General features: G+C 70.7%; 46 protein-coding genes, 1 tRNA gene and 1 pseudogene (2 of these 48 running past the window's edge). 34 read left to right on the top strand and 14 right to left on the bottom strand.

The genetic code is table 11. From position 1 onward, the window contains the following. A protein-coding gene (locus EAH86_RS15725) for a DUF6603 domain-containing protein (protein WP_140742417.1) crosses the window boundary here: on the bottom strand, nucleotides 1–9,063 show its 5' portion. 918 nt of this gene lie to the left of the window's left edge; only the first 9,063 of its 9,981 coding nucleotides appear in the window; its start codon is at nucleotides 9,061–9,063; its stop codon lies off the left edge, out of view. Between the two features lie 3 nt (nucleotides 9,064–9,066). Then, entirely contained in the window at nucleotides 9,067–9,678 is a 612-nt protein-coding gene (locus EAH86_RS15720) for a hypothetical protein (protein WP_140742415.1), read from the bottom strand. Between the two features lie 365 nt (nucleotides 9,679–10,043). On the opposite strand from EAH86_RS15720, the gene EAH86_RS15715 reads away from it, so the two are divergent. Continuing rightward, nucleotides 10,044–10,403 carry a YciI family protein gene (locus EAH86_RS15715; protein ID WP_140742413.1) on the top strand — a complete coding sequence of 120 codons (360 nt, stop codon included), beginning with the start codon at nucleotides 10,044–10,046 and terminating at the stop codon, nucleotides 10,401–10,403. A 145-nt stretch (nucleotides 10,404–10,548) separates the two neighbouring features. Here the strand turns inward: EAH86_RS15715 and EAH86_RS15710 are convergent. Together EAH86_RS15710 and EAH86_RS15705 are read right to left on the bottom strand one after the other, a co-directional pair. Continuing rightward, a tRNA-Pro gene (locus tag EAH86_RS15710) sits at nucleotides 10,549–10,625 on the bottom strand. Nucleotides 10,626–10,854: 229 nt separating this feature from the next. Then, nucleotides 10,855–11,790, bottom strand: coding sequence for a metallophosphoesterase (locus tag EAH86_RS15705; RefSeq protein ID WP_140742411.1), 936 nt, complete (start codon nucleotides 11,788–11,790; stop codon nucleotides 10,855–10,857). 78 nt (nucleotides 11,791–11,868) lie between these two features. Between EAH86_RS15705 and EAH86_RS15700 the strand changes: the two genes are divergently transcribed. Next, nucleotides 11,869–12,333 (top strand): GatB/YqeY domain-containing protein, encoded by a 465-nt coding sequence (locus tag EAH86_RS15700; RefSeq protein ID WP_140742409.1) that lies wholly within the window; start codon nucleotides 11,869–11,871, stop codon nucleotides 12,331–12,333. Nucleotides 12,334–12,451: 118 nt separating this feature from the next. Here the strand turns inward: EAH86_RS15700 and EAH86_RS15695 are convergent, their stop codons facing one another. Then, a complete protein-coding gene (locus EAH86_RS15695) occupies nucleotides 12,452–14,884 on the bottom strand; it encodes a transglycosylase domain-containing protein (RefSeq protein ID WP_161988673.1) in 2,433 nt (810 codons plus the stop codon). Between the two features lie 270 nt (nucleotides 14,885–15,154). Between EAH86_RS15695 and EAH86_RS15690 the strand changes: the two genes are divergently transcribed. After that, the gene (locus tag EAH86_RS15690) at nucleotides 15,155–15,490 is read left to right on the top strand and encodes a WhiB family transcriptional regulator (protein WP_140742405.1); all 336 of its coding nucleotides are present in this window, start codon (nucleotides 15,155–15,157) and stop codon (nucleotides 15,488–15,490) included. A gap of 147 nt (nucleotides 15,491–15,637) precedes the next feature. Here EAH86_RS15690 and EAH86_RS15685 read toward each other — a convergent pair whose 3' ends face one another. From EAH86_RS15685 to EAH86_RS15675, 3 genes are read right to left on the bottom strand one after another with little or no spacing between them, the layout of a single operon-like run. Further along, on the bottom strand, nucleotides 15,638–16,888 hold the full coding sequence (locus EAH86_RS15685; protein ID WP_140742403.1) for an ArsA family ATPase: 1,251 nt from the start codon (nucleotides 16,886–16,888) through the stop codon (nucleotides 15,638–15,640). Beyond that, complete coding sequence (locus EAH86_RS15680; RefSeq protein WP_140742401.1) at nucleotides 16,888–17,892, bottom strand: ArsA-related P-loop ATPase; 1,005 nt, start codon at nucleotides 17,890–17,892, stop codon at nucleotides 16,888–16,890. The genes EAH86_RS15685 and EAH86_RS15680 overlap by 1 nt, the downstream gene beginning before the upstream one ends. Nucleotides 17,893–17,901: 9 nt before the next feature. Then, nucleotides 17,902–18,672 (bottom strand): alpha/beta hydrolase family protein, encoded by a 771-nt coding sequence (locus EAH86_RS15675; RefSeq protein ID WP_140742399.1) that lies wholly within the window; start codon nucleotides 18,670–18,672, stop codon nucleotides 17,902–17,904. A 63-nt stretch (nucleotides 18,673–18,735) separates the two neighbouring features. Here EAH86_RS15675 and EAH86_RS15670 point away from each other — a divergent pair, with 63 nt between their 5' ends. The 4 genes from EAH86_RS15670 to EAH86_RS15655 are packed head-to-tail and all read left to right on the top strand — an operon-like array spanning nucleotide 18,736 to nucleotide 21,097. After that, nucleotides 18,736–18,891 (top strand): DUF4177 domain-containing protein, encoded by a 156-nt coding sequence (locus EAH86_RS15670; protein WP_140742397.1) that lies wholly within the window; start codon nucleotides 18,736–18,738, stop codon nucleotides 18,889–18,891. Then, nucleotides 18,891–19,367: a RidA family protein gene (locus tag EAH86_RS15665; RefSeq protein WP_140742395.1), complete on the top strand. Its 477-nt coding sequence runs from the start codon at nucleotides 18,891–18,893 to the stop codon at nucleotides 19,365–19,367. The genes EAH86_RS15670 and EAH86_RS15665 overlap by 1 nt, the downstream gene beginning before the upstream one ends. A 21-nt stretch (nucleotides 19,368–19,388) precedes the next feature. Further along, entirely contained in the window at nucleotides 19,389–20,273 is an 885-nt protein-coding gene (locus EAH86_RS15660) for an NUDIX hydrolase (RefSeq protein ID WP_206665849.1), read from the top strand. Further along, entirely contained in the window at nucleotides 20,270–21,097 is an 828-nt protein-coding gene (locus EAH86_RS15655; RefSeq protein WP_140742393.1) for an MBL fold metallo-hydrolase, read from the top strand. Before EAH86_RS15660 ends, EAH86_RS15655 begins: the two co-directional genes overlap by 4 nt. Nucleotides 21,098–21,151: 54 nt before the next feature. Here EAH86_RS15655 and EAH86_RS15650 read toward each other — a convergent pair whose 3' ends face one another. Next, a complete protein-coding gene (locus EAH86_RS15650) occupies nucleotides 21,152–21,829 on the bottom strand; it encodes a Crp/Fnr family transcriptional regulator (RefSeq protein WP_277752345.1) in 678 nt (225 codons plus the stop codon). A gap of 120 nt (nucleotides 21,830–21,949) precedes the next feature. On the opposite strand from EAH86_RS15650, the gene nth reads away from it, so the two are divergent. Genes nth through EAH86_RS15635 form a run of 3 tightly spaced genes read left to right on the top strand, consistent with a single transcriptional unit; the run spans nucleotide 21,950 to nucleotide 24,668 of the window. Continuing rightward, on the top strand, nucleotides 21,950–22,765 hold the full coding sequence (gene nth / locus EAH86_RS15645; protein WP_194150790.1) for an endonuclease III: 816 nt from the start codon (nucleotides 21,950–21,952) through the stop codon (nucleotides 22,763–22,765). Then, complete coding sequence (locus tag EAH86_RS15640) at nucleotides 22,762–23,457, top strand: NUDIX hydrolase (RefSeq protein ID WP_241668400.1); 696 nt, start codon at nucleotides 22,762–22,764, stop codon at nucleotides 23,455–23,457. The genes nth and EAH86_RS15640 overlap by 4 nt, the downstream gene beginning before the upstream one ends. Beyond that, nucleotides 23,457–24,668: a MarP family serine protease gene (locus EAH86_RS15635; protein WP_140742389.1), complete on the top strand. Its 1,212-nt coding sequence runs from the start codon at nucleotides 23,457–23,459 to the stop codon at nucleotides 24,666–24,668. Before EAH86_RS15640 ends, EAH86_RS15635 begins: the two co-directional genes overlap by 1 nt. Nucleotides 24,669–24,802: 134 nt before the next feature. Here EAH86_RS15635 and EAH86_RS15630 read toward each other — a convergent pair whose 3' ends face one another. From EAH86_RS15630 to EAH86_RS15615, 4 genes are all read right to left on the bottom strand, one after another. Continuing rightward, nucleotides 24,803–25,714 carry an alpha/beta fold hydrolase gene (locus tag EAH86_RS15630; protein WP_140742387.1) on the bottom strand — a complete coding sequence of 304 codons (912 nt, stop codon included), beginning with the start codon at nucleotides 25,712–25,714 and terminating at the stop codon, nucleotides 24,803–24,805. An 88-nt stretch (nucleotides 25,715–25,802) separates the two neighbouring features. Beyond that, entirely contained in the window at nucleotides 25,803–26,222 is a 420-nt protein-coding gene (locus EAH86_RS15625; RefSeq protein WP_140742385.1) for a phage holin family protein, read from the bottom strand. A gap of 49 nt (nucleotides 26,223–26,271) precedes the next feature. Next, on the bottom strand, nucleotides 26,272–27,612 hold the full coding sequence (gene nhaA, locus EAH86_RS15620) for a Na+/H+ antiporter NhaA (RefSeq protein ID WP_140742383.1): 1,341 nt from the start codon (nucleotides 27,610–27,612) through the stop codon (nucleotides 26,272–26,274). A 79-nt stretch (nucleotides 27,613–27,691) separates the two neighbouring features. Then, the gene (locus EAH86_RS15615) at nucleotides 27,692–28,219 is read right to left on the bottom strand and encodes an NADPH-dependent FMN reductase (RefSeq protein WP_140742381.1); all 528 of its coding nucleotides are present in this window, start codon (nucleotides 28,217–28,219) and stop codon (nucleotides 27,692–27,694) included. Nucleotides 28,220–28,337: 118 nt separating this feature from the next. Here EAH86_RS15615 and EAH86_RS15610 point away from each other — a divergent pair, with 118 nt between their 5' ends. The 22 genes and pseudogenes from EAH86_RS15610 to EAH86_RS15505 all read left to right on the top strand — a co-directional run bounded on the left by EAH86_RS15610 (nucleotide 28,338) and on the right by EAH86_RS15505 (nucleotide 54,733). Further along, nucleotides 28,338–29,783 (top strand): NAD-dependent malic enzyme, encoded by a 1,446-nt coding sequence (locus EAH86_RS15610; protein ID WP_140742379.1) that lies wholly within the window; start codon nucleotides 28,338–28,340, stop codon nucleotides 29,781–29,783. Then, entirely contained in the window at nucleotides 29,780–31,036 is a 1,257-nt protein-coding gene (locus EAH86_RS15605; protein ID WP_140742377.1) for a DUF6986 family protein, read from the top strand. Before EAH86_RS15610 ends, EAH86_RS15605 begins: the two co-directional genes overlap by 4 nt. Before the next feature lie 36 nt (nucleotides 31,037–31,072). Further along, the gene (locus EAH86_RS15600) at nucleotides 31,073–31,594 is read left to right on the top strand and encodes a helix-turn-helix domain-containing protein (RefSeq protein ID WP_140742375.1); all 522 of its coding nucleotides are present in this window, start codon (nucleotides 31,073–31,075) and stop codon (nucleotides 31,592–31,594) included. A 305-nt stretch (nucleotides 31,595–31,899) separates the two neighbouring features. After that, nucleotides 31,900–32,817: a factor-independent urate hydroxylase gene (gene pucL / locus EAH86_RS15595; protein ID WP_140742373.1), complete on the top strand. Its 918-nt coding sequence runs from the start codon at nucleotides 31,900–31,902 to the stop codon at nucleotides 32,815–32,817. Nucleotides 32,818–33,004: 187 nt separating this feature from the next. After that, nucleotides 33,005–34,933 (top strand): 2-oxo-4-hydroxy-4-carboxy-5-ureidoimidazoline decarboxylase, encoded by a 1,929-nt coding sequence (gene uraD / locus EAH86_RS15590; protein ID WP_140742371.1) that lies wholly within the window; start codon nucleotides 33,005–33,007, stop codon nucleotides 34,931–34,933. After that, entirely contained in the window at nucleotides 34,933–35,427 is a 495-nt protein-coding gene (uraD, locus tag EAH86_RS15585; protein ID WP_140742369.1) for a 2-oxo-4-hydroxy-4-carboxy-5-ureidoimidazoline decarboxylase, read from the top strand. The genes uraD (EAH86_RS15590) and uraD (EAH86_RS15585) overlap by 1 nt, the downstream gene beginning before the upstream one ends. After that, entirely contained in the window at nucleotides 35,427–35,753 is a 327-nt protein-coding gene (gene uraH / locus EAH86_RS15580) for a hydroxyisourate hydrolase (protein WP_140742367.1), read from the top strand. The genes uraD (EAH86_RS15585) and uraH overlap by 1 nt, the downstream gene beginning before the upstream one ends. Before the next feature lie 2 nt (nucleotides 35,754–35,755). Beyond that, a complete protein-coding gene (locus tag EAH86_RS15575) occupies nucleotides 35,756–37,153 on the top strand; it encodes an 8-oxoguanine deaminase (protein WP_206665862.1) in 1,398 nt (465 codons plus the stop codon). A gap of 115 nt (nucleotides 37,154–37,268) precedes the next feature. Next, entirely contained in the window at nucleotides 37,269–38,078 is an 810-nt protein-coding gene (locus tag EAH86_RS15570) for a hydroxypyruvate isomerase family protein (RefSeq protein ID WP_206665861.1), read from the top strand. A gap of 33 nt (nucleotides 38,079–38,111) precedes the next feature. Further along, nucleotides 38,112–39,011, top strand: a pseudogene (locus EAH86_RS15565) (2-hydroxy-3-oxopropionate reductase); the annotation flags it as partial. A gap of 106 nt (nucleotides 39,012–39,117) precedes the next feature. Then, nucleotides 39,118–40,896: a glyoxylate carboligase gene (gene gcl / locus EAH86_RS15560; RefSeq protein ID WP_140742361.1), complete on the top strand. Its 1,779-nt coding sequence runs from the start codon at nucleotides 39,118–39,120 to the stop codon at nucleotides 40,894–40,896. 9 nt (nucleotides 40,897–40,905) lie between these two features. Then, nucleotides 40,906–42,036 (top strand): glycerate kinase, encoded by a 1,131-nt coding sequence (locus tag EAH86_RS15555; RefSeq protein WP_140742359.1) that lies wholly within the window; start codon nucleotides 40,906–40,908, stop codon nucleotides 42,034–42,036. Then, nucleotides 42,033–42,902, top strand: coding sequence for a fumarylacetoacetate hydrolase family protein (locus EAH86_RS15550; RefSeq protein WP_140742357.1), 870 nt, complete (start codon nucleotides 42,033–42,035; stop codon nucleotides 42,900–42,902). The genes EAH86_RS15555 and EAH86_RS15550 overlap by 4 nt, the downstream gene beginning before the upstream one ends. 16 nt (nucleotides 42,903–42,918) lie before the next feature. Then, complete coding sequence (gene allB / locus EAH86_RS15545; protein WP_140742355.1) at nucleotides 42,919–44,301, top strand: allantoinase AllB; 1,383 nt, start codon at nucleotides 42,919–42,921, stop codon at nucleotides 44,299–44,301. Then, nucleotides 44,298–45,131, top strand: a complete 834-nt coding sequence (locus tag EAH86_RS15540) for a bifunctional allantoicase/(S)-ureidoglycine aminohydrolase (RefSeq protein ID WP_140742353.1) — start codon at nucleotides 44,298–44,300, stop codon at nucleotides 45,129–45,131. Before allB ends, EAH86_RS15540 begins: the two co-directional genes overlap by 4 nt. A gap of 43 nt (nucleotides 45,132–45,174) precedes the next feature. After that, entirely contained in the window at nucleotides 45,175–45,864 is a 690-nt protein-coding gene (locus tag EAH86_RS15535) for a GntR family transcriptional regulator (RefSeq protein ID WP_140742351.1), read from the top strand. Between the two features lie 120 nt (nucleotides 45,865–45,984). Continuing rightward, a complete protein-coding gene (locus EAH86_RS15530) occupies nucleotides 45,985–47,535 on the top strand; it encodes an NCS1 family nucleobase:cation symporter-1 (protein ID WP_140742349.1) in 1,551 nt (516 codons plus the stop codon). Next, a complete protein-coding gene (locus EAH86_RS15525; RefSeq protein ID WP_241668399.1) occupies nucleotides 47,532–48,263 on the top strand; it encodes an aspartate/glutamate racemase family protein in 732 nt (243 codons plus the stop codon). The genes EAH86_RS15530 and EAH86_RS15525 overlap by 4 nt, the downstream gene beginning before the upstream one ends. A gap of 324 nt (nucleotides 48,264–48,587) precedes the next feature. After that, nucleotides 48,588–50,141, top strand: a complete 1,554-nt coding sequence (locus tag EAH86_RS15520; RefSeq protein ID WP_140742347.1) for a xanthine dehydrogenase small subunit — start codon at nucleotides 48,588–48,590, stop codon at nucleotides 50,139–50,141. Continuing rightward, nucleotides 50,138–52,537, top strand: a complete 2,400-nt coding sequence (gene xdhB / locus EAH86_RS15515) for a xanthine dehydrogenase molybdopterin binding subunit (RefSeq protein ID WP_140742345.1) — start codon at nucleotides 50,138–50,140, stop codon at nucleotides 52,535–52,537. The genes EAH86_RS15520 and xdhB overlap by 4 nt, the downstream gene beginning before the upstream one ends. Nucleotide 52,538: 1 nt before the next feature. Then, nucleotides 52,539–53,426, top strand: a complete 888-nt coding sequence (xdhC, locus tag EAH86_RS15510; protein WP_140742343.1) for a xanthine dehydrogenase accessory protein XdhC — start codon at nucleotides 52,539–52,541, stop codon at nucleotides 53,424–53,426. After that, nucleotides 53,423–54,733 (top strand): guanine deaminase, encoded by a 1,311-nt coding sequence (locus EAH86_RS15505; protein WP_140742341.1) that lies wholly within the window; start codon nucleotides 53,423–53,425, stop codon nucleotides 54,731–54,733. The genes xdhC and EAH86_RS15505 overlap by 4 nt, the downstream gene beginning before the upstream one ends. Before the next feature lie 29 nt (nucleotides 54,734–54,762). Here the strand turns inward: EAH86_RS15505 and aceB are convergent, their stop codons facing one another. Further along, a complete protein-coding gene (aceB, locus tag EAH86_RS15500) occupies nucleotides 54,763–56,424 on the bottom strand; it encodes a malate synthase A (protein ID WP_170212814.1) in 1,662 nt (553 codons plus the stop codon). A 114-nt stretch (nucleotides 56,425–56,538) separates the two neighbouring features. On the opposite strand from aceB, the gene EAH86_RS15495 reads away from it, so the two are divergent. After that, a complete protein-coding gene (locus EAH86_RS15495) occupies nucleotides 56,539–57,336 on the top strand; it encodes an IclR family transcriptional regulator (RefSeq protein WP_140742337.1) in 798 nt (265 codons plus the stop codon). A gap of 159 nt (nucleotides 57,337–57,495) precedes the next feature. After that, nucleotides 57,496–57,671: the 5' portion of a glycerophosphodiester phosphodiesterase gene (locus EAH86_RS15490; protein ID WP_140742335.1), read on the top strand. It continues 628 nt past the right edge of the window; the window shows 176 of its 804 coding nt (coding positions 1–176); it begins with the start codon at nucleotides 57,496–57,498; its stop codon lies off the right edge, out of view.

Raw genomic sequence — 57,671 nt, 5'->3', positions numbered from 1 at the left:
GCGCAGGTCGAGCCCACCGACGAGGGACTGGAGGCCGGGGGTGCCGAGGGGGCCGGCGGCATACGAACGCATCGAGCCGACGGAGTCGGTGCGGGGCACCGACCCGGACGCGAGCACGGTGCCACGGGCCGCGACCGAGGGGGGTGCCCCGAGGGTCAGCGACACGGGCAGCTGCAGGGCCATCCGCCCGTGGACCGACTCGACCGACGGAGCCGGGCGACGCTTGAGCCGGCCATCCGCGACGGTCGTCCCGGTGGCGCGGATGACGGCCCCGACGCCAGCGGTGAGGTGCCCCGCGACGAACGGGCTCCGTGGGTCGCGCTTCCCGGGTGCGGTCGGTGGGGTGAGCTCGGTCTTGACTCCCTTGTCGGCGTTCGCCGGGGCCAGTCCGTCGGTGAGCGTGCCGAACATGGGCGGTGCGCTGCGGTCCAGCCGGTATGCCGCGCGGGCCACCGCGCTGTGCCCGCCACGCGGCAGACCGCCCCGTTCGGTGAACAGGCGGGCGGCAGCCAGCGCCAGCGCGTCGCCCGCCGACGCGATCGCCTTGACGGGCTCGTCGTCGATCGCCTTGGCGACGTTGAGGAACTGCTTGCGGTCGGTGCCCTTGGCGGTGAGCGGCAGCGGGCGGCGGTCCTCGGGGCGCGCCTTGACCTGGCGGTAGTCGATCTGGGGTCCGACGGCGGCGCCCTCGATGCCCGCGACGAGGACGACGAGCTTGCCGGCCTGGACGACGTCACCCTGGGGGAGCGGCTTGTTCGGCACGTCGGCACCCGGCGGGCCCCACACCCCGACCGGGTAGGCGTCGGTCCCCCACCGCGGGCTGGTGGGGCTGGAGTTGAAGCCGGTGACCAGCTTGGCCAGGCGCGCATCGGGCGTGGCCACCCCGGTCACCGGGTCGAGGGCGAAGAGCTGGACGGCGACCGTCGACGTGAGGTCGTGGGCCTGCATCGGCGACAGTCCGAGGCGCGTGGACTGGCCGGCCCGGAGGATGGGCACCTCGTGCGTGGTGGCACCGAAGGCGAAGGTCGTCGCCGGGGCGCTCGTCGTGATGGTGATCTCGAACTCGGCGAACACTCGGAACGGCAGGGCAGGTGTCCCGTCGGAGGACGGCGCGCCGGCCTGGCCCCCTGCAGCCGTCGGCAGGGTGCCCTTGCCGGTGATGGCCGACAGGGTGCGCGCGGCGTTGCCGGACGCCTCGAGGTACTTGGCGACGAAGGCGGTCCACGGCATGGGCGGCGGCAGCGCCTTGGAGCCGCCGAACTCGACGGGGACGGTGCACGGCCCGATCTCGAACTCGGCCCGGCCGGCGAACTCCGGACCCCACACCTTGATGCTCGCGCCGAGGGTGATGCTGAAGCTGATCGTCCCGAACCAGCCGAGGTCGATGTGGATGCCGGCCGAGATCCGGGCGTAGGCGCTGACCTCGAACCAGAACGGGTCGAAGTAGACGATGCCGTCGGCCCCGAACTCGACCCGCGCCCAGACCCAGCCGAGGTCCAGGGACACGACGACCTTGGTCCCGGCCATCAGCGCCTCGGACGTGAGCGCGAAGTAGGACTCGCCCTTGATGACGAGCACGCTGCTGATCTGCCAGACGATCCCCAGCCGCGGCACCACCGGGTAGCCGTCGCGGTGGAAGCTGGGGTGGTAGCCGCCCATCGTCACGACGAACTGTCCGGCGAGCGGACCCTTCCACCACAGGGCGAACGCGAACCCGCCGGTGAGCCGGACGTCCTCGTAGAGCAGCCACGAGTTGTCGGTGAGCTGGGCCTTCATGAGGAAGACGCCCTCGCTCGTCGAGAAGTGCACGAGCAGCGCCAGCTCGATGGAGACGATCGCGGCCTGCGGACGGGGGAGTGCCATCCGGGCCAGTCCGAGCAGGTCGATGTTCAGCCCGTTGCCGAAGGACACAGCGACGACCGCGACGCCGTCGATGAGGCTGAAGCAGGTGAACGAGATGCCGGCCGCGAACCAGAAGTTGCCCATCTGGTGCGGGAAGTAGATCGAGAGCCGGTGCAGCTCGTCCATCGGGTTGGCGGGCGGCTTGGCACTCGGGTCGAGTGCCTGGATGAAGGGGAACTCGCCGAACCGGGAGATGTCCTGCGGGATGACCAGCCCGCGGTTGATGCCCAGGCCGCCGCCGAGGCCGGTGAGGAAGAAGGCCGGCGGGCCGCCGATCGGCCCGTTGATCGCGCCGAAGATGAAGAAGCTCGCGTGGCCGTGCCCGTCGTCGGAGTAGCCGCCGAAGACCGACAGCCCGTAGGCCGCGAACCGACCCATCAGCATGCCGACGTAGGACGTGGTGTCGCCGTCGACGGTCTTGAGCAGTCCACCGGTGAGGGACAGGCCCGAGAAGTCAGCCGAGACGGCCAGGCCCATCAGGTCGACCGACCAGCTGGAGATCGACAGGACGTCGCCACCGTGCCAGGTGATCGACAGCCGGTCCACGGCCGCGGTGAGGCCGAAGACGGACAGTTGGCCGGAGAACAGCAGCGAGATCTCGGTGACCCGACCGCCCGACTCGACGACGCCCAGCCCGATCCGGTCGACATACAGCGGCCCGAGCTGGCGCTGGATGACCAGCCACCACGGGCCCGGCGGCTCGCCGGCACGCAGCCCGACCTTGATCTGCTGCCCGGGTCCGGGTTGTCGCTGGACCGACAGGGCGGGGCTGAAGTTGGGCCGGTTGTTCTGGCTCGCTGACCCGACGTCGTTCATGATGTTGTTCGCGACGCCGTTGTCGCCGCCACCACCGGGGGCGACCGCGAGCCCGACCAGCTCGATCTGGGCGCCGCCGCCGACGCCGTCGGGATTGACGGCCGCATAGATGGACAGGCCGATGCCGTCCAGGGCGATCGACCCCAGCTCGAGCAGCGGGCCGGCCGGCTTGGTGATCCGGACGCCCAAGCCGGCGACCGTGAAGGCTGGGGAGATCACGAGGTCGTCGACCCCCGTGCCCTTGAGGACGAAGATCGACAGGCCGGGCAGGACGTCGTCGTCGATCCACGACGCGTCGGCCCGCAGGACCACGTTCACCCCGGACGTCGGGAAGGCGAAGTCGCCCACCGGGGTCACGTTGAGCCCGATCTGCTTCTGCCCGCCCCCGAGGTCCTCGCTCGCGAGCGAGATCTTGACGGCCCCGGCGATGGTCACGCCGAGCGGACGCACCGGGTTGACGCCGTGACCGGGGTCGGTGGCGCAGTTCCACAGCAGCACCTCGAGGCGGTGCAGCAACCGCTCCGGGTGCTCGAAGTCGCCGAACAGGGTGGTGTCGATCTGCCGACCACCCCCGGTGAAGACGACGCCCTGGAGCATGCCGGTCGCGCGGTCGGTGACGACGGTGCCCAGATGCTCGGTGAGGACGCTGGCGGCCAGGTCGAGCGCGATGCCCAGGATCCGCGGCGCCACGCCCTCTGGTGTCAGGTCGGTGCCCGTCTCGACGCCGGCGACGCGGGTCACCGCGGCCACCGCGACACCCGTCGGACCGAAGCGCACCTCGACCGACTGCGCTCCGGCGGCGTCGAGTCCGACCCCGACGCCGACGAGGGGGATGAAGCCGTTCCCGGTGAAGCCGGCTCGGATCACCGTGATCGGCCGGAGCAGCACTGGCCCCGCGGGGATGGCGAACGGCCCCGCGCGCACGGCGACCCGCACCCCCTGCGCCGAGACGGTGAGGCCCTCGAGTGCGATGTGACCGATCAGGTGGGCGTCGCGGTCGCGGAGCGTGACGTCGCCGCCGATCGTCAGCGACGGCGTCGTGGCGTCGAGGTCGACGTGGATCTGGGTGACCGTGCCGAAGGTGATCCGCCGGACCCCACTGACGACCGGGCCGACCTGGACGATGGCGTGGGTCGGGTCGAGTGCCTCGGCCAGGGCGGACAACCCTGCGGTGACGACGCCGGCCAGGTGGCCTTCGAGGTATGCCGCTGGGCTGGGACTGATGAAGGCGGCGATCCGTCCGTCGGTGAACTGGTCGGCCACGAGGAGGTCCAGTCCGGAGCCCAGCTCGTGCACCGCCCTCGCGACGGCGCGAAGGGGGGTGGCCGTGGCGTCGTTGCGGTGGCCGACGACCTCGTTGAGGGCGACCCGGACGGCGGACTCGGCGGCCGCCCCGATGATGTCGGCCAGACCCGCGCCAGCGGGGTAGAGCCGGATCGGCGTGCCCGGCGAAGAGCGCACGAGGTCGAGGGTGACGGTGGGGGCGACCTGCAGCCGCAGGCCCGGGCCGTCGATGAGGACCTCGGCGTCGAGCAGGGGGGCGACCACGCCGGCTGCGGTGATCGACAGGCCTCCGGTCACCGCGACCGTGACCGCCTTGCCACCGACGTCGGGGGTCAGCGCGAGCTCGGCCGACAGGTCGAGCCGGCCTGCCGTCACGGCATACGAGATGGTCAGGCCGTTGCCGAGCGGCCAGCCGGTCACGCCGAGGGGGCGACCCGGGACGACGACGGGAGCCAGCGCGTCGAGCACGGCGACGGCCGCGGCAAGGGGGTCCGACCGGGTCCGCAACCAGGCGCCGGGGTCGGTGAACAGTCCGAACGGCAGCACGACGTCGCGGGCGCCCGAGGGCGTGGCCGGACCGAGGAGCCCGATGGCCGACAGCCCCGCGTCGATCGTGGCGAGACCGACATCGCTCGCCTCCGTGCGGCACCAGCGCGCGAGCTGCTGGGCGAGGATGGCCGGGACGGCCACCGTCGCCTGCCGGATCAGCGCCTCGGTGTCGACGGTCGGGTAGAGCGCGGTGGTCGTCGACGAGGTCGCGCCAGGAGCCCGCGACTCCAGGGCCAGGTGGGCACCCGAGGTCCCGGCGGACCCGACCAGGCGCAGGCCGCCCGCCCCGTCGACGAAGGCGCCGAGGGCTGCCGTCGCCGTCACGCCCGCGGCACTGGCGGCCAGCGTCACCTCCAGCGGCGGCATGCCCTCGACGGCCAGCGTCACGTCTCCGGTGATGGTGCCGGTGGCGAGGTCCACGTCGACGTGCAGGCCGCTCGCCCCGATCCGGACCGCGGTCGGCGCCAGGTCGCTGGGGCGGACCGTCACGCCGGTCAGGGCTCGGAGGTCGTCGGCGAGCTGGGCGGCGCGCGTGACGACGAGGGGACGGATCGTGCTGACCGGGTCGTGGAGCAGGTGGTCGATGGCGTCGGGGTCGACCCCGTCGTCGCGCAGGATCCCGAGGTGGGTGAGCAGGCCGGCGAGCGCCGGGGAGGTGGTGCGGATGCGGCTGCCGATCTCGGACAGCAGGATCTTGACCTCGGGCAGCGCGGTGGTGGCGGTGGACCCGTCGCCGTCGGCGCGCACCACCCACGACTCCCGGTATGCCGTGAACGCCCGAGCCTCGTGGAGCACGATCTCGGTGGTCCCGTCACCGCTCCCGCTGAGCGGGATGGTCACTCGCGCCTCGACCCAGCGGACGGCGAGGTCCTGCTGTTCGGCCCCCGGTCCGCCCACGAGCCAGCCGTCAGTGACGCCGAGGTGGACGTCGAGCGTGACCTCGCGCAGCTGCTGGAGGTGCGGGGTCGCCCGGCGGGCCGAGGCGAGGTCGACGCGCGCGCCGACCCCGACGAGCAGGCCACCAAGGTCTAGGTCGAGGACGGGCAGGTCGACGCCGACGTGGACCTCGGTCGGGGGCCCGGTGGTACGGGCGACGTCGGCAGCCGCTGCAGCCGAACGGGCGGCGATGCCGGCCACCGCGACCGACGCGATGGCTGAACGCACCTCGGCTTCAGGCACTGCGCCGAACACCGCGTGCACCTCGGCGGTGGACGGCAGGACCTCGGCGGCGGCGCTCGGCAGGTCGGCCGGGTCGCGCAGCGTCATGGCGCGCCGCACCAGGCCCTGCCCGCGGCGCAGTGGGTCGCAGCCGAGGGCGAGCAGCGTGTCGGTCCAGACCGGCAACGGGTCCGGCACGAGCCGGTCGAGGAAGCGCACCGCGTCGCCGCCCAGACCGGTCGTCAGCGAGGTCAGCGCGACCGCCGACCACGGCGTCCCGACCGTGACAACTGCCGTGACCCGCGGCTGAGCCACCGCTGCGCGCACCGCGGCTGCGCCGGCCGCGCCGTAGGCCACGAGCACCACGTCGGCGGTGCGCCCCGCCAGCACTGTGGTCAGCCGGCCGGCGAGGGCGGCGACGGTGTCGTGGTCGGGACGGTCGGTGGCGACCGACGGGGGAGTGGGCAGCTGGACGAACCACTGTCCGGTCGTCGCGTCGGGCATCGCCGTGGGTGCGGTCGACGTCGCGTCGACCGCGCGGTTGCTCGGCACACCGGTGAGCCAGTCCGCGCCGCAGCCGACGTGGACCACAGTGTCCTTGGCGACCCCGACCCCGTCCAGGACGTAGCTGCCGGTTCGCCCGTTGGCGACCAGCTCGGCATACGACAGGCCGGTGAGGACGTTCGTGGTCACGCCGGTGGGCGCCACCGCACCGACGACGCCGTCGGTGTCCTTCCAGCGGGTGACGAGGGAGTCGATGCCCTCGCCCAGTCTGGTCCGGCCCACCAGGAGGTCGGCCAGGTCGGGCGCACTCGTGCGGGCCGCGCGCAGCGTGGCGGCGACCGCTCGCCCGTCGGGCACCGTGTAGCCCCGCAGCAGCTCGGCATAGCCGGGTCCACCGGGACCGGCGGTCGAGACGGGCGGGCAGCCGGGGACGGTCCAGACCGCCAGACCGGGCGCGCGGGCATCGCCGCCGATCGGGCACCGGTAGGGATCGGCCGGCCGGCCACCCCCGAACGGCGTCGTGAGCGCGCCGCCGCTGAGCAGCTGCGCGACGGGGCCCAGCGCCGTGCGTATGTGGGCGCAGTCCAGGGCGAGGTCGAGCAGCCAGTTCTCGACGGCCGTGCCGGGGTCGGCGATGAGGGCGCCGAGACGCAGGTGCGCGCCCGTCCCGCGCCACCCGACGAGGTCCAGGAGGGTGCCGACGACGTCGGACCGCGCCCCGCCGAGCAAGGCGGTGACCAGGCCCTCGATCTGGTCCCAGTCGGGCGTGAACGTCACGACCCCGGTGGGCGACACCTCGGGCAGGGGTATGCCGTGCACGCGCGGCAGGAGGGTGCGCGGGTCGGTGTAGGTGACGCTGAGCCCGTCGCCGAGGACGCGGGCGGCCAGTCCCGCGCTCGGGGCCCAGGTGGCCGCGACGCCGATGCCGGTGAAGGCGATCGTGGCGAGCTCGAGGTCGAGGGTCTTCGGGTCGGTGCCGACGGGCCGGAGCACCACTTGGGCGTTGGCTCCGCTGGCGAGCGACAGGTGACCGCCCGTGAGCTCAGCCCGCAGGAGTACCACGTCGGCGCCCACGGCGACCTCGAGGTCGGTGAGGACGGGCAGTGCCGCATCGGCGCCGAGGGCGAGGACGAGGGTGTCGGTGCCGTGCGTGCTGTCGGTCTCGCGCCAGGCACGCAGGCCGACGCCGGTGGCGATGTCGAGCCGCCACGGGTTGCCCACGGCGCCAGTGTGGGTCGGGACCTGCGCCGTGCCGGTGAGCAGCTCGGCCAGGTGGCCGAGGACGTCGGCCATGGCGTTCGGGGTCTGCAGGACGTCGAGCCAGTAGTTCCGGACCGCGGCCATCGGGTCGGCGATGAGGGCCGACGCGGTGATGGCGGTGACGTTGGCCGGGGCCGCGATGCCCAGGAGCCGCTCGACGGCACCTTGGGCTCCGCCGAGGCCCGCGAGCGCGGCGGCGAGGGCCGTGGACACGACCGAGTCGACCGCGGCGACGGCGGCCTGCGGCGACGAGAGGTCGAGCAGGTCGTGGTGGATGCCGCCGGGGAGGTCGACCCCGTGGAGGGTCAGCGTGAAGGCCGGTTGTCGTGCCGCGTCCAGGCCGATGCCGACGCGCAGCCCGGCCACCGCGGTGGCACCGGTCAGCAGCGGTGTGCCGCCGGTGGCCTGGTTGCCGAAGACCGCCTCGGCCCGCAGCCCCGGGACGGCGGTCACGGCCCCGGTGCCGGTGTCCGCCCGCAGGAGGTCGACGGTCGCCGCCAGGTCCGCCGTCCCCGGTGCCGGCGACCAGCGGACGTCCAGCCACGGCACGAGGGTCGCGTGTCCACCGGTGCCGGGCGTCACGCGCAGGCCGAGTCGCAGCGTTGCCGGGCCGATGGCGAAGCCCACCGAGTTGGTCGCGGCATCGGGCAGCCCGCCGACGAGGCGGGCGAGCTCGGCCAGCCAGGCGTCCAGCGTGTCGTCGTCCTCCAGGATCGACTCGACCCACTGAACGAGGGCGGCCAGGCCGCGGGTCGGGAGCTCGGCGATCGGCAGGGGTGGGACGCCGACAGCGGGCCCGCGCAGGCCGAGCATCCCGGCCAGGCCCATGACGTGCCGGAAGACCGGGTCGGCCGGGTTGAGGGCGTCGATCTGCTGCCGCACCATGCCGATGACGAACTCGAGGACGTCGGCGCCGAGCGTGGTCAGGGAGTCCAGGTCGAGGGTGCGGCTCTGGGGCGTCGTCGCGCCGGGGAGCTGGAGGTCGACGAGCGAGAGGGAGAAGCCGACGGTGTCGTCGGCCGTGGTCGGGATGGCGAGCTTGATGTTCGCGCCGCCGAGGTAGGCCTCGCCGGGGACCGGCGGAGCGGCCGCGAAGTCGGCCTCGACGCCGATGGTGATGCGGCCGCCGGGTCGGCCGAGGAGCAGCCAGCGTGGAAGCGTTGCGTCAGTAGGGCGACTGTCGGTCTGGCCGGTGCGGGGGACGTGGAAGATCGGGACGTGGATCGTCGTCTTGACCGTCGGCGCTCCGGTGCCGGCCTGGTGCTCCACGGCGACGCCCACCCGCACCGCGCCCTGGACTGGCTCGACGACGGCATACACGGTGATCGCCGGCGAGGACTCGGCGAACAGGGGGATCCACTTCTGCTCACCCTCGCGGTGCAGCTCCGGCGGGCCGAGGGCCTCGTCGACGAACGCGATCAGCGCGTCCCGCTGACCGGTGTCGGCGAGGATCGTCGTCAGCCCGTGGGTGTTGCCTGAGGTGCCCATCGGGTCGCCGAACCAGGCGCTGTTGGCCGCTGACCCGTCGGTGATGCCCAGGGCCTGGGCGAGCGACCCGAAGGCGCCCATCCCGTCCTGGGTCAGTGTCATCGCTCAGCGCCTCAGCCCGGACAGGTCGTTGCGAGCCATCGGCTGCACGACGAAGGTCTGCGACCCCGCGGCGATCGACCCCGGGATGAGCGGCAGGCCGGTGGCATCCCGCCCGAGCTCGGCACACATCCGGCTCGCGAGCTCCAGGATCGCCTCCCAGGTGAAGGCCGTCAGCGCCGCGGTCCAGCGTCCGGTGACGACCTCGGGCCCGTCGAGCCGGCTCAGGCTCGACATCACGAGACCCGTTGGTGCTTCAGGTGTTCCGACCCCGAAGGGGACGGTGATCATGGCCGGTTCGGGCAGCTGGTCGCAGCCGACCTTGACGGCTACCCGGATCACACCCGGGATGCAGGTGAGCGAGACCGTCGAGATGTCGACCCAGAGCTCGCTGCCCTCCTGCTCCCACACCACGATCGGTGAGGAGTCGGCGGGCACGTCGGCGACGAAGCGGATGACGCTGCGCAGCAGGCGCGTCGCCTCGGCCGCCTTGAGGGTCACGCCCTTCTTGGGCACGTCACCGGGCTTGAGCCGCTCGGCACCGCGGATCGCCTTGAGAGTGGACGCGTCCTTGAGGACCGCGCTCAACCCCGTCGCCTTACCGACTCCAGCAGCCATTCGGTGACCTCTGCCATTGGCCCCGCGGAGCGGTGACCCACTCCCTCGACCAGTAGAGCAGCGTCCCCGCGCGTGTCGCCAGCAGTTGAACGGATGATCTTGAAATCATCTCGACGCGCGCGATCAAGACTTATGGATTATCATGCGCCCCTTGGGTTTTCGCTCCATCGAGACCTCCTCGACGCGAGCCAAGGATCGCGTCCGAACACCGTGAAACCGCAGGTAGATGGGGGCGCGATAGGGCTGCGCCCACCAGCGCCTCGGATGCGTCGATTTCCCGTGACGACCGTGTCGGATTCGTCTGCCACCGTTCGTGGGGTAGGTGAAGGCGGCCACCCGGGTCCGCCCCAGCAGAAGGAGCAGTCGTGGCCGAGTACCTCTTGTACTTCAACCAGCAGTGGGTCGGCGACCACACCGAGGAGTGGTTCCGCGAGCGCGGACCCCTCGCCATGGCGGTCGTGAACGAGATGAAGGCGGCCGGCGTGTACGTCTTCGCCGGGGGGCTGGAGGAGGAGGACGGCCCGGTCTACAGCGCCGACCCCACCGGTGGGACGGTGCTGATCACCGACGGTCCCTACGTCGAGACCAAGGAGTTCCTGGGTGGGTTCGCCGTCGTGGAGGTGGCCGACGACGAGGCCGCCAAGATGTGGGCGGGCAAGATCTCGGCGGCGTGCGGCTGGCCCCACGAGGTGCGCCTCTTCAAGCCGCAGCCGCGGACCGACTGACTCCGGGACGACCCTCCCGAAGCGGCGCCCGCACCTGTCGAGGCGCACGCCTCACCTGTCGACGCGAACCGGATGCACAGTCCCTCAGCCACGACAAAGGCCCTCGTCGCGAATCCGACGGAGGGCCTTTGCCGTGCTGTTCTGCTGGTCGGGGTGACAGGATTTGAACCTGCGGCCTCTTCGTCCCGAACGAAGCGCGCTACCAAGCTGCGCCACACCCCGTGGCAATCGCCACCCACGCCAGTTCGACGGGAGCAGCGACAGTGAAGGATAGCCCACCCGACCCGGCCGCTCCCAATCGGTATGCCGCGCCGCCAGCGCGCGGTCGGGCGCTGCCATCGGTGGCCCGCGAGCCACAAACAGTTGTGGATCCGTGCGGCTGGCGGCTGTTCGTGGCTCAGTGACCACGAACGGTAGGAGGGGCGGTCAAGGAACGGTCACCAGCGCCTGGTCAGGCGTCGCGCGGCACCAGGGTGAGCAGGGTGGCCTCCGGCCGGCAGGCGAACCGCACGGGGGCGTACGGCGACGTGCCGAGCCCGGCCGACACGTGCAGCCAGGCGGCATCCGGGGGAGCCGCTGACGAGGGCGTCGAACCTGCTCCGGGCCACCACCGGGAGACGCCCTTGGCGCGGTCGGTCGGCAGGTCGCAGTTGGTCACCAGCGCGCCGTAGAACGGCAGCGCCAGCTGCCCGCCGTGGGTGTGGCCGGCAATCAGCAGCCGCGCTCCGTCGGCCGCCATCGGGTCCAGCACCCGCTGGTAGGGCGCGTGGGTGACGCCGATGGTCACCGCCACAGCATCCGACGCGGAACCGGCCACCTCGGCATACCTGTCGTTGCGGATGTGGGCGTCATCGGTGCCCACCAGCTCGACCGCGGCACCCCCCACCGTGATCGTGGTGCGCACGTTGTCGAGGTCGACCCAGCCGCCGTCGCGCATGCCGGCGCGCAGGTCCTCGGTAGGCAGGTGCACCAGGCCTGGCGGCGCCTCGGCGTGGCGGCGGGTCAGGTAGCGGGCCGGGTTCTTGGGCACCGGCGCGTAGTAGTCGTTCGACCCCATGACGAAGACGCCGGGGAAGGCGAACAGCGGCTCCATCGCGTGCAGGGCTCCCGGCACCGCGTCGAGGGCAGCCAGGTTGTCGCCGGAGTTGACGACCAGGTCGGGCGACAACGCAGCGAGTCCCCGCACCCACTCGATGCGGCGTCGTTGCCGTGGCACGAGGTGCAGGTCCGAGATCTGCAGGATGCGCAAAGGGGCCGTCCCGGGAGCCAGCACCGGGACGGTGAACCGCCGCAGCGCGAACCAGTTCCGCTCGACCACACTGGCGTACCCGATGCCGCCAACGCCCAGCGCGACGACACCAGCAGCAGTCCCCAGGATCCTGTTCATCACCGCCATCCTTGCAAACCGGTCCCTGCCGGGAAATGTCGGTAGGTCGGACCACCCCCTGCCTGCGAGACTGGCCCCATGACCGACCAGAGCCTCAAGGCCACCGTCCAGAGCGACCTCACCGACGCGATCCGGCAGCGCGACCAGGTGCGTTCGGGCACCCTGCGCCTGGCGCTGACCGCCATCACCAACGAAGAGGTCTCCGGCACCGAGGCCCGTGAGCTCAGCGACGACGAGATCCTCAAGGTGCTGGCCAAGGAGGCCAAGAAGCGCAAGGAGGCCGCGGCCGCCTACACCGACGCGGCCCGTCCCGAGCTCGCCGCCAAGGAGGAGGCCGAGCTCCTCGTCCTCGAGGCCTACCTGCCCGCCCAGCTCTCCGACGGCGAGCTCGCCACGATCGTGGCGGCCGCCATCGAACAGACCGGAGCCACTGGCATGCCGCAGCTGGGCCAGGTCATGAAGGCCGCCCAGGCCGTCGTGGCCGGTCGCGCCGACGGGGGCCGCGTCGCTGCCGTCGTCAAGGCGGCCCTGAGCGCGGGCTGAGACCAGAGAGTTCAGGTATGCCGCGCGGCCGGCGCGCCCGCGCGGCGCCCGGAACCGCACGGCATACCAACGTCGAAGGGGCTCCTCAGCGCCGGTGAGGAGCCCCTTCGACGTGACGTCAGTGCTTGCCCGGCGGGGGCGGTGGACCCTTGGTCTTGGTCGGCTTGGGGTTAGGCGTCTTGGTCGGGGTCGGCGTGGACGCGACCCCGGACGAGGTGTAGAGACCGATCGTCGAGCCGCGGACGGCTGAGCCGCTGGGGTCGGTGTAGACCACGAAACCCTGGGGCAGCCCACTGTTGGTCTTGCCGGCCACCTGCGCGAGGAAGCCAGCGTCCTTGAGCCTGGCCGTGGCCGCCTCGACGGACAGGCCGCTGACGTAGGGCACCGAGATCTTGTCGCCGTTCAGGACCTTGGTGCTGGGGTCGTCGAACTGGCGGATCGGGAGACCCTCCGAGGCCGTCTCGGTGAGGTCCTTCCAGATCGGTGCAGCGATGTCACCACCGAAGACGCCGGAGTAGCCCCTGCCGGCGAGGGTGATGTGGTTCATGCCCTGCTGGGAGTACGGCGTGCCCACCCACACGGCGGTGGCACGCTGGACGGTGTAGCCGACGAACCAGGACTCGACGTGGTCGTCGGTGGTGCCCGTCTTGCCGGCCGCCGGTCGTGCGCCCAGGGTGGCGGCCTTGCCGGTGCCGTCCTTGATGACGCCCTTCAGCAGCTCGGTGGCGCCCTTGGCCACATCGGGGTCGATGACCTGCTTGCACGGGGTCGCACCGATCTTGAGCGGCTTCTTGTCGGCCGTGGTGATCGACAGGATCGGGTTGGGCGCGCAGTACTTGCCGTTGTTGGCCAGGGTGGCGTAGGACGACGCGAGCGTCAGGGGCGTGACCACGCCGGTACCCAGCACCGAGCTCGGGTTGCACCCGATCTTCGACCCGTCACCCTGGGTCAGGTGCATCTTGGTCATGGTGTCGCGCACCTTGGTCGTCCCCAGCTTCATGGCGAGGGAGGCGAACGCGGTGTTGATGGACTGTGCGGTGGCCTTGCGGAACGGGATCGGCTTGCCGCCAACCGCGAAGTCGTTCTTCACGCTCCAGTCCCTGATGTCACCGCAGGAGCCCTGCTCCTTGGGCGTGTAGATCGCGGGACGGGTGGTGCTGGCGAACTTGGACGGCACGGTCCCGTTCACCGGGGTGCCGGTCTCGAGGGCCCGCACGATCGCGTACATCTTGGCCGTCGAGCCGAACTGGAAGCCGGTGGTTCCCTGGTACTTGGTGTCGACGTTCCAGTTCACCTGGGTGAAGCCGTACTGGTTCTGCTGCTTCTTGGTGGTGGGGTACCGCGAGTTCTGGACCATCGCCAGGACCTTGCCGGTCCCGGGCTCGATGATGCTGGCGGCGGCACCGACCATGCGAGACCGTCCGATCGGGCTCTTGTCGTGCTCGGTGTCCTTGCGCATCGCCTTGTTGGCGAAGGGGACCCGCTTGGTCAGGTCCTTGAGCGACTGCTCCTGGATCCGTGGGTCGAGGGTGGTCTGGATGGTCAGCCCACCGCCGGTGATGTTCTTGATCCGCTCCGGCTCGGTCTTCCCGAGGGCGTCCAGCGCGTGGTTGCTGGTGTCCTGGAGGTACTCCATGACGTAGTTGCAGAAGAACGGCTCGGACGAGGCGTCGCAGTTGCTCAGCGGGTTCTTCAGCTTGAGCATCTTCCCGACCGGGATCGCCTTGGAGGTCTTGAGATCCTTGTCGCTGATGATGCCGAGGGCGTGCATCCGGTCCAGGACGATGTCGCGGCGGGCCTGGGCCTTATCGGGGTAGTGCACCGGGTCGGTCCTCCCGGGGTTCTGCACCAGGCCGGCGAGCAGGGCAGCCTGCGGGAGGCTGAGCTTCTTCGCAGGGACGCTGAAGTAGTGCTGCGAGGCTGCCTCGACGCCATAGGCCAGGTCGCCGTAGTAGGCCAGGTTGAGGTAGCCCTGCAGGATCTGGTCCTTGGTCATCTCCTTCTCGAGCGTGACCGCGTACTTGATCTCCTGCACCTTGCGGGCCGCGCTCTTGCGTACCGCCGCCTGTGCTGCTTCCTCGTCGTTGTTGCGCAGGGCGTTCTCCTGCAGCGTCAGCTTGACGTACTGCTGGGTCAGCGTGGACGCACCCTGGACGTCTCCGCCCTGGGCGTTGGACGCCACCGCGCGCAGGATGCCGCGGGGGTCGACGCCGCCGTGCTCGTAGAACCGGCTGTCCTCGATCGCGATCTGGGCCTTCTGCATGATCGGCGCGACGTCCTTGAGGTTGACGACGATCCGGTTCTCCTGCTGGGGGGTCGCGAGGATCCCGCCGCGCGCGTCCTTGATGGTGGACTGCTGCGACAGCTGGGTGGCCGTGAACTCGCCCGGGAGGTCGTCGAACATCTTGACTCCGCCGGTGGCGGCCTGTCCCGTGGCGAAGGCTGCGGGGATCAGCAGACCGGCCGCCAGGAAGCCCGCGATCACCGCGATGGCGACGAAGGCTCCCAGCAGGCTGACGACTTTTCCGAGGTCGGAGGCACGTTCTTGCATGGCCACAGGGTAACTGCCGAACCTTGGGTAACCGGTTTCCGAGCAGGTGCGGGTCGAATTGGGGCTGCTCGTCACCGTTGACATGATTTGGCCACGACCCCATCGGGCGAGACGACATGGCTCGGAATGACTAGTCCCTTTGGCCATCGCAGAACTACACGAATGGGCCATGTCGTAGAGGTGCCTCCAGTTCCTATCGTTTTCAAACGTCGATACGGACATAAGACGCAGTTCGAAGCGTCTGAATCAGCAGTATCTGGAGGCACTGAGATGACCATCGCACCAGCGCGACCGAGCGGGCAGTCTGCCGGCACGGGATGGATGGACGACTGGGCGCCCATGGGCTCCTGCTCGAAGTCCGACCCGGATGCACTGTTCGTCCAGGGCGCGGCGCAGCAGACCGCCAAGGTCGTCTGCCAGCGGTGCCCCGTCATCGCAGAGTGCCTCGCCGACGCCCTCGACAACCGCACCGAGTTCGGTGTCTGGGGTGGGATGACCGAGCGTGAGCGCCGGGCCCTGCTCAAGCGTCGGCCCAACATCGCCTCCTGGGCCGCCCTGTTCGCCTCGGCCCGCAACCAGACGCCCTCCGAGGCCGAGAGCGCCTGAGCGGCACCGCCCACCCGGGCAGCGCCGCACCAAAAGCCCCGCACCTTCGCAGCCAAGTCCCTGGACCACCCCCCGGGTCCAGGGACTTCGTTGCGTCCGAGGGGCTCGGGTGCCGGCGAGCCGGCCGCGAGCCGGCCGGTATGCCGGTCAGCCCGCGCGGGTGAGAGCGGCTGCCACCTCGCGCAGCCCGTCGAGGTCGTGGATGTCCTGGGCCGAGGCCGGCACCTCGACGACGGGTATGCCGGGGTGCCCGGCCGTGAACCGCGCCGTCAACCGCTCCTGCCGGTCGGCCGTCTCGGCCAGCGAGGCGTGCAGGCGCAGCAGTCCTTCGGTGGTGGCCGCAGTCGTCGAGCTGTCGTCGGCGTCGGCGAGCTGCTCGGCAGCTGCTAGCGCCCGCGAGGCGGTCAACGAAGGCGCGGCCACGCGCTGGATCCGGTTCACGACCAGGCCGGCGAGCGGCATACCTTCCTCGTCGAGGCGACCGGCGAAGAAGGACGCCTCGCGCAGTGCGTCGCGCTCCGGGGCGGCCACCACGACGAACGCGGTCTCGGGGGCCTTGAGCAGGGCGTAGGTCTGGTCGGCGCGCTCCCGGAACCCGCCGAACATCGTGTCGAGGGCCGCCACGAACGTCTGCACGTCCTGGAGGAGCTGGCCGCCGAGCACCTTGGACAGGGTGTTGGTGACGACGTTGACCCCGACACTGAACACCTTGAAGCCGGCCCGGCCACCCGCCTTGGCCGGTGCCGAGAGCAGCCGGATGAAGCGACCGTCGAGGAACGAGCCGAGCCGCTTGGGGGCGTCGAGGAAGTCCAGCGCCGACCGAGACGGGGGCGTGTCGACGATGATCAGGTCCCAGCGGCCGTCCCGGCCGGCCTCGGTGCGCAGCTGGCCCAGCTTCTCCATCGCCATGTACTCCTGGGTGCCCGCGAACGAGCTGGAGACGGCTTGGTAGAACGGGTTGGCGAGGATCTGGGCGGCCTTGTCGGGGGTGGCGTGCTGCTCGACCACCTCGTCGAAGGTGCGCTTCATGTCGAGCATCATCGCGTCGAGCGAGCCACCGGAGCCGTCAGCAGCCCCAGCCCCAGTCCCAGCCACAGTCCCGACGCCCGCCACCGGACGGGGTGTGTTGTCGAGCTCGGTCAGGCCGAGGGACTGGGCCAGCCGGCGCGCCGGGTCGATGGTGAGGACGACGGCCTTGCGACCGTGCTCCGCGGCCCACAGCCCCAGCGCGGCGGCCGTCGTGGTCTTGCCCACGCCGCCAGCGCCACAGCAGACGACGATCCTGGTTCGCGGGTCGGTCAGCAGACCAGCCAGGTCGAGGGGTGCAACGGAGGCTCCGCTCGTCGGGGCTCCGGCGTTCAGGGTGGCCTTCGACGCGGGCCTGGTGCGGGGCGGCATCAGACCATCCCCTGCTCGGCCAGGGCCTGCGCCAGCACGGTGATGCCGCCGGCCTCGGTGCCCTCGGCCAGCAACGGCAGCCGGATCGTGAGCCGGCCCTGCTCCGCCAGGATCGCGTCCTGCTCCCGCTCGAGGGCGATCCGGTCGGCGTGGTGGCCGGCGTCGGCGAGCAGCCCGGCGACCATGCCGTTGCTGACGCGGACCCCGACGGTGGCGAGGTCTGCCGCCACGGCCCGGGTGAGCCTGGTGGTCTGCCGACTGCGCACCGCCTTGAACGCCTGGTCGGTCAGCAGCGGGTCGCGAAGCTGGTTGACGACGATGGCGCCCAGGGGAAGGTCGGTGCGACGCAGCTCGGCGAGCGCGTCGACGGTCTCCTGCACCGGCATCTCCTCGAGCAGCGTGACGACGTGGACCGCGGTCGTGTGGCTGCGGAGCATCCGGGTGATCGAGTCGGCCTGCGAGCGGATCGGGCCCACCTTGGCGACGTCCGCGACCTCCGCGTTGACGTTGAGGAACCGGACGACGCGTCCGGTCGGCGGCGCGTCGAGCACGACGGCGTCATAGGCCGGGGCCGCCGGACCCTTGCCCGTGCGCCGGCCCGCCGCCTCGTAGACCTTGCCGATCAGCAGCACGTCGCGGACCCCGGGCGCGATCGTCGTGGCGAAGTCGACCGCGCCGAACCGGTCGAGCACCGACATCGCCTTGCCCACCTTGTAGAACTTCTGGAGGTACTCGCGCAGCGACTCCTTGGCGTCGACCGAGATGGCCCACAGCTGGCCGCCGCCCCGGTCGGTCAGGATTCGCGTCTCGGTGTGACCCAGCGGCGGCACGTCGAACGTCTGCGAGATCCCCTGCCGCCCCTCGACCTCAGCGAGCAGCACCCGCTTGCCCTGCCGGGTGAGGGCGAGCGCCAGTGCTGCAGCGACCGTGGTCTTGCCGGTGCCGCCCTTGCCGGTGACCACGTGCAGCCGCACGGCGGACAGGTCGGGGGCGGTCTCGGGCATGCCGCCAGCCTAGGAGGCGAGCAGGTCGACCGCGGCGAGGACCTCGGCGAAGGCCGCGTTCTCCGGGTCGATCAGCCCGTAGTGCCCGCCACTCCTCACCGGCGTGAGGCGCACGTTCGGGCCGTGGTGCGCCGCGGCATACCGCTGGCTCTGATCGAACGGCACCACGTCGTCGTCGTGGGCGTGCACCAACAGCACGGGTATGCCGGGTGCGAGCCGCGCGGGGTCGGCCGCGGCGTAGGCGTCCGGCACGTCCGTGGGGGAGCCGCCGAGGAAGTCCGCGATGGCGGTGCCCCCCACTTCGGTGTCCGCGCCGTGGCCGAGGTCGAGGACCCCGGCGAGGCTCACGACCCCACGCAGGCCGTGGGCCCAGGGCTGAGCCGCAGCCCAGGCGACCAGCTGGCCACCCGCGGAGTGACCGACCAGGACCGGGGGCTTGGCTGCCAGGTCGGGGTCGCGTCGCACCGCCGTGATGGCAGCCGCGACGTCGTCAGCAGTTCCGGGCCACCCACCACCGGGCATGCCGGGACGGCGGTATTCGACTGCGGCGGTGGGGTATCCGGCGTCGGCGAAGGCCTGGGCCTGGCGGCTGGCATGGGTGCGGTCGTACTCGGGACGCCAGAAACCACCGTGCACCACCACCACTGTGAGACCACGCGTGACCCGGTCGGGAAGGCGCACGTCGTACACCTGGGCGGGGTCCTCGCCGTAGGCCGTCGTGCGCCTGGGCGGGGCGGCCACCTCGTCGAGCACCTGGCTGGGGTCGCGGTCGTTGGCCATGCCCCCATCCTCGTCCACTCCTGGCCGTCGGCGCCCGGACATCCCGGGGATAGGCTGCGGGACATGCAGAAATGGGAGTACGCGACCGTGCCGCTGATCGTGCACGCGACCAAGCAGATCCTCGACCAGTGGGGTGAGGACGGCTGGGAGCTCGTCCAGGTCCTCACCGGTCCTGACGGCAACGGACTGGTCGCCTACCTGAAGCGGGAGAAAGCCTGATGAGTGCAGTTGAAGATCGTCTCGCCGAGCTCGGCCTGACCGTGCCCGAGGTCGCCAAGCCGGTGGCCGCGTACGTCCCGGCCGTCCAGGACGGGCGCCGGATCTACACGTCCGGGCAGCTGCCGATGGTGTCCGGTGCGCTCGTGCAGACCGGCAAGGTCGGCGACGGCCACGGCCTGGTCCCGCCCGAGGACGCCAAGAAGCTCGCGGAGATCTGCGCCCTCAACGCCATCGCCGCAGTCAAGAGCATCGTGGGCGACCTCGACAAGGTGACCCAGGTGGTCAAGCTGGTCGGGTTCGTCGCGTCCGACCCGGCCTTCACCGGCCAGCCGGGCGTCATCAACGGCGCCAGCGAGCTGATGGGCAAGGCCTTCGGCGACGCGGGCATCCACGCCCGGTCGGCCGTCGGGGTCGCCGTGCTCCCGCTGGACGCCCCCGTCGAGGTCGAGATCGTCGTCGCCCTCGCCGACGAGTGAGCCGTTGACCCGATCGACGACATGGTGATCCGCGAGTTCCCGATCGCCGAGTCGCCGTCGTTGCGGGCTCGGGCCGCCGTCTGGATGGGCGCGCCCGAGCCCGCCGAACCGGTGACGCCCAAGCGGGCGGCCACCGTGATGTTCGTCCGCGACGCCGCTGAGGGTGTGTCCGGCGCTGACGATGCGCCCGGCGCTCGCGGCGCTGGTGGTGTCGAGGTCTTCATGCTGCGCCGGGTCGCGACCATGGAGTTCGCACCGCGGATGATGGTCTTCCCCGGCGGCGGGGTCGACCCACGCGACGCCGATGCCGGTCTGCCGTGGGCTGGTCCGACGGCCGCCGAGTGGGCGGCCCGGCTCGACGTGGACGAGGTGACCGCGCGCGTGCTCGTGGCGGCGGCCGTCCGTGAGGTGTTCGAGGAGTGCGGGGTCCTGTTGGCCGGGCCCACGCCCGACGAGGTGATCGCCGACGTCACGGGTGAGCACTGGCACGAACAACGCCGACGGCTGCTCGACCGCGAGGCCTCGCTGTCCGAGGTGCTGCGCGAGCACGACCTGCTGCTGCGCTCGGACCTGCTGGGCTACCGCGCCCACTGGATCACCCCCGAGTTCGAGGTGCGGCGCTACGACACCAGGTTCTTCAGCGCGGCCGTGCCGCAGGGTCAACGCGCCGACGACGACACCACCGAGGCCGATGTCGCCGACTGGGTCCGACCGGCCGACCTGCTCCAGGCCTGGCGGGACGGGAGCGCGCTCATGCTCCCCCCGACCGTGGTGGCCGTCGAGGACGTCGCCGCGGCCACCTCGGCCGCTGCCTTCATCGCCGAGCGGCCCGTCGTCGTGTCCGTGCAGCCCGAGCTGGTCGACACCGGCACCGGCCTGGTGATGCGGGCGGAGCTCATGCGATGACCCCGGCCCAGCCGCCCGCCCCGTCGGCGGCGTTCGGGGACTGGCACGGCGGGCAGGTCACCGACCGGGCGCTGTGCATCCTGTGCCCCAACCCGAGCCCGATGACCCTCGATGGCACCAACACCTGGGTGCTGCTCGAACCCGGATCGACCGCCGCGGTCGTCATCGACCCCGGCCCACTCGACGAGGGCCACCTGCAGGCGGTCGTCGCTGCAGTCGCCGCCCGGGGCGCCCACGTCGCGCAGACGATCCTCACCCACGGTCACGCCGACCACGCCGAGGGAGCCGACCGGTTCGCCGAGCTGACCGGCGCCGCGACGCGTGCGGTCGGGCGCGGCCACGCCGACCTCGCCGACGGTGACGTCGTGACGGCGGGTGGGCTCGAGCTGCGCGTCGTCGCAACCCCGGGCCACACCTCCGACTCGCTGTCCTTCGCCCTGCCCGCCGACCATGCCCTGCTCACCGGCGACACCGTTCTCGGCCGCGGCACCACGGTGGTCGCGCACCCGGACGGTGAGCTGGCGGCATACCTGGCGTCGTTGGAGCGGATCGCCCACCTGACCGGCGACGGCGAGGTCACCGCGATCCTGCCCGGGCACGGCCCGGTCGTGCCGGATGCCGCAGCGATGGTCGCGTTCTACCGGACGCACCGCGCCGAACGCCTCGAGCAGGTGCGGCGGGCGCTGGTCGACGGAGCGGGCACCGCGCCGGACGTGGTCCAGGCCGTGGTCGAGCGCGTGTATGCCGACGTGCCCCGCGAGGTCTGGCCGGCGGCGGCGATGAGCGTGGCAGCCCAGCTGGACTACCTCCAGCAGGGCGGCTGAGTCGCCGACAACGCGCCCGAGATCACCGGCGAGTCGTCGGGGAAGGCGGGATCGTCAGCGGGCGCGGCGCTTGAGGCGCTCGACGTCGAGCAGCAGCACGGCGCGGGCCTCGAGGCGCAGCCAGCCGCGGGTGGCGAAGTCTGCGAGCGCCTTGTTGACCGTCTCGCGGGAGGCGCCGACCAGCTGGGCGAGCTCCTCCTGGGTGAGGTCGTGGGCGACGAGGATGCCCTCCTCGACAGGGCGGCCGAAGCGGGCCGAGAGGTCGAGCAACGCCTTGGCGACGCGGCCGGGGACGTCGGTGAAGACGAGATCGGCGAGGTTCTCGTTCGTGCGGCGCAGCCGCTTGGCGAGGGCCGCGAGCAGCACCTTCGCGACACTGGGGCGACCTTCCAGCAGGCCGTTGAGGTCGTCGTTGCCGATGCCCAGCAGCTGGGTCTCGGCCACCGCGGTCGCCGTCATCGTGCGCGGACCGGGGTCGAAGAGGCTGAGCTCGCCGAACATCTCGCCGGGACCCAGGATCGCCACGAGGTTCTCTCGGCCGTCGGCGCTGCGGCGGCCGAGCTTGATCTTGCCCTCGCGGATGACATAGAGCCGGTCGCCCTGGTCGCCCTCGGTGAACAGCACGTCACCACGCTCGAGACGGGTCTGCGTCATCGAGGCCATCAGGGTCGCTGACGCGTCCTCGTCGAGGGCTGCGAAAAGCGGGGCCTTCTTCACCACGTCGTGATCCACGGGGCACAGTGTGCCACGCCGGATGTCCGGGTCGCCCCGTAGTCTGTGGTGGTGTCTGGAGCCCCCGCGCGCACCGCTGGTGACGAGTCGTCCGTTGCCCTCACGAGGCGCGCCCGGCGGATGTACCGGATGCTCCACGAGCACTACCCCTACGCCCACTGCGAGCTCGACTTCGAGAACCCCTTGCAGCTCCTGGTGGCGACCGTCCTGTCGGCCCAGACCACCGACGTGATGGTCAACAAGGTCACGCCCCAGCTCTTCGCGCGCTACCCCGACGCCGCCGCGCTCGCCGGCGCCGACCGCGACGAGATGGAGACGCTGCTCAAGCCGACCGGGTTCTTCCGCGCCAAGACCAACTCGGTGATGAAACTCGGTGCCGAGCTCGTCGAGCGGTTCGACGGCGAGGTCCCGCCGCGGATGAAGGACCTCGTGACGCTGCCGGGGGTGGGCCGCAAGACGGCCAACGTCGCGCTCGGCAACGCGTTCGGCATCCCCGGCATCACCGTCGACACCCACTTCGGGCGGCTGGTCCGCCGGTTCGGCTGGACGACCGAGGACGACCCGGTCAAGGTCGAGCACGCCGTCGGTGCGCTGATCCCGCGCAAGGAGTGGACGATGCTGTCGCACGTCCTGATCTTCCACGGTCGGCGCACCTGCCACGCCAAGAAGCCCGCCTGCGGCGCCTGCCCGATCGCACGCCTCTGCCCGTCCTACGGCATCGGCGAGACCGACCCGGTCAAGGCCGACAAGCTGCTCAAGTTCGAGCTCGCGCCCGGTGCGACCAACCCGTATGCCGCCTCGACGCCTGTCCTTCCCGGCTCGCCGACCGCTGGTGCGTCGGCTCCGGCGGGTCAGGGCGCGGTGCCACCTGCCACCGCCGGCGCGCCGTCCCAGCCACGCGGCATACCCACGTCGACCGGGGCAACCGCGTCGTGACCGTGGCCCGACCGGCTTGGCTGGACCGTGCCCGCGACGCGATCGCGGCTGCCGACCGGGGCTACTTCGAGACGTTCGCACCACCGCCAGGGGGCGGGGGGCGGCGCTCCAGCGTGATGATCCTGTTCGGGTCCTCGGACGGTGGCGGCGAGGACGTCGTGCTCACGGAGCGGGCGCACACGCTGCGCAGCCAGCCCGGCGACATCTCCTTCCCCGGAGGCAAGCGCGAGAAGGCGGACGCCTCCGACGCGGATGCGGCCCTGCGGGAGACCCAGGAAGAAGTGGGGATCGACCCGGTCACCATCGACGTGGTGGGGACGCTGCCCGAGATCTACCTGAGCCCGCGCAAGTTCGTCGTCACCCCGGTGCTGGGCTGGTGGCGCGAGCCCGGCCCCTTGGACGCCATCGACCCGACCGAGGTGCACCGCGCGGTGCGCGCACCGCTGCCCGACCTGCTCGACCCGGCGGCCAGGTTCACCGTCTCGCACCCCAGTGGCTACCGGGGTCCCGGGTTTGAGTTCGATGGCTTGTTCGTGTGGGGGTTCACCGCTGGACTGCTGTCGGCAGTGCTCGATTTCGGTGGTTTGACCCTTCCATGGGACCGTAGCGTTGAGCGTCCACTGCCAGTCCGCTACCAACCGGGTGGTTCGCAGGACGCCCTGACCAAGACCGCGACGGAAGGCCGAGCCTGATGTTCCTCGGACTGACCGTCCTGGACTACCTGCTGATCCTGCTGTTCATCAGCTATGCCTTCACCGGGTTCCGGCAGGGGCTGGTGGTCAGCGTGCTGTCCCTCGCCGGCTTCCTCACCGGGGGTGCGCTCGCCATGTGGTTGCTGCCGATGGCCATCGGACAGTGGAGCGAGCTGCAGTCCTCACCGCTGCTGCGGTCGGTCGTGCTCATCGCCGGTGTGTTCATCCTGGCCTCGAGCGGGCAGGCGGTGGCCGTTGCGGTCGGCGGGTCGCTGCGGTCCAAGCTCAAGATCAAGCCGGCCCAGTGGTTCGACGCCACCTTCGGCGCGGTGGTCGTCGTGCTGTCGGCCGCGGTGCTCGTCTGGTTCATCGCCGGTGCCCTGCGCGGCGGGGCCCCCGCTCCCATCGCCAAGGCGATCGGTGAGTCCCGGGTGCTGCGCACCATCGACGACGTCGTGCCCCCCAGCACGTCGAAGCTGTTCGCGTCGTTCCGCGAGGTGCTCGACCGCGAGGGCTTCCCGCGGGTGTTCGACGGTCTCGAGACCGAGCGGATCGCGCCGGTCGCCCCGCCGGACCCGTCTGTCGCCCAGACCGCCGGCGTGCGTGCTGCAGCGGCCTCGATCATCAAGATCACCGGTGTCGCGGCGTCCTGCAACCGCGGGCAAGAGGGCAGCGGCTGGGTCGTGGCCCGGGAGCGGGTCGTCACCAACGCCCACGTCGTCGCCGGCATGGAGACCGCCACGTTGCGCATCCACGGCACCGGTCGCTCCTACACCGGCCGCGTCGTCATCTTCGACGCCAAGCGCGACCTGGCCGTCCTCTCCGTCCCCGGACTCCCGGCCGATCCACTGCGGCAGGGACCTGACCTGGCTCGCGGCGACGGTGCTGTCGTGGCCGGCTTCCCGCTCGACGGGCCCTACCGGCTCGACGCCGGCCGGGTCCGTGAGGTCGTCGATGCGCGAGGCTCGGACATCTACGGCCAGCCGGGGACCAGCCGTGAGGTCTACTCGCTCTACGCCCAGATCCGACCGGGCAACTCCGGTGGTCCGCTGCTGTCGAGCGACGGCCGGGTCGTCGGGGTCGTGTTCGCCAAGTCCCTCGACGACGACAGCACCGGGTACGCCCTGACCATGAACGAGGCGCGCCCCGTCCTCGATGCCGCGTCCTCAGCGTCCTCGCCGGTCAAGACCGGCGCCTGCGTGGCCGGCTGACCCGACCCCGCTCGCCTGTCCCCGCCGGAAGCTCCGCCCACCACCTCGCGGCGACTTGTTGCTTTCTGGTGGTCACGGATCGCCTGATGGGCGCCTCGGTGACGATCCCTTAGCAACAAGTCGGAGGAGCGTGGTCAGGGGAGGGTGTCGAGCCAGCCGAGCAGGTGGGTGTTCACGACGTCGGGTGCCTCTTCGGGCAGGAAGTGACCGGCGCGTGGCACGAGGTGTCGCTCGAACGGACCGGTGACGTAGTCCGCCGAGTCGCTGGACGTGTCGGGCAGCACCGCCCGGTCATGACCGCCGTGCAGCTGGAGCACTGGGAGCGTGATGGTGGTCCGCATCCGCGCGGCGAACCGCCACCCGTCGGGGCGGATCTGGCTGCGCACCACCCAGCGGTAGTACTCCGCCGCGGAGTGCGCCACGAACGGCAGCGCCATCGCGTCCGAGTAGATCCGGGCCTCCTCGGGCGACGGCCAGATCCCCTCCGGCGACGCCCACTCGCGTAGCAGCCGCTGGACGTAGCCGCCGTGCATCGTCATCTGCCGCTCCGGCACGAACGGCCGTTGCAGCCCGCCGAGGTAGGCGTTGGCCTTCAGCTGCCGGGGGTTGGCGAACGAGGCCTTGCGGAAGACCAGCGGGTGCGGCATCGACAGGGACCCGATGGCGCGGGTCACGGTGGGCTGGAGGGTTGGCATGCTCCACGCGATCCAGCCGCCCCAGCCGTGGCCGACGACGACCGCGCGCGAGGCCCCGAGCGAGCGCAGCACCGAGGCGACGTCGGTGGCCGAGGTGCGGGTGTCGTAGCCGCGCGGCGGTTTGTCGGAGGCGCCGTAGCCGCGCAGGTCCATCGCACAGGCGCGGTAGCCGGCGTCGGCGAGCGCCTGCATCTGGTGCCGCCAGGCCCACCAGAACTGCGGGAACCCGTGCAGCAGCAGGACAACCGGCCCCTCACCCTGCTCGGCCACGTGGAAGCGAGCACCGTTCGCAGCCACGAACCGGTGCTCCCACGGGCCCTCGATGAGGGCCATCGAAGCGTCGAGACTCATGGCTTGGTATGCCGTTCGGCTGGGTGTCGGGGGAGCGCCGGGTATCTGGGGGAGCGCTGGGTGGCGGGTCGGCCGGGACCGGTGAGGGTCAGGAGTCGGACTTGAGCGCGCTCAGGGTCTCCTGGGCGTTCTTGATGGTGCGCTCTGGTTTGCCCTTCATGCCCTTCATGCTGTTGCGACCGAGGAGCGCCAGGATCGCGGCGACGAGGAACAGCAGACCGGTCGTGATGAGGTAGCCGGCCCACTCGGGCAGCCAGATGTCGAGCACCGCGACGATCGTGTGGAACAGGAAGATCAGGCCGAGGAGGGCGACGAAGGCTGCGGCGGCGAACATCCCCGCACCGGCACCGGCCTTCTTGGCGTCGGCGGCGATCTCGGCCTTGGCCAGCGCGATCTCGCTGCGGACGATCGTCGAGACGTCATGGGTGGCGTCCGCGACGAGCTGGCCGATGGTTCGCTCGGGGCTCGGCTGGCTGCTCGTCTGGTCGTTCGCGTGCTGGGTGGCCATGCGCGTTCACCTTTGCTTCCTGAATGTCCGGTGTGCCGGCCCCCCAACCCTAATGGCGTCCCTCTGGCCCCACATCCGAGACCTCGAAGCAGTCCGGGATCCCGTTGCCGTCATCGTCGCGGGTCTCGAGCTCGGCGAGCCGACGGTAGACGCGGTTTCGGGTCCGCAGCACGACCGTCGCCAGGGCGGCCGCGGCGAGGGAGCCGAGCAGCACCGCGAGCTTGACGTGCTCATCGCGCGGACTGCCTGCTCCGAACGCCAGCTCGCCGACGAGCAGCGAGACGGTGAACCCGATCCCGGCAAGCAGGGACAGTCCCACGACGTCCCACCAGGCGAGGTCGTCATCCAGCTCGGCCCTGGTGAACCGGGCGAAGACCCAGGTGCCACCGAACACGCCCACCAGCTTCCCGAGGACGAGACCGAGCATCACCGCGAGGGCGGCTGCGTCGGTGATGCTGTCGCCGAAGCCACCTCCCACGACGCGCACCCCGGCCGCGAAGAACGCGAACACCGGGACGGCGAGCCCAGCCGACAGGGGGCGCAGCCGGTGCTCGAAGCGTTGCGCCACATCGACATCCGCATCGAGGGTGCTCACGCGAGGCACCCGTGCGCGCGGCTTGACCGGCACCACCAGCCCGAGCAGCACGCCGGCGACGGTGGCGTGGATCCCCGAGGCATGGACCAGTCCCCAGGTCAGGGCGGCCAGTGGCAGGAGGAGCCACCACCGGGCGATGCGTCGCTGCACCAGCCAGGCGAAGACGGCGAGGGGGAGCAGCGCCAGCCCGAGCAGGGCGAGGTCGAGGCTTTTGGTGTAGAAGATCGCGATGATCGTGATCGCCACGAGGTCGTCGACGACAGCCAGGGTCAGCAGGAAGCTGCGCAGCGCCGAGGGCAGGTGGGTCCCGATGACGGCGAGCACCGCGAGGGCGAACGCGATGTCGGTCGCCGTCGGGATCGCCCAGCCCCGCAGCGCATCACCGTCCGCGCCGAGAAGGGTGACGGTCACGGCATACCCGAGGGCGGGGAGGGCGACCCCGCACAGTGCCGCGGCGACCGGGAGGGCCGCCTTGGCGGGCGTCCGGAGCTCCCCGACGAGGAACTCGCGCTTCAGCTCCAGGCCGGCCACGAAGAAGAAGAGTGCGAGGAGTCCGTCTGCCGCCCACTGCCCGAGCGTGAGGTCGAGGTGCAGCGCGTGCGGCCCCACCTGCCAGTCCCGAAGCGAGGAGTAGGCGTCGAACCAGGGGGAGTTCGCCCACACCAGCGCCGCCACGGCCGCCGCGAGCAGCAGGGCGCCACCGACCGTCTCGGTGCGCAGGGCGCCGGCGACGTACTGCGCCTCCTGCCAGGTGGTGCGGGCGAAGAGGCGGGGCCGTAGCGGGTTCAGGCTCATGGGGCCCTTCGGGGTCGACGTCGTCTCAAGACGTCCACAGACGCCGCCGACCAGACTTCCCGGCTCACCGGGACGAAGTCTATCGAGCCTTGGCCAGCAGCTCGGCGAACATCGTGGCGAGGGCGGCGTCGTCGGTCGCGCTCGCGCTGACCTCGCCCTCCTGGGTCAGGGTCTTCCCGAACTCCAGCCCGGGTCCGTCCACGACCGTCATCTTGACCCGCTCGAGGGTCTGGCGCAGCGCCGACTTGGCATAGCTCGCACCGTGCCAGCCATAGCCGACGCAGCCGACCGGCAGGCCCTCCCACTCGGCGTAGAGGTAGTCGATGGCGTTCTTGAGCGAGGCGTTGTAGCCGCGGTTGTACTCGGGCATGACCAGGACCAGCGCGTCGGTGGCCTGGATGGCGGCCGACCAGCGGCGGGTGTGCTCGTGGGCGTAGTTGCCGTCGGCGGGCTGGCCGGGCTCGTCGAGGAACGGCAGCGCGATCTCGCGCAGGTCGTGGACGGTGACCGTGAAGCCGGCCGGCACGGCGTCCAGCACCCACTGTGCGACCTGGTGGCCGATCCGCTGGGGTCGGGTGCTGGCGATGATCAGGGACAGGCGAGGCATGCGGCGCAGTCTTTCAGGGATTGGGCGTTCTCTTGTCAGGTTGCCCGCCGCTCGGTAGTCTTCCGCAAATCAGAAGTAAACTTCCATGATGCGAAATAGTAGCGAAGGGAAGCCGGACATGTCGGCACCGAGCCCCGGGTACTCCATCACCGTCCGCGCCGAGGCGCCCGCCGCCATCGACACGACCGGCGTCCTTGCGGCCGCGGTCGCCTCAGCCGGCGGCGCCCTCACCGCGCTCGACGTGGTCGAGTCCCGCAGCGACCACATCGTCGTCGACGTCACCTGCAACGCCTCGGACTCCGATCATGCCGATCGGATCACCGCCGAGATCGCCGCCGTTCCCGGCGTGACGGTCCGCAAGGTCAGCGACCGCACCTTCCTCCTGCACCTCGGCGGCAAGCTCGAGGTGGTGCCCAAGGTCCCGCTCAAGCACCGCGACGACCTGTCCCGCGCCTACACCCCCGGCGTCGCGCGGGTCTGTCTCGCGATCGCCGAGAACCCCGACGACGCACGCCGGCTGACCATCAAGCGCAACACCGTCGCCGTCGTCACCGACGGCTCGGCAGTACTCGGCCTCGGCAACATCGGGCCGGCGGCGGCGCTGCCGGTGATGGAGGGCAAGGCCGCGCTGTTCAAGCAGTTCGCCGGCGTCGACGCCTGGCCGGTCTGCCTCGACACCCAGGACGTCGAGCAGATCATCATGATCGTCAAGGCGCTCGCCCCGGTCTACGGCGGCGTCAACCTCGAGGACATCTCGGCCCCGCGCTGCTTCGAGATCGAGCGGCGGCTGCGCGACGAGCTCGACATCCCCGTCTTCCACGACGACCAGCACGGCACCGCGATCGTCGTGCTCGCCGCCCTCACCAACGCGTTGCGGGTCGTGGACAAGAGGCTCGAGGACGTGCGCATCGTCGTCTCGGGAGTGGGCGCAGCAGGACACGCGATCGTCCGGTTGCTGGCCGCCGAAGGCGCAACCGACATCATCGGCTGCGACCGGCACGGCGCCCTCGACCCGTCGGTCACCCCGAGCGACGAGTTCCGCGGCTGGATCGCCAAGAACACCAACCCCTCTGGCGCGCAGGGGACGCTGAAGGAGGTGCTCAAGGGTGCGGACATCTTTGTCGGCGTCTCGGCGCCGAACCTGCTCGACGGCGACGACATCGCCTCTATGGCCGACCGCGCTGTGGTCTTCGCACTCGCCAACCCCGACCCCGAGGTGGACCCGGTGGCCGCGAGCCGGCACGCGGCGGTCGTCGCGACGGGGCGCTCTGACTACGCCAACCAGATCAACAACGTGCTGGCCTTCCCCGGCTTCTTCCGAGGGCTGCTCGATGCAGGCGCCAGCGACATCACCGACGAGATGATGATCGCCGCAGCGACCGCCATCGCCGACTGCGTCCACGCTGACGAGCTCAACGCTAGCTACATCGTGCCCAGCGTCTTCGACCCTGATGTCGCCCCGGCGGTTGCCGCCGCGGTGCGCAAGGCGGCCGGTACCACCCGGCATACCCCCACCACCACCCAGCAGACCCACACCACCACGACGGAGGCCCCCGCCCGATGACTGTGGACCTGAACGCCCTGAGCGCCAGCCTCGACGAGCGGCTCCGCGACGCCGATGCGGCGCTGGCGCGGCAGTTCCCCGGCGAGCGCGCGATCCGGCAACCGGTGCACACCGTCTACGTACCGGCGGACCGCTACGACTCCGACCTCGTCCCCCGATGGCGGGCCGAGGCGCTCGCCGTCCTCGCCAACCACGGTCGCGGCGTCACCGACCTCGCCGATGCCTTCGGGCTGCGACCCGACCTCGCGGTGGACCTCGACGGCCGGCTGCGCGACAAGCTGGAGCGCGAGCCGATCGAGGACCTGCGGATCGACTTCGAGGACGGCTACGGCACTCGCGGCGACGACGAGGAGGATGCCGCGGTGGACGCGGCCGCCGAGTCCCTGCTGCGGGCGATCGACAGCGGTCGCGGCACGGCCTTCTCGGGCATCCGGTTCAAGAGCTTCGAGGCGCCGACCCGGCAGCGCGGGCTACGTACGTTCGCGCGGTTCGTCGCCGCGGTGACCCGGGACGGTCGACTGCCGGACGGGTTCGTGGTGACCTTCCCCAAGGTGACGTCGGTCGAGCAGGTCGAGGCGATGGTGCTCGCGTGCGAGCAGGTCGAGGCCGGTGTGGGTCTGGACGCCGGCGCGATCCGGTTCGAGATCCAGGTCGAGACGCCCCAAGCCATCTGTGGCCCCGACGGCACGGCCCTGGTCGCCCGGATGGTGCACGCGTCCGCCGGTCGGTGCACGTCCCTGCACTATGGCACCTACGACTACTCGGCATCGTGCGGTATCGCCGCGGCCTACCAGTCGATGGAGCACCCGGCCGCCGACCACGCGAAGGCGGTGATGCAGGTCGCCGCCGCGGGCACCGGGGTGCACCTCTCGGACGGCTCGACCAACGTCCTGCCCGTGGGCACCCCTGACCAGATCCGGGCCGCCTGGCGGCTGCACGGTCGGCTGGTCCGCCGCTCACTCGAACGCGGCTACTACCAGGGCTGGGACCTGCACGCCGCGCAGCTGCCCAGCCGGTTCCTGGCCACCTACGCCTTCTACCGCGAGGGCCTCGGCGCGGCTGGCCAGCGGCTGAAGAACTATGTGGGACAAGTGGATTCGGGCGTCATGGACGAACCCGCCACGGCCCGCGCCCTGTCTGACTTCGTGGTCCGCGCGCTCGACTGCGGTGCCACGGACGAGCAGGAGGTACAGCACCTGACCGGCCTGGACCGGCCTGCGATCGACCGCCTGGCCAAGCGCTCACCGGGCTGAGGGACGTTCGCCAGCCTGCGCAGGTAGGTTGACGACATGCAGGTGCGGGTGGAGTTCACGACCGAGCCGTTCCACGGTGAAGACGACCAGCTGCCGGCGCACGTCACCGCCGCCGCCGACGTCCTCCGGTATGCCGGGCTGTCACCGGACCTGGGTCCGCTCGGTACCTCCGTGGTGGGCGACGCCGAGGTGGTCGTCGACGCGGTGGCCCGCGCGCTCAAGGAGGCCCTGGCCCACGGAGCGACCCGGGTGACCCTCACGCTGGGCGACGTCGGTGCGGCCGCCCTTCCTGCCTCGGCGGACATCGTGGCGACCGCGACTGACCTCACCGACGGGTTGTCGCGGCTCATTGCCGACGTGGAGCGCGAGCTCGGTGGCGCTCTCGCTGGTCTGCCGCGGGCGGAGAAGCAGCATGCCGTGCGGCTGCTCGAGGAGCGCGGGGCGTTCGAGATGCGGCGCAGCGCCGAGACGGTGGCGGAGGCACTGGGCCTGACCCGCTTCACCGTCTACAACTACCTCAACAGGATCCGCGACCAGGCGGCCGAGCCTGCCGGCTGACTCGGCATACCCGGCGCAGGCGGCACACGCCCTTCGCCGAGATCCCACCTCTGGGCCTTCCAAAGGCCCCCAAACGCCGAGAGGTGGGATCTCGGCGTCGCAGTCTCGTCAGAATTATTCAACAGACTGTTGACGCCATAGGTGAGCTCGCTCTATCGTTCCATCATTCGTAAATAGTATTCCGCATTGCGGAAGACGCGCCTATCCTGCGCCCCGCGGCACACCGGCCGATCGCCACCGTCGCACCCACACCACCCGACCTCTCCCCGGGTGAGGTCCCCTCCAGGAGCCCGCAAGGAGCACCCATGAGCTTCGTCCTCGGACCCAACCAGTACGGCAAGGCGGAGAACCGCGTCGTCCGCGTCTACCGCGACACCGCCCGCCACGAGATCCGCGACCTCAACGTCTCGACCGCCCTTCGCGGCGACTTCCGCGACGCGCACGTGACCGGTGACCAGGCCAAGATCCTGCCCACCGACACCCAGAAGAACACCTCCTTCGCCTTCGCCAAGGAGCACGGCGTCACGTCGCCCGAGGACTATGCCCTGACCCTGGGCGCCCGCTTCCTCGACGTCACGCCGGCGGCGAGCGCCAGCCGGATCGAGGTCGAGGAGTACGCGTGGGACCGCATCGAGGTAGGCGGCACCGGTCACGACCACGCCTTCGTCAAGCGCGGTGGCGAGGTCCGCACGACCGTCGTCACGCAGGACCGCAGCGGGGAGTCGCCGCAGGCCTGGGTCGTGTCCGGTGTGAAGGGCCTCGTGGTGCTCAAGTCCACCGGTTCGGAGTTCAAGGGCTACCTCAAGGACGAGTACACCACTCTCAAGGAGACCGACGACCGGATCCTGGCCACGTCGCTCGTGGCGCGCTGGCGGTATGAGGCGAGCGCCGCCACGGACGGCACCGACTGGAACAAGTCGTTCGACGACATCCGCCAGGTGATGCTTGAGACCTTCGCGACGACCTACAGCCGGGCCCTGCAGGAGAGCCTCTACGCGATGGGTTCAGCGGTCCTCGAGGCACACCCCGAGGTCGCTGAGATCAAGTTCTCGGCGCCCAACAAGCACCACTTCCTGGTCGACCTCTCCCCGTTCGGGCTCGACAACCCCGGCGAGGTCTTCGTCGCGGCAGACCGCCCGTACGGACTCATCGAGGCCAGCGTGCAGCGCGAGAACGGCTCAGACCCGGGCGATGCCTGGCTGACCGTGCCCGGCTTCTGCTGACCTGACCGGACCTGACTCGGTCTGACCCGACTCAGCCTGACCCGACCCCGGCCAGCTCTGACCTGGACCGCCAGCTCCACGGCCCCGCCCACCAGCTGGCGGCACTCGCCCGGCAACTCCGCGGCATACCTCTCACTTCCTCCGTCTTCCCTCCGGACAGACATGTCTCTGGACAGAAAGGCCTGTCATGAGCACAGCCACCGCCACACCCCAGTCCAAGCGCGCTTCGCGACACCCCGTCGACGAGGTGCTGCCCCTCCCGAAGCTCGCGATCTACGGCTTCCAGCACGTCCTGGCGTTCTACGCCGGCGCCGTCATCGTGCCGATCCTCCTGGCCAGCGCCATCGGGCTCTCCACGCCAGAGCTCATCCACCTCATCAACGCCGACCTCTTCACCTGCGGCATCGCCTCGATCATCCAGAGCATCGGCTTCTGGAAGGTGGGCGTGAAACTGCCTCTCCTGCAAGGGGTGACCTTCACCGCCGTCTCGCCGATGATCGCCATCGGCATGGCCGCGGGGGGCGGCACCGACGGCCTGCTCGTGATCTACGGGGCCGTCATCGTCGCGGGCCTGTTCACCTTCTTCATGGCGCCGTACTTCAGCCGGCTGATCCGGTTCTTCCCGCCGGTCGTCACCGGCTCGGTGATCACGATCATCGGCCTGGCCCTGCTGCCCGTCGCGGCCGCAGACGCCGCCGGTGGTGCCGGCCCGACGCTCGACCCGGCCAGTGGGCGCAACCTCGCCTACGCCCTCGGCACGCTCGCGCTGATCGTCGCGATCCAGCGGATCTTCAAGGGCTTCATGGCCACCGTCGCCGTCCTGATCGGCCTCGTCGTCGGCACGCTCGTCGCCTGGGCGCTCGGTGACGCGCACTTCGACCTCGTGGGTGGCTCGGGCTGGGTCGGGGTCACGACGCCGTTCCACTTCGGCTGGCCCAAGTTCTCGGTGGCCGCGATCATCTCGATGATCGTCGTCATGCTCATCACCGCCGTGGAGACCACCGGTGACGTGTTCGCCACCGGTGAGATCGTCGAGAAGCGGATCGGCAAGGAGGACATCGCGCGGGCCCTGCGCGCCGACGGCCTGGCCACCACCATCGGTGGCGTCTTCAACTCCTTCCCCTACACCTGCTTCGCCGAGAACGTCGGCTTGGTGCGGCTGACGCGGGTCAAGAGCCGCTACGTCGTCGCCACCGCGGGCCTGATCATGGTGATCATCGGCCTGATCCCCAAGGCCGGCGCCATCGTCGCGGGCATCCCGCACCCCGTCCTCGGCGGCGCTGCCCTGGCGATGTTCGCCACCGTCGCCGTCGTGGGCTTCCAGACCCTGTCCCGCGTCGACTTCCACGACCACCGCAACGTCGTCATCGTCGCGACGTCGGTCGGGCTGGCGATGTACGTCACCGCCCAGCCCGACGTGGCCAAGGCCGTTCCGCACTGGGCCCAGATCATCCTCGGCTCGGGCATCACGCTCGGCTCGATCACCGCCATCGTGCTCAACTTCGTCTTCCACCACGTCGGCTCCAGCCGCGGCCCGGCCGTCGCCGGTGCTCCGGGCGCCCTCGTCCGGCTGAGCGAGGTCAACGAGATGACTCGGGACGAGTTCGCCGACACCTTCGGCTCACTGTTCAAGGGGCCGCGCTGGGTGGTCGAGCGGGCCTTCGACTCGCGGCCGTTCACCGACACCATCGACCTGCGTCGGGCCTTCCAGGAGGCGCTGTTCTCCGCCACCGAGGACGAACAGCGGCTGCTCATCGACTCCTACCCGGACCTCGGCGCGGACAGCGTGGCCGAAGGGGAGGAGGGCCCGGACTCGCTCCGCGACCAGTCGGTCCTCGGCCTGACCCGGCTGGACGAGAAGGCGCATGCCGAGCTCGCCGAGCTCACCGCGCAGTACCGCGACCGGTTCGGCTTCCCTCTCGTCACCTGCGTGCGCGACCGGGACTCCTTCGACCAGGTGGTGCGCACCGGCTGGGAGCGGGTCAACAACTCGCCGGCCCAGGAACACGCCTCGGCCCTCGTGGAGATCGCCAAGATCGCGGGCTACCGGTTTGATGACCTCGTGGCCGACGCCAACCCGATCCACTCCGCCCGCACCCGCTTCGTGGAGAGCTGATGACCCTGGAGGACTTCAACGCCCTGCCGGAGCCGTCCCTCGACGAGCAGCTGGCTGCGTGCCTGCCGGTGCCCCGGTGGGTGGCCGCAGTCCGCGACGGTCGCCCGTATGCCGGGTGGCCGGGTCTCGAGGCCACCGCCAGTGCCGCCGCCGCTCACCTCACCGAGGACGAGCTGGCGACGGCGCTGGCGGGGCACCCGCGGATCGGGGAGCGGGCCAGCGGCCCGAACCACAACGCGTCGGCCAGCGCCAGAGAGCAGGCCGGGGTGGACCCGGCCGACGCCGAGGCGGCACGGGCCCTCGCCGAGGGCAACGCGGCATACGAGGAGCGGTTTGACCGGGTGTTCCTCATCCGGGCGGCCGGACGCTCCGCCCCCGAGATCCTGGCCGAGCTCACCAGGCGCCTCGACAACGACGACGACGCCGAGCGCGCCGAGACCGTGACCCAGTTGCGCGAGATCGCGCTGCTCCGACTCAGACAGGTGGTCTCCTGATGGGAACCCTCAGCACGCACGTCCTCGACACCAGCCTCGGCAGTCCCGCTGCGGGGATCACGGTGGTGCTGGAAACCGTTGCAGGGCAAGCGATCGGTGACGGGATCACCGACGGCGACGGACGGGTCGGGAGCATCGGACCCGAGCGCCTCGAGTCCGGCGACTACCGGCTGCGGTTCGCGTCCGGCGCCTACTTCGCTGGCCGTGGGGTGGACGGGTTCTACCCCGAGGTGGTCGTGGTGTTCACGATCGCGGACGCCGACCAGCACTACCACGTGCCGGTACTGCTCAACCCGTTCGGCTACTCGACCTACCGGGGGTCGTGACCATGGTCGCCGCCCAGCGGATGGTCCTGGACGGCTGCACGGTGGCGACGATGGACCCGTCGCGGACCGAGCACGCGGTGGGCCACGTCGTCATCGAGGGAGCTCGGATCGTCGCCGTCGGGCCGGGTCGGTACGTCGACGACGGGAGTGACGCGGTCGTCGTCGATGCCGCCGGTTGCCTCGCCACCCCGGGGCTGGTCAACACCCACCACCACCTCTACCAGTGGGCGACTCGCGGGCTCGCGGTCGACGCCACGCTGTTCGGCTGGCTCACCGAGCTCTACCCCGTCTGGGGCGGTATCGACGAGGACGTCGTGGGAGCGGCAGCCGCCGCAGGGCTTGGCTGGCTGGCGCGCACCGGGTGCACGACGTCGATGGACCACCACTACGTCTTCCCCACCCACGGCGGCGACGTGCTCGGTGCAGAGATCGAGGCGGCGCGGCGGATCGGGTTGCGCTTCCTCGTGACCCGGGGCTCTATGGACCTCGGCCAGAGTCAGGGTGGCCTGCCCCCGGACCATGTCGTCGAGGACATCGACGCGATCCTGGCCGCCACCGCAGCCGCGGTCGACGAGCACCACGATGCGTCGCCCGAGTCGATGCTGCGGATCGGCGTCGCTCCCTGCTCTCCCTTTTCGGTCACCGCAGACCTCCTGCGCGAGTCGGCCGCACTGGCGAGGGACCGCGGTGTGCGCCTGCACACCCACCTGGCCGAGACGGTCGACGAGGAGCACTACTGCGCGCAGCGGTTCGGCCAGACCCCGTTGGCCTACATGGAGTCGCTGGGCTGGCTCGGCGAGGACGTCTGGTTCGCGCACGGCATCCACTTCGACGACGTGGCGATCAAGGCGCTGGCTGCCACCGGGACGGGCGTAGCCCACTGTCCGTCGTCGAACGCCCGGCTGGGCGCAGGGATCGCGCGCACGCGTGACCTGCGGGACGCCGGGGTGCCGGTCGGCCTCGGGGTCGACGGTGCGGCCTCGAACGAGGCCTCCTCGCTGGTCGAGGAGGCGCGCCACGCGCTGCTCTTCGCTCGCGCCCGGGGAGGCCCCGAGGCCCTCAGCGTGAGGGACGCCCTCGAGCTCGCGACGATCGGCGGAGCCCGCGTGCTCGGCTGGGATGACCAGCTCGGCTCCCTTGAGCCCGGCAAGCTGGCGGACCTCGCCCTGTGGCGGCTCGACGGACTGGGCCACGCGGGCATCGTCGACCCGGTGGCGGCGCTCGTCCTCGGGTCGCAGCCACCGCTGGAGCTGCTCCTCGTCGGAGGGCGCCCGGTTGTCGAGCGCGACCGCCTCGTGACGGCCGACGAGAGATCGCTTGCGGCACAAGCGGTCTCGGCGGGTGAGCGGTTGCTGTCGCGCCATCACGGCGCGTCCGGATATATCTCAGCCACCCGGTGAGACGGCCGCACGGCGGGGTTGACGCCCCGCCGACCGGAGCCCTACATTCTTACTTGTCGGAAAAAAGATTCCACAATACGGAAGTCGAAGGGAGATTACCGTGACTGACCACGGACTGCGCTACGAGGTGAACTGCTCGATCCTGTTCACCGAGCTGCCGCTCCTGGAGCGACCCGCCGCAGCCAAGGCCGCCGGGTTCGACGCCGTGGAGTTCTGGTGGCCCTGGCCGGACCAGCCGGTGCCCGGTGACCGTGAGGTCGACGCCTTCGTGTCGGCCGTCGAGGACGCCGGGGTCAAGCTGGTGGGGCTCAACTTCTTCGCCGGCGACCTCGCGGGCGCGGACTGCGGCGTCCTGTCGATCCCCGACCGGGTCCAGCAGTTCCGCGACAACGTCGACGTCACGCTCGGCATCGGGGAGCGGCTAGGCGTGGGTTCCTTCAACGCCCTCTTCGGCAACCGCGTCGACGGTGCCTCCGCCCAGGAGCAGGACGAGCTCGGCCGTGAGTCGATTGCGGTGGCAGCCAAGGCTGCCGAGCGCATCGGCGCCACCGTCCTCGTCGAGTCGGTGAGCGGTCCCAAGCCCTATCCGCTGCGCACCGCCGGAGACTCCCTCGCCGTGGTCGACGACGTCCGTGCCACCGGTGCAAGGAACGTCGGCTTCCTGCTCGATCTCTACCATCTCGCGGCCAACGGCGACGACCTCGACGCCGCGATCGCTACCGCCGTCGGCCGCACCGCGCACGTGCAGATCGCGGACGCACCTGGCCGTGGCGAGCCCGGTTCGGGCGACCTCGACCTCCAGCGCCACCTCGGCGCACTCGCCGCCGGCGGGTATGCCGGGTGGGTGGGTCTGGAGTACAAGCCCACCACCGCGACCACCCCGGAAAGCTTCGGCTGGCTACCGCGCGAGCGCCGCTCCGCCTGAGCGCCTCAGACGCATCACGACACGCGAACGACCTTCAAGGAGAACGCAATGAGCACCATCGCCTTCATCGGACTCGGCATCATGGGCAGCCCCATGGCCGTCCACCTGCAGAACGCCGGCCACGACGTCGTGGGCTACAACCTCCACCCGGACAAGACCAAGCCGCTCGTCGACGCGGGCGGCTCGGCCGCCGCGTCGATCGCCGAGGCAGTCCGTGACGCCGAGGTCGTCGCGGTCATGGTCCCCGACAGCCCTGACGTGCAGGACGTGCTGCTCGGCGAGGACGGCGTCTTCGCCAACGCCAAGGAGGGGACGCTGGTCATCGACTTCTCCAGCATCCGTCCTGACGTGACCGTCCAGCTCGCGAAGGCAGCCGGGGACAAGGGATTCCGCCTCCTGGACGCCCCGGTGTCCGGCGGTGAGGCCGGTGCCAAGAACGCAGCCCTGTCGATCATGGTCGGGGGTGCCGACGCGGACTTCGCGGAGGCCAAGCCGATCCTCGACGCCGTCGGCAAGACGGTCGTCCACGTGGGCGGCAACGGAGCGGGCCAGACCGTCAAGGCGGCCAACCAGCTCATCGTGGCGGCCAACATCCAGGCCCTCGCCGAGGCGGTCGTCTTCCTCGAGGCCTACGGCGTCGACCTCGGCCCGGCCCTCGACGTCCTCGGTGGCGGACTGGCCGGCTCGAAGGTGCTGGACCAGAAGCGCACCAACATGACCACCAAGTCCTTCGAGCCCGGGTTCCGGATCGACCTGCACCACAAGGACATGGGCATCGTCACGAGTGCGGCTCGCGAGGCGGGCGTGGTCGTACCGCTCGGCGGCCTCGTCGCCCAGCTGATGGCCTCGGCCCGCGCCAACGGCGACGGCGGCCTCGACCACTCGGGTCTGCTCCGCGGCGTGGAGCGACTCTCCGGCCGGCTCTCCGGCTGAGCCGACCCCAGACCCAGTTCGCCCGGCACACCCAGCCGCCCGGCACACCCAGCCGCCCGGCATCCCGAAGACTCAAGACTCAAGACTCAAGACCAGGAGCACCACCATGGCACGCATGACAGCGGCCCAAGCGGCCGTCGAGATCCTGAAGAAGGAGGGGGTGACCAACGTCTTCGGGCTACCCGGGGCCGCGATCAACCCGTTCTACAAGGCGATGAAGACCAACGGCGGGCTGCACCACACGCTCGCCCGCCACGTCGAGGGCGCCTCGCACATGGCTGAGGGTTACACCCGCGCCAAGGCCGGCAACATCGGCGTCTGCGTCGGGACCAGCGGCCCCGCGGGCACCGACATGATCACCGGGCTCTACTCGGCCAGCGCCGACTCGATCCCGATCCTGTGCATCACTGGCCAGGCGCCGGTGGCCAAGCTGCACAAGGAGGACTTCCAGGCCGTCGACATCGCCTCGATCGCCAAGCCGCTCACCAAGATGGCCGTCACGGTCCTCGAGGCGGCCCAGGTGCCGGGCACGTTCCAGCAGGCCTTCCACCTGATGCGTTCGGGTCGCCCCGGGCCGGTCCTCATCGACCTGCCGATCGACGTCCAGATGACCGAGATCGAGTTCGACGTCGAGACCTACGCTCCGCTCTCGGTCTACAAGCCGACCGCCACGCGCCCGCAGGTCGAGAAGGCCCTCGACATGCTGGCCGCCAGCGAGCGACCCCTCATCGTCGCGGGTGGCGGCATCATCAACGCCGACGCCGCGGACCTGCTCGTCGAGTTCGCCGAGCTGACCGGGGTCCCGGTCGTCCCGACGCTGATGGGCTGGGGCACGATCCCTGACGACCACGAGCTGAACGCCGGCATGGTCGGCCTCCAGACCAGCCACCGCTACGGCAACGCCACGATGCTCGAGTCCGACTTCGTCCTGGGCATCGGAAACCGGTGGGCCAACCGCCACACCGGCGACGTCGAGACCTACACCAAGGACCGCACCTTCGTGCACGTGGACATCGAGCCCACCCAGATCGGCCGCGTCTTCGCGCCCGACTTCGGCATCGTCTCGGACGCCAAGGCCGCCCTCGAGCTGTTCGTCGAGGTGGCCCGCGCCCGTCAGGCCGAGGCCGCGCTCAAGGACCGTGCCACCTGGGCGCAGTCCTGTCGCGACCGCAAGGCCTCGATGTGGCGCAAGACCAACTTCGACGTCATGCCGGTCAAGCCGCAGCGGGTCTACCAGGAGATGAACAAGGCGTTCGGCAAGGACGTCCGCTACGTCTCGACGATCGGCCTGTCCCAGATCCAGGCGGCCCAGCTGCTGCACGTCTACAAGGACCGGCACTGGATCAACGCCGGCCAGGCGGGCCCGCTCGGCTGGACCGTCCCGGCTGCCCTGGGTGTCGCGACCGCGTCACCCGGCGAGACCGTGGTCGCGCTGTCCGGCGACTACGACTTCCAGTTCATGGTCGAGGAGCTCGCCGTCGGCGCGCAGTTCAACATCCCCTACATCCACGTCCTGGTGAACAACGCCTACCTCGGCCTGATCCGGCAGAGCCAGCGTGGCTTCGACATGGACTACTGCGTCCAGCTGTCCTTCGACAACATCAACAGCCCCGAGGTCGGCGGCTACGGTGTCGACCACGTCAAGGTCGCCGAAGGGCTGGGCTGCAAGGCGATCCGCGTCTTCGACCCCGAGGAGATCCTTCCTGCCCTGGAGAAGGCCAAGGCCATGGCAGCGGAGTACCGCGTCCCGGTCGTCGTCGAGGTCATCCTGGAGCGGGTCACCAACGTCTCCATGGGGCTGTCGATCGCCGGCGTCACCGAGTTCGAGGAGCTGGCCGAGGACGGCCAGGATGCCCCGACCGCGCTGTTCGCCAACCTGGACTAGGTGCCGTCGATGACCCGCGTCCTGCTCGCCCCCGACAAGTTCAAGGGCACGCTCACCGCCGCGCAGGTCGCGGGTCATCTCGCGGCCGGTATGCGGTCGGTGCTCCCCGACATCGAGACCGTCGTCGTGCCCGTCGCCGACGGGGGCGACGGCACCCTCGCCGCTGCCGAGGCAGCCGGGTTCGCCCGGGTGCCGCTGACCGCGACAGGCCCCACCGGTATGCCGTGGGCTTCGGGCTGGGGGCGGCGTGGCAGCGAAGCCGTGGTCGAGCTGGCCGAAGTCTCCGGACTCGCCCAGCTGCCCGACGGCCGGTTGCAGCCACTCACGGCCACCAGTCGCGGCACGGGTGAGCTCATTGCCGCAGCCCTCGACGCGGGTGTCCGACGCCTCGTCGTGGGGATCGGCGGCAGCGCGTGCACCGACGGCGGCGTCGGCCTGCTCCAGGCGCTGGGTGCCCGGGTCACGACCCAGGATGGGCAGGAGGTCGGCCCGGGAGGATCGGGACTGCGACAGGTGCACGGTCTCGACCTCACTGGCCTGCACCCAGGCCTGGCCACCGCCGAGCTCGTCGTCGCCTGCGACGTCGACAACCCGCTGACGGGGGCCCGTGGGGCCGCCGCGGTCTACGGCCCGCAGAAGGGCGCCGGGCCCAGCGACGTCGAGGTGCTGGACACCGCCCTGACCCGCTGGGCGGACCTCGTCGCCCTGTCCACCGGAGTGGACCTGCGCAACACCCCCGGTGCCGGTGCCGCCGGTGGAGTGGGCTTCGCCCTCATCGCCGTCCTCGGCGCGTCGACCCGCCCCGGCGCCGAGCTCGTCTTCGAGCTGACCGGGCTCGCCGACGCCGTGTCCACCGCTGACCTCGTCGTGACCGGCGAGGGTTCCCTGGACGCCCAGACACTGAACGGCAAGGCGCCCGCCGCAGTCGCGGCCCTCGCTCGCGACAAGGGTGTACCCGCTGTCGCCGTCGCCGGTCAGGTGCTCCTCTCGCAGGGTGAGCTAACCGCGGCCGGACTCGACGCGGCATACGCCCTGGTCGACGAGGCGACGACCCGGCAGGAGGCCCTGGACGCACCTGGCCCACTCCTCGAGCGCATCGGTGCGCGCATCGCGCGCGAGCACCTCGGTGGTGCCCGATGAGGATCGCCCGCGTCGGCGCCCCTGGGTCAGAGCGACCGGTCGTCGTCAGTGCCGACGGCACCCTCCTTGACCTGTGCGGGCTGACGCCAGACATCGACGGTGCCTTCCTCGGAAGGCTGGCCACGGTCGAGACCGCTGCCCTGCAACGCCTTCCGGGAGCCGAGGAACTCCGCTTCGGGGCCCCGTTCACGCGGCCCGGCAAGGTGGTCGGCATCGGGCTCAACTACCGCGACCACGCCGCCGAGGCGCGGGTGCCGCTGCCCACCGAGCCGGTCGTGTTCCTCAAGGCGCCGACCTCCGTCAGCGGGCCCACTGACGACATCAGGACGCTGCCGCAGTCGGTCACGACCGACTACGAGGTCGAGCTGGGGGTGGTCCTCGGCGCGACGCTGCGCGACGAGCGCGACCCGGGCCGGGCGATGGCTGCCGTCGCTGGCTACGTCCTCGCCCACGACGTCTCCGACCGCGCCCTGCAGCTCGAGCGCGGTGGGACCTGGACCAAGGGCAAGTCGGCCGACACCTTCTGCCCTGTCGGACCGTGGCTGGTCACCCCCGACGAGCTCGGCGACCCCGCCGACGTCCGGCTGCGGCTGGCCGTCAACGGCGCCACCCGGCAGGACGGGTCGACCGGCGACATGCTGTTCACCATCGCCGAGCTGCTCTGCTACGTCAGCGGTCTCATGACCCTCGAGCCCGGTGACCTCATCGTCACCGGCACCCCTGCGGGCGTGGCGATGGGCCAGCCCGAACCACGCCCCTACCTTCGTCACGGCGACGTCGTCGAGCTCGACGGGGGAGTGCTGGGCCGCCACCGCAACCTGGTCGTCGACCCGGCGCGTTCCGCTGCACCGGCAGCGGCGAGCTGAGCCAGGGATTACCGTCATGACAGGTTCGACAGAGAAGTTCCGGGAAGAGGGCGGCGTGGCTGCAGAGCTGATCGTGCGCGCGAGACGCGCCGTGGTCGGTGGTGCCGAGGTCGGCGTCACGGTCTCGGTGGCCCAGGGACGCATCCTGGCCGTCGACGCGTTCGACGCCGAGGTGGACACGACCCGAGTCCGCGTGGTCGAGCTGGCCGACGACGAGGTGCTGCTGCCCGGACTGGTCGACGCCCACGTCCACGTCAACGAGCCGGGCCGAACCGAGTGGGAGGGCTTCGCGAGCGCCACCAAGGCTGCTGCAGCGGGCGGGGTCACGACCATCATCGACATGCCGCTCAACTCCATCCCGCCGACGGTCTCCGTTGCGGCACTGGAGGAGAAGCAGGCCGTCGCCCGCGACCAGGCCTACGTCGACGTGGGCTTCTGGGGCGGCGCGGTGCCCGGCAACCTGCCTGACCTGCGACCGCTGCACAAGGCAGGAGTGTTCGGGTTCAAGTGCTTCCTGCTGCACTCCGGTGTCGACGAGTTCCCCCACCTGTCGGCCGCCGAGCTGCGCGAGGCACTCGCCGAGACCGCCACCTTCGACGCGCTGGTGATCGTCCACGCGGAGGACGGCGACACCATTGACTCGTCGCCCCAGCCGCACGGTCAGGGTTATGCCGGGTTCCTGGGTTCACGTCCCAAGGAGGCGGAAGAGCGGGCCATCGCCCTCGTCGTCGAGGCGACCCGCGAGACCGGCGGCCGGGCACACATCCTGCACCTGTCCGACGCCGATGCCCTCCCGCTCATCGCCGACGCGCAGGCCGAGGGACTGCGGATCTCGGTCGAGACCTGCCCGCACTACCTCACCCTCGACGCCGAGGACATCCCCGACGGCGCGACCCAGTTCAAGTGCTGCCCGCCGATCCGCGAGCACGCCAACCGTGACCGACTCTGGGCCGGCCTCGACTCCGGCGTCATCGCCACGATCGTCTCGGACCACTCACCCTGCACGGCGGACCTCAAGCGGTTCGACTCCGGTGACTTCGGCGAGGCCTGGGGCGGGATCGCCGGCCTCCAGCTGGGCCTCCCCGCCATCTGGACCGAGGCCCGTGAGCGCGGCCACTCCCTCGTGGACGTGGTGCGCTGGATGGGGGAGGGCCCGGCCGACCAGGTCGGCCTGACGGACCGGGGCCGCATCGCCGTCGGCTCCCCGGCCGACCTTGTGGTCTTCGCCCCCGACGAGTCGTTCACCGTGGACGTCGCGTCGCTGCAGCACAAGAACCCCGTGTCGGCGTATGCCGGCCGCACGCTCACCGGGGCGGTGCGCCAGACCTGGCTGCACGGCATACCGGTCGACATCGAAGCAGCCCCGCGCGGGCGGCTCCTGAGGAGAGGACAGTCATGACGACGCCCCGCTATTACGCCCCCGCCGGAGGGTTGCCGCCGCAGACCCAGCTCACCACCGACCGGGCGGTGTTCACCGAGGCGTATGCCGTGCTGCCGCGGGGGACGATGACCGACATCGTCACGAGCCTCCTGCCGTTCTGGGACAAGACGCGGCTGTGGGTGATCGCCCGGCCGCTGTCCGGGTTCGCCGAGACGTTCTCGCAGTACATCGTCGAGGTGTCGCCCGGTGGTGGCTCCGACCAGCCCGAGCTCGACCCCGGCGCCGAGGGCGTTCTCTTCGTCGTGGCCGGCGGCCTCACCCTCACCCTCGGTGAGGCGACGCACGAGCTGGCCGAGGGTGGCTACGCCTTCATCCCGCCGGGCCAGGAGTGGACGCTGCACAACCGCGGTGACGCCCTCGCGACGTTCCACTGGATCCGCAAGGCCTACCAGGTGGTCGATGGCATCGACGTGCCGGAAGCCTTTGTCACCAACGAGTCCGACGTGGTCGGGGGCGAGATGCCGGGCACCGAAGGGGTGTGGACCACGCAGCGGTTCGCCGACCCCACCGACGTGCGCCACGACATGCACGTCAACATCGTGAACTTCGAGCCGGGCGGGGCGATCCCGTTCCCGGAGACCCATGTCATGGAGCACGGGCTCTACGTCCTCGAGGGCAAGGCCGTCTACCTGCTGAACAACGACTGGGTCGAGGTGCAGGAGGGCGACTTCATGTGGCTCCGGGCGTTCTGCCCGCAGGCCTGCTACGCCGGTGGCCCGGGTCGGTTCCGTTACCTGCTCTACAAGGACGTCAACCGGCACGCAGTCCTCAGCCGCCAGTTCGCGTAGGCGGGCATGATGGTCCGGTGACACCCGGTCGAAGGAGTCGCGGATGACCCAGCCCAGGCGGCAGTCGGGCATCGTCAGCCTGCTCACCCGCGAGGACGCCTACGTGTCCGGGCCGCAGGTGCTGTCGGAGCTGCGTCGGGTCATCGCCTCGGGCCGGGTGCCCCCGGGTAGCCCGATCCCGCTCGACGACGTCGCCGCGTTCTTCGGCGTCAGTCTGATCCCTGTCCGCGAGGCCCTCAAGACGCTGCTGGGCGAAGGGCTTCTGGAGCACCAGCCGCGGCTCGGCTACACGGTCACCGCGCTGTCCCAGGCCGAGCTCGACGAGCTCTACGTCGTGCGCGGCGCCCTGGAGGCAGCTGCCCTGGAGGCGGCGGTGCGCCAGTCGACCCAGGCCGACCACGACCGTGCCAGGGCCATCCACGACGCCCTCGGGCGGGCCGTGGCTGCCGACGACGCAGACGGGTTCCAGCGCGCCAGCCGCGAGTTCCACGAGGCGCTGCTCTCGCCGTGCCGGATGCCCCGGCTGCTGCACATGTTGGACATCGCGTGGAACCTCACCGAGCCGGTGCAGACGATGATGCGCACCACCGAGGAGGATCGCGCCGGGATGCGCGAGGACCACCAGCTGATGCTCGACGCCTTCGTCGCCCGCGACGCGGAAGCGCTCAAGTCCGCGGCGGACGCACACCACGAGCGGCTGACCGCCTGCATCGCCCGGATCAGCGTCGGCTGAGGAGCTGAAGGCCGTGCTGGATATACCCGGATATACGGTTCAAAGCCTTATGCCGCAACGGTTCCGCTCCTAGCGTTCTCCCAAGACATCCGCAATGGCGCGGTGGACAAAGGAGTCCGGATGAGCACCACAGAAAAGCCCTTCGAGACGGAGGCGGCCGCGGCCGCTGCCGGCTTCACGACCCACCACGGGGAGCACGACCACGGCGCCGGCGCGGGCCTGATCAAGAAGTCGTACGACCCCCGTCTGACCAACGAGGACCTCGCCCCGCTCAAGGAGCAGACCTGGTCCTGGTACAACATCTTCGCGTTCTGGATGTCGGACGTGCACAGCGTAGGCGGCTACATCACCGCCGGCAGCCTGTTCGCCCTCGGCCTGACCAGCTGGCAGGTGTTCATCTGCCTGATCGTCGGCATCTCGATCGTGCTCTTCTTCTGCAACCTCGTGGCCAAGCCGAGCCAGCGCACCGGTGTCCCCTACCCGGTCATCTGCCGCTCGGTCTTCGGCGTGCTCGGGGCCAACATCCCGGCCATCATCCGCGGCCTGATCGCGGTGGCCTGGTACGGGATCCAGACCTACCTCGCGTCAGCCTCGCTGGACATCCTGCTCGTGCGGATGTGGCCGGGACTCGAGCCCTACGCCGACCTGAACCAGCACGGCTTCCTCGGCCTCTCGACGCTGGGCTACTTCACCTTCGCCATCCTCTGGGTCGCCCAGGCTGCCGTCTTCTGGACCGGCATGAACACGATCCGCAAGTTCATCGACTTCGCCGGCCCGGCCGTCTACGTCGTGATGATTGCGCTGTGCGTCTACCTGCTGACGAAGGCGCACTGGAGCATCAACCTCAACCTGTCCGACCACGAGCTCTCCGGCACCAAGGTCTTCACGACGATGCTTGCTGCGACGGCTCTGGTCGTGTCGTACTTCTCCGGGCCGATGCTCAACTTCGGTGACTTCTCTCGCTACGGCCAGACCTTCAAGGCCGTCCGCAAGGGCAACTTCTGGGGCCTGCCGGTCAACTTCGTCTTCTTCTCGCTGATGACCGTCCTCACCGCCGCGGCCACCCTGCCGGTCTACGGCAAGCTCATCACCGACCCGGTCGAGACCGTCGGCCACATCGACAACACCTTCGCCCTCGTCCTCGCGGCTCTCACCTTCACGACCGCGACGATCGGCATCAACATCGTGGCGAACTTCGTCTCGCCGGCGTTCGACTTCTCGAACGTCAACCCGCAGAAGATCAGCTGGCGGATGGGCGGGATGATCGCCGCGGTCGGATCGGTCCTGCTGACCCCGTGGAACCTCTACAAGAGTCCCGAGACGATCCACTACACGCTGGACACCCTGGGTGCCTTCATCGGGCCGCTGTTCGGAGTCCTCATCGCGCACTACTACGTGGTGCACAAGCAGCGGGTCTGCATCGACGACCTGTTCACCCTCGACAAGGCGGGTGCCTACCACTACAAGCGCGGCTACAACCCGCCCGCCATCTGGGCCACCGCCATCGCGGCTGCCTGCGCCTTGGCCGCGGTCTTCGTTCCCGGCGTGAACCGGTTCGACGACTACTCCTGGTTCATTGGGTGCGGCATCGGGTTCGCGGCCTACGCCCTGCTGGCCCCGCGGATGGGAGTCAGCGACAGCCCGCTCGACGCGAAGACGTGCATCAAGTGACCGTGCACCTGACCGTCATCAACCCGAACACGACGGCGTCGATGACCGCCCTGATCGAGGCGGAGGCCCGCCGGGTCGCCGGACCCGACACGGTCATCACCGCGCGCACTCCGTCGATGGGACCGGCGTCGATCGAGAGCCACTACGACGAGGCCCTCGCCGTTCCCGGCTTGCTCCAGGTGATCCGCGAGGACCAGCAGGCGGACGCGTTCGTCCTGGCCTGCTTCGGGGACCCTGGCCTGGACGCCGCTCGGGAGGCGGCGTCCAGGCCGGTGATCGGGATCGCCGAGGCCGCGATGAAGACGGCTTCGCTCCTCGGGCGCAGCTTCTCGGTCGTCACCACGATGAGCCGCACCGTGGGCCGGGCCTGGGACCTCACCCGCACCTATGGCTTGGAACGCCAGTGCGTCGGCGTTCACGCCTGCGACATCCCCGTCCTCGAGCTCGAGGCCGACCAGGACCGCACGTATGCCGTGATCCTCGCCTTCGCGAAGAACGCCCTCGCCGCCGATGGCTCGGATGCCATCGTCCTCGGGTGCGCGGGGATGGCAGGCCTGCCCGAGCTGCTCACCGAACAGCTCGGCGTGCCGGTCGTCGACGGTGTCGCCGCCGGCACTTTGTTGGCCGAGAGCCTGGTCCGGCTGGGGCTGCGGCCGTCCACCCACGGCGAGCTCGCCCCGCCGCCGCCGAAGGCCTACACGGGAGTGCTGCAAGGCTTCGGCCGCTGACGATCGCGACGGTTGACCGGGGCTGCTGCCGCCGCCCCTGCCGCCCCTGTTGGAAGTGGAACTTCCGGATATCCGGAAGTTCCACTTCCAACAGAAGCGGGCGGGAGGGTCTCAGGCGGGAGAGGGTGGCAGGTGTCCAGTGGTCGACATTCCTCGCCGAAACCCTTGATTCAACAGTTTGTTGAGAGTTATCGTGCTCAGGACCACGACAGGGCCGTCGTTCGGCATGGATAACCGGCGGCCCACTCCTGTCAGCAACCATGCCCCGGGCGTCCGCGCCTGGTGGATGATGGAACCCCACCACGGGGCGACGGGAGTTGCGCGATGGCTTCAACCACCGGCCACGAGATCACGGTCAACGGCACGCCCTGCGCGCTCGACGGCACCGACCCCAGCACCACCACCCTCGACTGGCTGCGCGACCGCGGCCTGACCGGCGCGAAGGAAGGCTGCGCCGAGGGCGAGTGCGGGGCCTGCTCGATCATGGTCGCCCGCCCCGATGGCGCTGAGGGAACCCAGTGGACCGCCATCAACGCCTGCCTGGTGCCGGTCGCTGCGCTGGACGGCCAGGAGGTGGTGACCTCCGAAGGCCTCGGCCGCCCCGACGCCCTCCACCCCGTGCAGCGGGAGATGGCGGTGCGCGGCGGGTCCCAGTGCGGCTACTGCACACCGGGGTTCATCTGCAGCATGGCGGCTGAGTACTACCGGGCCGGCCGGTGCGCCACCTCGCCTGGCGCCGACGCGGCCGGCGACGGTGACCGCCCGCCGTCCCCCGACGCCTCGCACAACGGCGACCGTCCGGCCGCCTCCGACCGCGAGGCTCGCGAGCACCAGGACGCCGCGCACGAACACGGACCAAACGGTTTCGACCTGCACGCCCTGTCCGGAAACCTGTGCCGGTGCACCGGATACCGACCGATCCGCGACGCCGCCTACGCCCTCGGCGAGCCGGCGAGCGACGATCCGTTCGCCGCGCGGCTGAGCACCGAACCCCCGGCTGCCTCAGCGACCAGGATGGACGGCAGCACCGGCACCTACGCCCGCCCGGGCGACCTGGCGGAGGCGCTGGCCCTGCTCGGCGAGCACCCCGACGCCGTCCTCGTGGCCGGGTCGACCGACTGGGGCGTCGAGGTGAACATCCGTGGGGCGCGGACGCCCTTCGCCATCGGCATCGACCGGCTGCCTGAGCTACGGACCCTCGAGATCGGCGAGGACTCGGTCGAGATCGGGGCCGCCCTGAGCCTGAGCGAGGTCGAGCGGGGGCTCGGGGGCCGGATCCCGTTGCTGCACCAGATGTTCCCGCAGTTCGCCTCACGGCTGATCCGCAACGGCGCCACCATCGGGGGGAACCTCGGCACCGGTTCACCCATCGGCGACACCCCGCCGGCTCTGCTCGCGCTGGAGGCTGTCGTCGTCCTGGCGTCGCCCGACGGCGAGCGCGAGGTCCCGCTGGCGGACTACTTCACCGGCTATCGGCAGACCGTGAAGCGCCCCGACGAGCTGATCCGCGCGGTGCGGATCCCGTTGCCGCTCAGCGAGGTCACTGCCTTCCACAAGATCGCCAAGCGCAGGTTCGACGACATCTCCAGCGTGGCCGTCGGCTTCGCGCTCGACCTCCGTGACGGCGTGGTCGTCAAGGCCCGCATCGGGCTGGGCGGAGTCGCGGCAACCCCGATCCGCGCCTTCGCCACCGAGGCTGCGCTCGAAGGTCGACCGTGGTCCACCGACGTGGTCCGTGAGGCCGCCGACGTGATGCGCGCCGAAGGCACACCCATGGACGACCACCGCGCCAGCGCGGCATACCGGAGTGCAACGCTGGGCACGGCGCTGCGCAAGCTCCATGCCGAGACGGCAACTCCGCAGGAGGTGGGAGCATGAGTGCCCTGTCGCAGCGTCCCGCCAATCCCGTTGTCGGGCAGGAGATTCCGCACGAGGCGGCCGCCCTGCACGTGACCGGCGACGCCCTCTATACCGACGACCTGGCCGTCCGCACCCACGGGATCCTGCACGCCCACCCGGTGCAGGCGCCGCACGCGCACGCGCGGATCACGCGACTCGACACCTCGCCGGCGCTGGCCGTGCCCGGTGTGGTCCGGGTGCTCACTGTTGACGACGTGCCAGGCGTCAACGACGCAGGGGTCAAGCACGACGAACCCCTCTTCCCCTCCGAGGTGATGTTCTACGGGCACGCGGTCTGCTGGGTGCTCGGCGAGACCCTCGAAGCCGCGCGGCTCGGATCGCTCGCCGTCGAGGTCGACTACGACCCGCTGCCCTCGCTGGTCACCGTGCACGAGGCCATCGAGGCCGAGAGCTTCCAGGGCGGCCAGCCGCACATGGAGCGCGGTGACATCGAGGCCGGGTTCGAGGGCGCAGCGCACGTGTTCAGCGGCGAGTTCGAGTTCGCCGGCCAGGAGCACTTCTACCTCGAGACGCACTGCTCGATCGCACTGGTCGACGAGAACGGCCAGATCTTCATCCAGAGCAGCACGCAACACCCCACCGAGACGCAGGACATCGTCGCCCACGTCCTCGGGCTCGCCAGCAACGCCGTCACCGTCCAGTGCCTGCGGATGGGTGGCGGCTTCGGGGGCAAGGAGATGCAACCCCACGGGTATGCCGCGATCGCCGCCCTCGGGGCGACCCTCACCGGCCGTCCGGTGCGGCTGCGGCTGACCCGCACCCAGGACATGACCATGTCGGGCAAGCGGCACGGCTTCCACGCCGGGTGGCGAGTTGCCTTTGACGACAACGGAGTCCTGCAGGCGCTGGACGCCACCCTCACCTCCGACGGTGGCTGGAGCCTCGATCTCTCCGAACCGGTGCTGGCCCGGGCGCTGTGCCACATCGACAACACCTACTGGATCCCCAACATCCGGGTGAACGGCCGGATCGCGAAGACCCACAAGACCAGCCAGACGGCGTTCCGTGGGTTCGGCGGTCCACAGGGGATGCTGGTCATCGAGGACATCCTCGGCCGCTGTGCGCCCCTGCTCGGGATCGACCCCATCGACCTGCGTCGCCGGAACTTCTACGTCGAAGGCCAGGACACCCCCTACGGTCAGCCGGTGCGGCACCCCGAGCGGTCTGGAATCTGTTGGGACCAAGTGCTTTCCACGGGTGAAGTGCTGGCCCGCAGGGCCGAGATCGCTGCCTACAACGCTTCGCACGAGCACTCCAAGCGCGCCCTCGCGATGACGCCCGTGAAGTTCGGCATCTCGTTCAACTTCACCTCGTTCAACCAGGCCGGCGCGCTGGTGCACGTCTACAAGGACGGCTCGGTCCTGATCACGCACGGTGGCACCGAGATGGGGCAAGGCCTGCACACCAAGATGCTCCAGGTCGCGGCCACGAGCCTCGGGGTGCCACTGTCGGTGGTGCGGCTCGCGCCGACCCGCACCGACAAGGTGCCCAACACCTCGGCGACCGCGGCGAGCTCCGGCGCCGACCTCAACGGTGGCGCGGTGAAGAACGCCTGCGAGCAGATCGTCGAACGGCTGCGTCCGCTGCGCGAGGACCCGGCCAACGCCGGGCTGGACTGGGCTGCGTTGGTCAACAAGGCCTACTTCAGCCGGATCCAGCTGTGGGCTGCCGGGTTCTACAAGACCGAGGGGCTGCACTGGGACTCGAGCATCATGCACGGGTCGCCGTTCAAGTACTTCTCCTACGGCGTGGCCGCGTCCGAGGTCGAGGTCGACGGGTTCACCGGGGCCTACCGCCTGCGGCGGGTGGACATCGTCCACGACGTCGGTGACTCGTTGTCACCGCTGGTCGACATCGGCCAGATCGAGGGCGCGTTCGTCCAGGGCGCGGGTTGGCTGACATTGGAGGACCTGCGCTGGGACGAGTCCGACAGGCCGTCGCGGGGCCGGTTGGCGACCCAGGCGGCCAGCACCTACAAGCTGCCGAGCTTCTCCGAGATGCCGGAGGTCTTCAACGTGGCCTTGCTCGAGCGGGCGCACGAGGACGGTGCGGTCTACGGCTCGAAGGCCGTCGGCGAGCCGCCCCTCATGCTGGCCTTCTCGGTGCGCGAGGCGCTGCGCGAGGCGGCAGCGGCCTTCGGACCAACTGGCACCAGTGTCGACCTCGCGTCACCCGCCACCCCCGAGGCGGTCTACTGGGCCGTCGAGGAGGCTCGCGGAGGGGCCGAGCCGCCGCACATGACCGCCATGGTCGAAGGCGCTCCCGGCGTCGTGCCAGACCAGCCGCACGCCGACGCCGCACCGCTCCAGCCCAGGTCCGAGCGGGCCACCCAGTCCGCGTCGGTGGGGACCTGACGTGGAGTGGCTGGCGGCGGTCGAGCGGCTGAGACGAGAGCGACGAGCCGGAGTCCTCGTCACGCTGACGTCGGTGCGCGGCCACTCGCCGCGCGGCGCCGGGGCGAAGATGGTCGTCGCCGCGGACGCCACCTGGGGCAGCATCGGTGGCGGCAACCTCGAAGCCACCGCTGTCGACCGGGCACGGGCGATGCTCACCGAGTCGCGCGGCATACCCGAGCAGTTCGAGCTGTCCCTCAACGACAAGGCGCCCGTCGAGCACGGCCAGCAGTGCTGCGGTGGTGAGGTGCAGGTGCTCCTCGAACCGCTCGCCGTCGTGCCGTCGGTCGCGATCTTCGGGGTCGGTCACGTCGGGCTCGAGCTGGCCCGCATCCTCGCGCGCCACGACGTCGAGCTGCACCTGGTCGACTCCCGGGCCGACCAGCTGGGCCGTGACCGGCTCGACGTCCTCGACGATGCGGTGGCCGGGGTCCACGTCCACCACGCTCCCGTCCCCGAGCTCGTCCTGGGGCAGGTGCCACGGGGCACCCACGTGCTGATCATGACCCACGACCATGCCGAAGACGCAGCCCTGTGCGATGGGGCGCTGCGGTGCGCGCACCTCGGTTCGGTCGGCCTGATCGGGTCGTCGGCGAAGTGGTCACGGTTCCGCAAGACCCTTGCGGCAGAGGGACATTCAGAGTCCGACCTCGCTCGGATCCAGACGCCCATCGGGCTGCAAGAGGTCACCGGCAAGGAGCCGGCAGTCATCGCGGTGAGCGTCGCCGCCGACCTCGTCCGGACCTTCGAGTCCGAGACCGCTCGGGTGCCCCACGCAGCCCGGGTGTCCGACGCGGCCCAGGTGTCCGACGCGGCCCAGGTGTCCGACAGCGATCGGGTCCGTCGATGACGCTCTTCCGGGCGACGGTGTTCGACACCCCCGTCAGCCCCTTCGAGGGTGGGACCCTGCGCTCCCAGGAGGACTGCGGCCTCCTCGTCGAGCACGGGATCATCACCGCCCGTGGCGACTTCTCGACGCTGCACGCCGAGCGCCCGGACGAGCCCGTCCTCGACCTGCGCGAAGGGCTCATGCTCCCCGGGCTCGTCGACACCCACGTGCACTTCCCGCAGGTGCGCGTCATCGGCGGGCTGGGCATGCCGCTGCTCGACTGGCTCGACCAGTGCGCTCTCCCGGAGGAGATCCGGCTCTCCGACGTCGACGTGGCCCGCGGCGTGGCAAGGGATTTCGTGACCGGGCTCGTCGATGCCGGCACGACGACGGCATTGGTCTTCGGCTCCCACTTCGCGTCGGCCGTGGACATCATGTTCGAGGCTGCCGACCTGTGGGGCCTGCGGGTCACCACCGGTCTGGTCACCTCCGACCGGATCCTGCCCGAGCCGCTCCTCACCACGCCCCAGCGGGCCTACGAGGAGTCTCGCGACCTCGCCTCACGCTGGCACGGCAAGGGACGCCTCCGGTATGCCGTGACACCTCGCTTCTCGCTGTCGGCCAGCGACGCGATCCTCGAGTCGTGTGCCGCGACCTTCCGCGAGGTCGAGGGTTCCTGGTTCACCTCGCACGTCAACGAGAACTCCGCCGAGATCGCCGAGATCGCGCAGCTCTTCGACGGGGCGTCCTACGTCGACACCTACGACCGGCACGGTCTGGTCACGCCCCGGTCGGTGCTGGCGCACAACGTGCACCCGACCGACGCCGAGCTCGCCACCCTCGCTGGTCGGGACGCCTCGGTGGCCCACTGCCCGACCAGCAACTCGGCCCTCGGGAGCGGGCTGTTCCCCATGCGCCGGCACGTCGAGGCCGGGGTGCGGATCGCGATGGGCTCGGATGTCGGTGCGGGCACTGGGTTCTCGATGCTCAAGGAGGGTCTGCAGGGCTACTTCATGCAGCGGCTGCTCGGCGACGAGGGCCTGCCCCTGACGTCGGCGCACCTGCTGTGGCTGTGCACCGTGGCCGGCGCCGACGCGCTGGGTCTGGCCCAGGAGGTGGGCGACCTGTCGGTCGGCAAGCAATTCGACGCGATCTGGCTGCTGCCCGAGGCCGGAGACCCACTGGCTGTCGGCCTCGGCAACGCCAAGTCGGCCGACGATGCCCTGTCCAAGGTGTTCGCGCTCGGCACCACGGCGGACGTCGGCGGGGTCTGGGTTGGAGGCGACCAGATCGCCGCCGGCCGCTGGCGGATGCCCCCCAGCCGCTGACCAACCCGTCGGCCAGCCCTGCTGCAGGCTCAGCCTTCGCGCTCGACGCCTTCGCGCTCGACGCGCAGCACCTCGGCGTAGGCCGGCAGCGTCAGGAAGTCGGGGAAGTCGGGGTCGAGGGCGCACTCCACGAACAGCCGTCGCGCGGCCTCCCACGAGCCCGCGGCGAAAGCCTCCGAGCCCACGGACTCGCGCAGACCGGCATACTCCTGCGCCACCACCTGGTCGACGAGCTCACGGGTGACGGTCACGCCGGAAGCCAGCGTCGCCCCGGAGTGCAGCCACTGCCAGATCTGCGAGCGCGAGATCTCGGCGGTCGCGGCGTCCTCCATCAGGTTGTGGATGCCGACGGCACCGTTGCCCTCGAGCCAGGCCTGGAGGTACTGGATGCCGACGGAGACGTTGGCACGCAGGCCGTCCATGGTCCGCTCACCCGGTGTCGCACCCGCGTCGAGCAGGTCGTCGGCCGTGACCGAGACGTCGTCGCGCTGCCGCTCGAGCTGGTTGGGGGAGTCGCCGAGGACGCCGGTGAAGATCTCCTTGCACAGCTCGACCATGCCCGGGTGGGCCACCCACGACCCGTCGAACCCGGCCTTGACCTCGCGGTTCTTGTCCTCGGTCACCTTGGCGAACGCGCGCTCGTTGACCTCGGGGTCCTTGCTCGGGATGAACGCCGCCATCCCGCCGATCGCGAAGGCGCCGCGCTTGTGGCAGGTCTGCACGAGCAGGTCGCTGTAGGCGCTCATCATCGGCGCGTTCATCGACACGTCGCCCCGGTCGGGGAGGGTGAACGACGGACCCGCGTCGCGGAAGTACTTGATGATCGAGAAGAGGTAGTCCCAGCGACCGGCGTTGAGCCCGGCAGCGTGGTCGCGCAGCTCGTAGAGGATCTCGTCCATCTCGAACGCGGCTGGGATGGTCTCGATGAGGACCGTTGCGCGGACCGTCCCGTGCGGGATGCCGAGGTGCTCCTGGGCGAACGCGAAGACGTCGTTCCACAGCCGCGCCTCGAGGTGCGACTCCATCTTGGGCAGGTAGAAGTAGGGGCCACTGCCGCGGGAAACCAGCTCGGCCGCGTTGTGGAAGAAGTAGAGCCCGAAGTCCACGAGCGCGCCGACGAGCGGGCGGCCGTCGAGGGTGAGGTGCTCCTCGTTGAAGTGCCAGCCCCGCGGGCGCGGCACGATCACCGGTATGCCGTTCGGGTCCCTGAGCTCGTAGTGCTTGCCGTTGGCGGTGGTGAGCTCGATGGTGCGCCGGACCGCGTCGTGGAGGTTGACCTGGCCGCCGATGACGTTGGCCCAGTGCGGGGTGTTCGCGTCCTCGAGGTCGGCCAGCCACACCTTGGCGCCGGAGTTGAGGGCGTTGATCGCCATCTTGCGCTCGGTCGGCCCGGTGATCTCGACCCGGCGGTCGGCGAAGTCTGCGGGAGCCGCCGCCACCCGCCAGTCGCCCTCGCGCACCGACCGCGTCTCCTCCAGGAAGCCAAGGCGACCCGTCCGGGAGACCTCGGCCCGGCGCGCCTTGCGGGCGGCGAGGAGCTCGTCGCGACGTCCGCCGAACCGGGTCTGCAGCTCACCGAGGAAGGCCAGTGCGTCGGGGGTGAGGATCTCGTCGCTGCGCTCGACCTCGTGGGGAGCGTCGACGGCGACGGTGGGCACGGTGTCCGTGGCGGGCGTCGTGGGCTGGGACATGCGCATCCTCGGGAGAAGTTGGTGGTGTCGCGAGCCGCGGTGGCGACGCACGGACTAGAATTGTTCCATGATACGAAATCTTCTTCTCATTAGGGAACCCATGGGGAGAGATATATGAGCACGGAGCAGCCCACCGAAAAGCCCGCGAGCGTCCCGAAGACCGGCGGCGGAGTGCAGTCGCTCGAGCGCGCTTTCGCGATCCTCGAGACGATGGCCGACGCAGGTGGGGTGATCAGCCTGTCGCAGCTCGCGGCCGACGCGCAGCTGCCCCTGCCGACCATCCACCGCCTCGTCCGCACCCTGGTCGACCTCGGCTACGTGCGGCAGGAGGCCTCCCGGCAGTACTCGCTGGGACCCCGGCTGATCCGGCTCGGCGAGACGACGTCCCGCATGGTCGGCCGCTGGGCCAGGCCGCACATGGAGCGGCTCGCCCACGAGCTCGGCGAGACCATCAACCTCGCCATGCTCGACGGCGACCAGGTGGTCTACGTCGGCCAGGTGATGGCCAGCCGCAACTCGATGCGGATGTTCACCGAGGTGGGCCGTCGGGTGCTCCCGCACTCCACCGGTGTGGGCAAGGCGATCATGGCGAACATGGACCCGTCGGTCGTCACCGCGATCCTGGCCAGGACCGGTATGCCCGCCCGCACCGAGCACACGCTCACCGACCCGGCCGCGTTCGCCGCCGAGCTGGGTCGCACTCGCGAGCGCGGCTATGCCCTCGACGAGGGGGAGCAGGAGATCGGCGTCCGGTGCGTCGCCGTGGCGGTACTCGACACCCCCCAGCCGTTGGCGCTGTCCGTGTCCGGTCCGTTGCCGCGGATGACCGACGACTTCGTCGAACGCGCGACCGGTCCGCTGCATGCCGCCGCCACCGCGATCTCGGACGAGATGCGGGGCAGCGTCGGCTGAGCGGCGCTCACTGGTCGCGCACCCGTTCCCGGGGCGTCACGATGCGCTGGGGTGACGGCACGTCAGCATCGGGCGAACGGTTGACCTCCATGGGGTGAACAGTGGTGCCAGGGGCCATTTTTGGCGCCGAGGCCGGCCTACGGAGGGCAGGCTGAAGGCATGGCCTACGGCTCCGAGCTCGGACCCATCGCCCTCGCGCACCGCGGAGGGGCCTCCTTGGCGCCGGAGAACACCCTGGCCGCCTTTGGTCTGTCCACCGCCCTCGGCATCCGCTACCTCGAGACCGACGTGCGCCTCACTGCCGACGGTGAGCTGATCTGCTTCCATGACGCGAC

The sequence above is a fragment of the Pedococcus bigeumensis genome, from assembly GCF_006438965.1.
Classification (GTDB): domain Bacteria; phylum Actinomycetota; class Actinomycetes; order Actinomycetales; family Dermatophilaceae; genus Pedococcus; species Pedococcus bigeumensis_A.
This window is presented reverse-complemented; position numbering and strand designations above follow the sequence as displayed.

Bases quoted from the DNA above. Each gene is read 5' to 3' on its own strand.
- EAH86_RS15625 (WP_140742385.1), bottom strand. From the start codon at position 26,222: ATGGCCACCCAGCACGCGAACGACCAGACGAGCAGCCAGCCGAGCCCC.
- EAH86_RS15575 (WP_206665862.1), top strand. From the start codon at position 35,756: ATGGTCGCCGCCCAGCGGATGGTCCTGGACGGCTGCACGGTGGCGACG.
- uraD (WP_140742369.1), top strand. From the start codon at position 34,933: ATGACCCTGGAGGACTTCAACGCCCTGCCGGAGCCGTCCCTCGACGAG.
- EAH86_RS15530 (WP_140742349.1), top strand. From the start codon at position 45,985: ATGAGCACCACAGAAAAGCCCTTCGAGACGGAGGCGGCCGCGGCCGCT.
- pucL (WP_140742373.1), top strand. From the start codon at position 31,900: ATGAGCTTCGTCCTCGGACCCAACCAGTACGGCAAGGCGGAGAACCGC.
- gcl (WP_140742361.1), top strand. From the start codon at position 39,118: ATGGCACGCATGACAGCGGCCCAAGCGGCCGTCGAGATCCTGAAGAAG.
- uraH (WP_140742367.1), top strand. From the start codon at position 35,427: ATGGGAACCCTCAGCACGCACGTCCTCGACACCAGCCTCGGCAGTCCC.
- EAH86_RS15615 (WP_140742381.1), bottom strand. From the start codon at position 28,219: ATGCCTCGCCTGTCCCTGATCATCGCCAGCACCCGACCCCAGCGGATC.
- EAH86_RS15675 (WP_140742399.1), bottom strand. From the start codon at position 18,672: ATGGCCAACGACCGCGACCCCAGCCAGGTGCTCGACGAGGTGGCCGCC.
- EAH86_RS15660 (WP_206665849.1), top strand. From the start codon at position 19,389: ATGGTGATCCGCGAGTTCCCGATCGCCGAGTCGCCGTCGTTGCGGGCT.
- xdhB (WP_140742345.1), top strand. From the start codon at position 50,138: ATGAGTGCCCTGTCGCAGCGTCCCGCCAATCCCGTTGTCGGGCAGGAG.
- uraD (WP_140742371.1), top strand. From the start codon at position 33,005: ATGAGCACAGCCACCGCCACACCCCAGTCCAAGCGCGCTTCGCGACAC.
- EAH86_RS15680 (WP_140742401.1), bottom strand. From the start codon at position 17,892: ATGCCCGAGACCGCCCCCGACCTGTCCGCCGTGCGGCTGCACGTGGTC.
- EAH86_RS15700 (WP_140742409.1), top strand. From the start codon at position 11,869: ATGACCGACCAGAGCCTCAAGGCCACCGTCCAGAGCGACCTCACCGAC.
- EAH86_RS15690 (WP_140742405.1), top strand. From the start codon at position 15,155: ATGACCATCGCACCAGCGCGACCGAGCGGGCAGTCTGCCGGCACGGGA.
- EAH86_RS15720 (WP_140742415.1), bottom strand. From the start codon at position 9,678: ATGGCTGCTGGAGTCGGTAAGGCGACGGGGTTGAGCGCGGTCCTCAAG.
- EAH86_RS15630 (WP_140742387.1), bottom strand. From the start codon at position 25,714: ATGAGTCTCGACGCTTCGATGGCCCTCATCGAGGGCCCGTGGGAGCAC.
- EAH86_RS15520 (WP_140742347.1), top strand. From the start codon at position 48,588: ATGGCTTCAACCACCGGCCACGAGATCACGGTCAACGGCACGCCCTGC.
- EAH86_RS15610 (WP_140742379.1), top strand. From the start codon at position 28,338: ATGTCGGCACCGAGCCCCGGGTACTCCATCACCGTCCGCGCCGAGGCG.
- EAH86_RS15695 (WP_161988673.1), bottom strand. From the start codon at position 14,884: ATGCAAGAACGTGCCTCCGACCTCGGAAAAGTCGTCAGCCTGCTGGGA.
- EAH86_RS15600 (WP_140742375.1), top strand. From the start codon at position 31,073: ATGCAGGTGCGGGTGGAGTTCACGACCGAGCCGTTCCACGGTGAAGAC.
- EAH86_RS15685 (WP_140742403.1), bottom strand. From the start codon at position 16,888: ATGCCGCCCCGCACCAGGCCCGCGTCGAAGGCCACCCTGAACGCCGGA.
- EAH86_RS15555 (WP_140742359.1), top strand. From the start codon at position 40,906: ATGACCCGCGTCCTGCTCGCCCCCGACAAGTTCAAGGGCACGCTCACC.
- EAH86_RS15655 (WP_140742393.1), top strand. From the start codon at position 20,270: ATGACCCCGGCCCAGCCGCCCGCCCCGTCGGCGGCGTTCGGGGACTGG.
- allB (WP_140742355.1), top strand. From the start codon at position 42,919: ATGACAGGTTCGACAGAGAAGTTCCGGGAAGAGGGCGGCGTGGCTGCA.
- aceB (WP_170212814.1), bottom strand. From the start codon at position 56,424: ATGTCCCAGCCCACGACGCCCGCCACGGACACCGTGCCCACCGTCGCC.
- EAH86_RS15705 (WP_140742411.1), bottom strand. From the start codon at position 11,790: ATGAACAGGATCCTGGGGACTGCTGCTGGTGTCGTCGCGCTGGGCGTT.
- nth (WP_194150790.1), top strand. From the start codon at position 21,950: ATGTACCGGATGCTCCACGAGCACTACCCCTACGCCCACTGCGAGCTC.
- EAH86_RS15540 (WP_140742353.1), top strand. From the start codon at position 44,298: ATGACGACGCCCCGCTATTACGCCCCCGCCGGAGGGTTGCCGCCGCAG.
- nhaA (WP_140742383.1), bottom strand. From the start codon at position 27,612: ATGAGCCTGAACCCGCTACGGCCCCGCCTCTTCGCCCGCACCACCTGG.
- EAH86_RS15550 (WP_140742357.1), top strand. From the start codon at position 42,033: ATGAGGATCGCCCGCGTCGGCGCCCCTGGGTCAGAGCGACCGGTCGTC.
- EAH86_RS15495 (WP_140742337.1), top strand. From the start codon at position 56,539: ATGAGCACGGAGCAGCCCACCGAAAAGCCCGCGAGCGTCCCGAAGACC.
- EAH86_RS15670 (WP_140742397.1), top strand. From the start codon at position 18,736: ATGCAGAAATGGGAGTACGCGACCGTGCCGCTGATCGTGCACGCGACC.
- EAH86_RS15535 (WP_140742351.1), top strand. From the start codon at position 45,175: ATGACCCAGCCCAGGCGGCAGTCGGGCATCGTCAGCCTGCTCACCCGC.
- EAH86_RS15505 (WP_140742341.1), top strand. From the start codon at position 53,423: ATGACGCTCTTCCGGGCGACGGTGTTCGACACCCCCGTCAGCCCCTTC.
- EAH86_RS15665 (WP_140742395.1), top strand. From the start codon at position 18,891: ATGAGTGCAGTTGAAGATCGTCTCGCCGAGCTCGGCCTGACCGTGCCC.
- EAH86_RS15605 (WP_140742377.1), top strand. From the start codon at position 29,780: ATGACTGTGGACCTGAACGCCCTGAGCGCCAGCCTCGACGAGCGGCTC.
- EAH86_RS15635 (WP_140742389.1), top strand. From the start codon at position 23,457: ATGTTCCTCGGACTGACCGTCCTGGACTACCTGCTGATCCTGCTGTTC.